General features: G+C 36.9%; 48 protein-coding genes and 2 riboswitches. Of the genes, 35 read left to right on the top strand and 13 right to left on the bottom strand.

The annotated features are described in order from the left end of the window. Positions 1–111: 111 nt before the first annotated feature. From VK91_RS06800 to VK91_RS06750, 11 genes are all read left to right on the top strand, one after another. A complete protein-coding gene (locus VK91_RS06800) occupies positions 112–2,550 on the top strand; it encodes an InlB B-repeat-containing protein (protein ID WP_048391925.1) in 2,439 nt (812 codons plus the stop codon). A 150-nt stretch (positions 2,551–2,700) separates the two neighbouring features. Beyond that, positions 2,701–5,721, top strand: a complete 3,021-nt coding sequence (locus tag VK91_RS06795; RefSeq protein WP_048391924.1) for a leucine-rich repeat protein — start codon at positions 2,701–2,703, stop codon at positions 5,719–5,721. Positions 5,722–5,819: 98 nt separating this feature from the next. Next, positions 5,820–6,104: a hypothetical protein gene (locus tag VK91_RS06790; RefSeq protein ID WP_048391923.1), complete on the top strand. Its 285-nt coding sequence runs from the start codon at positions 5,820–5,822 to the stop codon at positions 6,102–6,104. 118 nt (positions 6,105–6,222) lie between these two features. Further along, a complete protein-coding gene (locus VK91_RS06785; protein WP_048391922.1) occupies positions 6,223–6,918 on the top strand; it encodes a response regulator transcription factor in 696 nt (231 codons plus the stop codon). Further along, on the top strand, positions 6,908–8,203 hold the full coding sequence (locus tag VK91_RS06780) for a HAMP domain-containing sensor histidine kinase (protein ID WP_048391921.1): 1,296 nt from the start codon (positions 6,908–6,910) through the stop codon (positions 8,201–8,203). Before VK91_RS06785 ends, VK91_RS06780 begins: the two co-directional genes overlap by 11 nt. Then, positions 8,200–8,871: a PepSY domain-containing protein gene (locus VK91_RS06775; RefSeq protein ID WP_048391920.1), complete on the top strand. Its 672-nt coding sequence runs from the start codon at positions 8,200–8,202 to the stop codon at positions 8,869–8,871. Before VK91_RS06780 ends, VK91_RS06775 begins: the two co-directional genes overlap by 4 nt. A 90-nt stretch (positions 8,872–8,961) precedes the next feature. After that, entirely contained in the window at positions 8,962–9,486 is a 525-nt protein-coding gene (locus VK91_RS06770; RefSeq protein ID WP_048391919.1) for a PepSY domain-containing protein, read from the top strand. A gap of 213 nt (positions 9,487–9,699) precedes the next feature. After that, positions 9,700–9,849, top strand: a riboswitch (cyclic di-AMP (ydaO/yuaA leader). Between the two features lie 118 nt (positions 9,850–9,967). Beyond that, entirely contained in the window at positions 9,968–11,791 is a 1,824-nt protein-coding gene (locus VK91_RS06765) for an APC family permease (RefSeq protein WP_048391918.1), read from the top strand. A gap of 164 nt (positions 11,792–11,955) precedes the next feature. Next, positions 11,956–12,057: riboswitch (purine riboswitch) on the top strand. Positions 12,058–12,192: 135 nt separating this feature from the next. Beyond that, positions 12,193–12,777: a xanthine phosphoribosyltransferase gene (locus tag VK91_RS06760; RefSeq protein ID WP_048391917.1), complete on the top strand. Its 585-nt coding sequence runs from the start codon at positions 12,193–12,195 to the stop codon at positions 12,775–12,777. Then, complete coding sequence (locus tag VK91_RS06755; RefSeq protein WP_048391916.1) at positions 12,777–14,075, top strand: nucleobase:cation symporter-2 family protein; 1,299 nt, start codon at positions 12,777–12,779, stop codon at positions 14,073–14,075. The genes VK91_RS06760 and VK91_RS06755 overlap by 1 nt, the downstream gene beginning before the upstream one ends. A 306-nt stretch (positions 14,076–14,381) precedes the next feature. Then, positions 14,382–14,903: a DUF2179 domain-containing protein gene (locus VK91_RS06750; RefSeq protein ID WP_048391915.1), complete on the top strand. Its 522-nt coding sequence runs from the start codon at positions 14,382–14,384 to the stop codon at positions 14,901–14,903. A 43-nt stretch (positions 14,904–14,946) separates the two neighbouring features. Here the strand turns inward: VK91_RS06750 and VK91_RS06745 are convergent, their stop codons facing one another. Next, on the bottom strand, positions 14,947–16,233 hold the full coding sequence (locus VK91_RS06745; protein ID WP_048391913.1) for a DUF2252 domain-containing protein: 1,287 nt from the start codon (positions 16,231–16,233) through the stop codon (positions 14,947–14,949). 181 nt (positions 16,234–16,414) lie between these two features. On the opposite strand from VK91_RS06745, the gene VK91_RS06740 reads away from it, so the two are divergent. Then, positions 16,415–16,984 (top strand): YitT family protein, encoded by a 570-nt coding sequence (locus VK91_RS06740; RefSeq protein ID WP_048391911.1) that lies wholly within the window; start codon positions 16,415–16,417, stop codon positions 16,982–16,984. Positions 16,985–17,017: 33 nt separating this feature from the next. Here the strand turns inward: VK91_RS06740 and VK91_RS06735 are convergent, their stop codons facing one another. From VK91_RS06735 to VK91_RS06720, 4 genes are all read right to left on the bottom strand, one after another. After that, positions 17,018–17,914, bottom strand: a complete 897-nt coding sequence (locus VK91_RS06735; RefSeq protein ID WP_048391909.1) for a DMT family transporter — start codon at positions 17,912–17,914, stop codon at positions 17,018–17,020. A gap of 103 nt (positions 17,915–18,017) precedes the next feature. Further along, on the bottom strand, positions 18,018–19,178 hold the full coding sequence (locus tag VK91_RS06730; protein WP_048391907.1) for a PucR family transcriptional regulator: 1,161 nt from the start codon (positions 19,176–19,178) through the stop codon (positions 18,018–18,020). A gap of 161 nt (positions 19,179–19,339) precedes the next feature. Next, on the bottom strand, positions 19,340–20,758 hold the full coding sequence (locus VK91_RS06725) for an amidase (protein WP_081010925.1): 1,419 nt from the start codon (positions 20,756–20,758) through the stop codon (positions 19,340–19,342). Continuing rightward, positions 20,748–20,933 (bottom strand): hypothetical protein, encoded by a 186-nt coding sequence (locus VK91_RS06720; RefSeq protein ID WP_009373346.1) that lies wholly within the window; start codon positions 20,931–20,933, stop codon positions 20,748–20,750. The genes VK91_RS06725 and VK91_RS06720 overlap by 11 nt, the downstream gene beginning before the upstream one ends. Positions 20,934–21,228: 295 nt before the next feature. Between VK91_RS06720 and VK91_RS06715 the strand changes: the two genes are divergently transcribed. The 3 genes from VK91_RS06715 to VK91_RS06705 all read left to right on the top strand — a co-directional run bounded on the left by VK91_RS06715 (position 21,229) and on the right by VK91_RS06705 (position 25,204). Continuing rightward, on the top strand, positions 21,229–22,110 hold the full coding sequence (locus VK91_RS06715; RefSeq protein ID WP_048391903.1) for an EAL domain-containing protein: 882 nt from the start codon (positions 21,229–21,231) through the stop codon (positions 22,108–22,110). Then, entirely contained in the window at positions 22,088–23,038 is a 951-nt protein-coding gene (locus VK91_RS06710) for a GGDEF domain-containing protein (protein WP_048391902.1), read from the top strand. The genes VK91_RS06715 and VK91_RS06710 overlap by 23 nt, the downstream gene beginning before the upstream one ends. Positions 23,039–23,809: 771 nt before the next feature. Next, a complete protein-coding gene (locus tag VK91_RS06705) occupies positions 23,810–25,204 on the top strand; it encodes an L-cystine transporter (protein WP_004227708.1) in 1,395 nt (464 codons plus the stop codon). 50 nt (positions 25,205–25,254) lie between these two features. On the opposite strand, the gene VK91_RS06700 is transcribed toward VK91_RS06705, so the two are convergent. The 3 genes from VK91_RS06700 to VK91_RS06690 all read right to left on the bottom strand — a co-directional run bounded on the left by VK91_RS06700 (position 25,255) and on the right by VK91_RS06690 (position 27,577). Beyond that, entirely contained in the window at positions 25,255–25,569 is a 315-nt protein-coding gene (locus VK91_RS06700) for a hypothetical protein (protein ID WP_048391899.1), read from the bottom strand. Positions 25,570–25,669: 100 nt separating this feature from the next. Further along, positions 25,670–26,209 carry an SLOG family protein gene (locus tag VK91_RS06695; RefSeq protein ID WP_369700611.1) on the bottom strand — a complete coding sequence of 180 codons (540 nt, stop codon included), beginning with the start codon at positions 26,207–26,209 and terminating at the stop codon, positions 25,670–25,672. 222 nt (positions 26,210–26,431) lie between these two features. Next, a complete protein-coding gene (locus VK91_RS06690; RefSeq protein WP_048391895.1) occupies positions 26,432–27,577 on the bottom strand; it encodes a DUF418 domain-containing protein in 1,146 nt (381 codons plus the stop codon). Between the two features lie 103 nt (positions 27,578–27,680). Between VK91_RS06690 and VK91_RS06685 the strand changes: the two genes are divergently transcribed. Together VK91_RS06685 and VK91_RS06680 are read left to right on the top strand one after the other, a co-directional pair. Then, complete coding sequence (locus VK91_RS06685) at positions 27,681–28,382, top strand: response regulator transcription factor (RefSeq protein WP_048391893.1); 702 nt, start codon at positions 27,681–27,683, stop codon at positions 28,380–28,382. Next, on the top strand, positions 28,379–30,022 hold the full coding sequence (locus VK91_RS06680) for a sensor histidine kinase KdpD (protein ID WP_048391891.1): 1,644 nt from the start codon (positions 28,379–28,381) through the stop codon (positions 30,020–30,022). The genes VK91_RS06685 and VK91_RS06680 overlap by 4 nt, the downstream gene beginning before the upstream one ends. Before the next feature lie 106 nt (positions 30,023–30,128). On the opposite strand, the gene VK91_RS06675 is transcribed toward VK91_RS06680, so the two are convergent. Beyond that, positions 30,129–31,040, bottom strand: coding sequence for a TetR/AcrR family transcriptional regulator (locus VK91_RS06675; protein ID WP_048391889.1), 912 nt, complete (start codon positions 31,038–31,040; stop codon positions 30,129–30,131). A gap of 157 nt (positions 31,041–31,197) precedes the next feature. Between VK91_RS06675 and VK91_RS06670 the strand changes: the two genes are divergently transcribed. From VK91_RS06670 to VK91_RS06615, 12 genes are all read left to right on the top strand, one after another. Then, positions 31,198–32,712: a DHA2 family efflux MFS transporter permease subunit gene (locus VK91_RS06670; RefSeq protein WP_048391887.1), complete on the top strand. Its 1,515-nt coding sequence runs from the start codon at positions 31,198–31,200 to the stop codon at positions 32,710–32,712. Between the two features lie 159 nt (positions 32,713–32,871). Continuing rightward, positions 32,872–33,891, top strand: a complete 1,020-nt coding sequence (locus tag VK91_RS06665; protein WP_048391885.1) for a serine hydrolase — start codon at positions 32,872–32,874, stop codon at positions 33,889–33,891. Positions 33,892–33,908: 17 nt separating this feature from the next. Beyond that, on the top strand, positions 33,909–35,201 hold the full coding sequence (locus VK91_RS06660; protein WP_048391937.1) for an ABC transporter substrate-binding protein: 1,293 nt from the start codon (positions 33,909–33,911) through the stop codon (positions 35,199–35,201). Between the two features lie 86 nt (positions 35,202–35,287). Beyond that, positions 35,288–36,235, top strand: a complete 948-nt coding sequence (locus VK91_RS06655) for a carbohydrate ABC transporter permease (RefSeq protein ID WP_048391883.1) — start codon at positions 35,288–35,290, stop codon at positions 36,233–36,235. Between the two features lie 12 nt (positions 36,236–36,247). Then, positions 36,248–37,075, top strand: a complete 828-nt coding sequence (locus tag VK91_RS06650) for a carbohydrate ABC transporter permease (protein ID WP_048391881.1) — start codon at positions 36,248–36,250, stop codon at positions 37,073–37,075. Further along, positions 37,062–38,060, top strand: coding sequence for an N-acetylglucosamine kinase (locus tag VK91_RS06645; protein WP_048391879.1), 999 nt, complete (start codon positions 37,062–37,064; stop codon positions 38,058–38,060). The genes VK91_RS06650 and VK91_RS06645 overlap by 14 nt, the downstream gene beginning before the upstream one ends. Positions 38,061–38,080: 20 nt before the next feature. Beyond that, positions 38,081–38,986: an N-acetylmuramic acid 6-phosphate etherase gene (murQ, locus tag VK91_RS06640; RefSeq protein WP_048391877.1), complete on the top strand. Its 906-nt coding sequence runs from the start codon at positions 38,081–38,083 to the stop codon at positions 38,984–38,986. Positions 38,987–39,037: 51 nt separating this feature from the next. Then, the gene (locus tag VK91_RS06635) at positions 39,038–39,925 is read left to right on the top strand and encodes a MurR/RpiR family transcriptional regulator (protein ID WP_175400798.1); all 888 of its coding nucleotides are present in this window, start codon (positions 39,038–39,040) and stop codon (positions 39,923–39,925) included. Positions 39,926–40,235: 310 nt separating this feature from the next. Next, on the top strand, positions 40,236–40,742 hold the full coding sequence (locus VK91_RS06630) for a phage tail protein (protein ID WP_048391873.1): 507 nt from the start codon (positions 40,236–40,238) through the stop codon (positions 40,740–40,742). Positions 40,743–40,754: 12 nt separating this feature from the next. Beyond that, positions 40,755–41,255 (top strand): phage tail protein, encoded by a 501-nt coding sequence (locus VK91_RS06625; protein ID WP_048391871.1) that lies wholly within the window; start codon positions 40,755–40,757, stop codon positions 41,253–41,255. Between the two features lie 18 nt (positions 41,256–41,273). Continuing rightward, complete coding sequence (locus tag VK91_RS06620; RefSeq protein ID WP_048391869.1) at positions 41,274–41,798, top strand: phage tail protein; 525 nt, start codon at positions 41,274–41,276, stop codon at positions 41,796–41,798. A 45-nt stretch (positions 41,799–41,843) separates the two neighbouring features. Continuing rightward, the gene (locus tag VK91_RS06615) at positions 41,844–46,790 is read left to right on the top strand and encodes an S-layer homology domain-containing protein (RefSeq protein ID WP_048391867.1); all 4,947 of its coding nucleotides are present in this window, start codon (positions 41,844–41,846) and stop codon (positions 46,788–46,790) included. A gap of 182 nt (positions 46,791–46,972) precedes the next feature. Here the strand turns inward: VK91_RS06615 and VK91_RS06610 are convergent, their stop codons facing one another. The 3 genes from VK91_RS06610 to VK91_RS06600 all read right to left on the bottom strand — a co-directional run bounded on the left by VK91_RS06610 (position 46,973) and on the right by VK91_RS06600 (position 51,348). Continuing rightward, on the bottom strand, positions 46,973–48,055 hold the full coding sequence (locus VK91_RS06610) for an ABC transporter ATP-binding protein (RefSeq protein ID WP_048391865.1): 1,083 nt from the start codon (positions 48,053–48,055) through the stop codon (positions 46,973–46,975). A 106-nt stretch (positions 48,056–48,161) separates the two neighbouring features. Beyond that, complete coding sequence (locus tag VK91_RS06605) at positions 48,162–49,025, bottom strand: CdaR family transcriptional regulator (protein WP_048391863.1); 864 nt, start codon at positions 49,023–49,025, stop codon at positions 48,162–48,164. 136 nt (positions 49,026–49,161) lie between these two features. Then, positions 49,162–51,348, bottom strand: coding sequence for an MMPL family transporter (locus VK91_RS06600; RefSeq protein ID WP_048391861.1), 2,187 nt, complete (start codon positions 51,346–51,348; stop codon positions 49,162–49,164). A 124-nt stretch (positions 51,349–51,472) separates the two neighbouring features. On the opposite strand from VK91_RS06600, the gene VK91_RS06595 reads away from it, so the two are divergent. The 6 genes from VK91_RS06595 to VK91_RS06575 all read left to right on the top strand — a co-directional run bounded on the left by VK91_RS06595 (position 51,473) and on the right by VK91_RS06575 (position 55,849). Continuing rightward, positions 51,473–52,093: a TetR/AcrR family transcriptional regulator gene (locus tag VK91_RS06595; protein ID WP_048391860.1), complete on the top strand. Its 621-nt coding sequence runs from the start codon at positions 51,473–51,475 to the stop codon at positions 52,091–52,093. A gap of 177 nt (positions 52,094–52,270) precedes the next feature. Then, positions 52,271–52,567, top strand: coding sequence for a cupin domain-containing protein (locus VK91_RS06590; RefSeq protein ID WP_048391859.1), 297 nt, complete (start codon positions 52,271–52,273; stop codon positions 52,565–52,567). A 316-nt stretch (positions 52,568–52,883) separates the two neighbouring features. Beyond that, positions 52,884–53,015 (top strand): hypothetical protein, encoded by a 132-nt coding sequence (locus tag VK91_RS23190; protein ID WP_255349861.1) that lies wholly within the window; start codon positions 52,884–52,886, stop codon positions 53,013–53,015. 83 nt (positions 53,016–53,098) lie between these two features. Further along, on the top strand, positions 53,099–53,527 hold the full coding sequence (locus VK91_RS06585) for a DUF1641 domain-containing protein (protein WP_004227758.1): 429 nt from the start codon (positions 53,099–53,101) through the stop codon (positions 53,525–53,527). 45 nt (positions 53,528–53,572) lie between these two features. Continuing rightward, on the top strand, positions 53,573–54,757 hold the full coding sequence (locus VK91_RS06580; RefSeq protein ID WP_004227760.1) for an NAD(P)/FAD-dependent oxidoreductase: 1,185 nt from the start codon (positions 53,573–53,575) through the stop codon (positions 54,755–54,757). Between the two features lie 132 nt (positions 54,758–54,889). After that, complete coding sequence (locus tag VK91_RS06575) at positions 54,890–55,849, top strand: methyl-accepting chemotaxis protein (protein WP_231595602.1); 960 nt, start codon at positions 54,890–54,892, stop codon at positions 55,847–55,849. Between the two features lie 95 nt (positions 55,850–55,944). Here the strand turns inward: VK91_RS06575 and VK91_RS06570 are convergent, their stop codons facing one another. After that, complete coding sequence (locus VK91_RS06570) at positions 55,945–57,441, bottom strand: sodium:alanine symporter family protein (protein WP_048391855.1); 1,497 nt, start codon at positions 57,439–57,441, stop codon at positions 55,945–55,947. Between the last annotated feature and the right edge of the window lie 230 nt (positions 57,442–57,671).

The raw sequence follows: 57,671 nt of genomic DNA, 5'->3' as shown, positions 1-57,671 counted from the left end.
CGGTCTTTTTTTTACATAAAACAATTAACATTCCTCAATAGTGGAAGTATCTTGAATTTTCTAAGATAAAGGGAGGAGAATACTTGATTTTAAGAGGAAGGAGCGAGAGGAATGAAAAGAATCTCGAACATGATGATTGTTCTAATATTGCTCTTTTTCCAATATGGGCAAGTTCCAGCCTCTTATGCGAATGAGCATAATGCTATTGAAGAAGGAGCGGATAGTCATGCTAAAAAGAGCCTTAACAAAAATCTAGTTGGTAATGCAAGATTCCATACAGCGCCAAATGACACAGGCATAACACTTGTAGCCTATGGAGGGGCAGGAGGGCATGTTGATATTCCAGCTGTTATTAACGGACAGCCCGTTACGATAATAGGGGAATCTTCATTTTTCAATAAGAATGTGACAAGTGTAACTATCCCTGAAAGTGTGACCAAAATAGGGGATAGAGCATTTTTGATGAATCAGATCACGACTGTGACCCTCCCTAATAGATTAGAGAGTATAGGTAATCTAGCGTTTTTTGACAATCGGTTATCGACTGTCTATATTCCTGATAGCGTAAAAACAATAGGAGCAGAATCATTTGCGAATAATCAGCTAACAGCAGTGACAATTCCAGATGGTATAACAAGAATTGAGAACAGTGTATTTTCGAGGAATAAATTAGAAAGTGTAACCATTCCCAGTAGCGTGACAAGTATAGGGAACTACGCGTTTTATCAAAATCACTTAACAACCATTATTCTACCTGATGACTTAAAGAAGATAGGGTTCTATACTTTTTATGGTAATAACCTGAAAGAAGTGACTATTCCTGAAGCAGTTACATATATAGAAGATTGGGCATTTGCCTCTAATCAGTTGCATTGGGTTTACTTTAATAGACCATTAGTGCTGCAGCCTAATACATTTAACTACCAAGGTGATAGGTTTGATGGTTGGTATAGTGATTTGGCATGGGCAAAGCCGTGGGATGGCAATATCACACAGCCAACAAAAATTTATGCAAAGGGAAATGCGTTAACATATACACTTACATTTGAGCCAAATAGCGATACAGCTATTGATGAACAGCAAATACTGGCTGGAGAAAAAGCACTTGCACCAGCAACTCCGATAAAAGATGGCTCTCAATTTATAGGCTGGTATAAAGATGAAGAATTGACTGTACCCTGGAACTTTGATACAGATGTGATAACGGGAAATATAACTTTATATGGAAAATGGGCAAAAAAACCATACACTGTTATATTTCATACAGATACAGACACAATAACAATCGAGGTATTGAATGGAGAGCTATTAGCCAAGCCATCAGATCCAACGAAAGTTGGCTATACATTTGCAGGTTGGTATAAAGACGAAAAGCTGATGATACCGTGGAACTTCGAGATCGATAAAGTGACAGAGAGTATGACGTTATATGGAAAATGGCTAACAAATGAATACATCATTACCTTTTATACAAATGGAGGGACGTTAATTTCTCCTGTGACAGCTAAGTATAATGAGGTAATAGATGAACCACTGTTCCCGACAAAAACAGGTTATAAATTTGTAGGCTGGTATAAGAATGAAGAGCTGACCAAACCATGGAGCTTCGATACTGATAAAGTGGCAGAAGATACAGCACTTTACGCGAAATGGGAAAGGGTAACTGTACATTATATTCTGGACTTTGCTTCAAATGGTGGAAGTGCTATATCGCCCCAAAGGATTACTGCTAATACAACCGCAATGCAACCAATCAACCCAATAAAGGTAGGCTATACATTTGCAGGTTGGTATAAAGATGCTCATTTCACAAAAGTCTGGAATTTCCATACAGATATAGTGACAGCTAATACTACTTTATATGCAAAATGGCAATGGCTAGCAAACGATTCTTCAGGTGGTGGAGGAAATTCGTCCCCAACACTAACAGAGCCAGAAACGACAGAGCCAACCTTATCTGAAAAACCAGAACCTAAACCTGAAGATCAAGCTAAGCCACAACCAACCGAGCCAACACCCCAAACAGAGGCAAACATTACTTTCTCAGATATTCCTCAGGGCCATTGGGCATGGACGATGATTCAGGAGATGGCAAGGCAGGGCATTATTACAGGCTATCAAGACGGCACCTTCAAGCCAAATGCACCAATTCAGCGCCAGCATGTTGCCCTAATGTTAACCAGAGCATTAGAGCTAGAACCGAAAAAAGAGGCGTTTATATTTAAGGATATTCCTGAAAGTCATCTCTATTTTGAGGAAATTAAGCAAGTGCAACAAGCAGGGCTGTTTGATGGCATAGATGGAAACTTCCAACCAAAAACTAATATGACACGTTCACAAATGGCCAAAGTATTGGTAGAGGCTTTAAACTTAACAGCCCATAAGAAAGAAACATTTAATGATGTATCTGCTACTCATTGGGCATACAATTATATTGCTATTCTTGCGTCAAACGGTATCACAATAGGTGATCAAGGTAATTTTAGACCTAATGATGCTGTTACACGGGCAGAATTCGCAATCTTTTTATATAGAGCCCTCTCTCAATAAGAAAAAATCCCATCACTGGTGTGATAAGACTACCAATGATGGGATTTTTGTATTTACCTAAAAATAATTAACATTCCTCAATAGTGGGAGTAAATAATTACCTTTAAGATGAAGAAGAATTATTTCATTTTTAAAGAAAGGAGAGACTATATGAAAGCAAAAAGTGTTAGATATGGAATATGGTTTACACTATTTATCTTCATGATGTTAGTGAAAATCCCTTTTACTTTTGCTAATGAAGCTGATTATGATGTGGAAGATAGCCCTGATGGATCGATAACTATAAAGACATACACAGGTACTGGCGGAGACATGGTAATTCCTCATCAAATACAAGGGAAAATCGTAACAGGGATAGACGCTTGGGTGTTTACTAATAAAAATCTGACAAGCCTCATGATACCAGAAACAATAACAACAATTGGTGCTTATGCTTTTTATCAAAATCAGTTAACAAGTGTGACACTGCCAAGTAATCTAACGAACATTAGTGATGGTGTATTTTCCTTAAACCAACTAACAAATGTGATACTTCCAAATAATCTAAGTAGTATCGGAAATTATGCATTTTCTGGAAATTTGCTAGAAAGCGTAGATATACCTAAAAGTGTTATTAGTATAGGAGATCATGCATTTTCAACGAATGATATTGTCAATGTGAAAATTCCAGAGGGTGTAAAAATAATAGGGTCAAATGCATTTGCAAGGAATGATATTGAAAGTTTAGAGATACCAGAAAGTGTGAAAAGCATTGGAGATGAAGCCTTTTCAAATAATTACCTAAAGGAAATCATTATATATTCTAAAGATGTTGAAATAGGTGATGATGCTTTTATAGGGCATAGTCCTAACCTTGTTATTTATGCTCCAGAGAATTCTTCTGCAAAAGAGTATGCAGATAGGTTGAATATAAACTTTCAAGGTATAAATTCTCCAGATCCTGTCAATGAAGCGGATTATGAGTGGACAAAAAATAGGGATGGGTCAGTAACGATTAGAGATTACATAGGTACTGATATGGCAATAACCATTCCAAGTCAGCTAGATGGCAGGGTAGTAACAGCAATAGGTAGTGGAGCATTTGGTGAAAAAGGTCTTACGCAGGTAATTATACCAGACAGTGTAACAAGCATTGGAGATGTGGCATTTGCAGAAAATCAATTAACGTATGTGAAACTACCAAATAACCTTAAAAAGATAGGTGAAGGTGTATTCTTTACAAATAAACTTACTGCTATAGAAATACCAGATCAAGTTACTCAAATTGGCTCATATGCATTTTTAGATAATGCACTTGCTACAGTTAAGCTGCCAAATCAACTTAAGACAATTGGGGATTTCGCATTTATGGAGAACCAATTAACAAACATTGAGTTACCAGCAACTTTGGAGACTATAGGAGAATGGGCGTTTTCAGATAATCACATAACCTCTTTAGTAATACCTACTAGTGTCGTAAGTATAGGAGCGTATGCATTTGCTACCAATGAACTTTCAAATGTAACGATTCCCTCAAGTATAACAAGTATAGCGGAAAGTGTATTTCTCGATAATCAGCTTACAAGTATAGAGATTCCTAGTAGTGTAACGAATATTGGTAGATGGGCCTTTGGGAAGAATAGACTTAGTAGCATCGAAATTCCTAAAAATGTAATGACTGTAGAGGATAATGCCTTTAATGACAATAATCTTAAACAAGTGAAAATATTATCGGATGCAACGATTCTTTTAGAAGATATTTTTAATGCAAATCCAAGTAATTTAATTATTTATGGTCATGATGCATCGACTGCTCAAGCCTATGCCAATCAAAATAATCACCAGTTCGAGTTACTTACTTATCAAATTATCTATCATGGAAATGGCTCTGAACAAGGAAATCCACCAGTAGATATGAATATGTATCCAAGAAATACTCCAGCAACGATCTTAGATAATATAGGATCTTTAGAAAAAACTGGCTATACATTTGATGGTTGGAACAGCACTAACGTAGGAGATGGTATAGATTATACAGTCAATAGCATTGTTGATATTGAAGAATCCAATCTTGCCTTGTATGCGAAATGGAAAGCAAATTCATATGTTGTCACATTTAATACAAATGGGGGGACAGCAATCAATCCTATTACAGTAAATTATAAGGCACTAGTAAGTAAACCAGTAATTCCTATAAAACCAGGGTATACATTTTTAGGCTGGTATAAGGATGCTCAATTCACCACACCATGGAATTTTACAACGGATATGATAACACAAAATACAACCTTATATGCAAAATGGGAAAACGTCGTCGCACAGTATACGGTGGATTTCGAAACAAATGGAGGAAGTACAGTAGCATCACAGAAGGTAACAAAAGATACCTTAGCAACAAATCCAGTAAATCCAACAAAGGCAGGCTATACATTTACAGGCTGGTATAAGGATATTGAACTGACGATACCATGGAATTTTTCTAAAGATGTAGTGAAGTCCAATATCACCTTATATGCCCATTGGGTAAAAGACGGTTCATCGGGTGGTGGAGGAAGTATATCTCCGAATCCATCCCCAATACCAGAGCCAACCATACCTGAAAAACAAGAACCTAAACCTGAAGAACAAAAACCTAAACCTGAAGAACCAATTGATCCACAACCAACAGAGCCAGATATCATCTTCTCAGATATTTCTCAAGGACATTGGGCCTGGGCGATGATTCAGGAGATGGCAAAGCAGGGCATTATTACAGGCTATCAAGATGGCACCTTCAAGCCAAATGCACCAATTCAGCGCCAGCATGCTGCCCTGATATTAACAAGAGCATTAGCGCTAGAACCGAAAAAAGATGCGCGAGAATTTAACGATATACCTAAAAGCCATCTCTATTTTGGGGTAATCGATCAGGTGCAACAAGCAGGTTTGTTTGAAGGCATAGATGGGAACTTCCAGCCAACTACGAATTTGACACGCGCTCAAATGGCAAAAGTATTAGTTCTTGCCTTTAATTTAACTTCATCGAATAAAGATACTTTCGAGGATGTGCCAAAAACACACTGGGCACACAACTTTATCGCTATACTTGCAGGAAATGGGATCACAATTGGAGATAGTGGCAACTTTAGACCAAATGATCCTGTAACACGTGCGGAGTTTGTAACATTTTTGTATAGAGCTTTGCATCAATAATTAAAAACCTCACCAATGGCTATCCATAAAGCTTTTGGTGAGATTTTTTTGTTCAAATTATTAACATTACTCAATAGTGCGTAAGGATGTAAATTATTATGCTAATAGAAAAGGAAGTGTTTCTATTGAAAATCGTTCGTCTTGCCTTCTTCATATTATTCTTAAGTTTAGCTTTTGTATCGATTAAACTTTCAATTAAAACGGATGAAAGGAATTATGATTGGCGTAATAACTCTGATGGTACAGTGACAATTATTCATTATAATGGTCCACATATTGAGTTTCCCTTTCCAAGCCGTTTAAATGGCAAAAAAGTTGCTAAAGTAAGCTCAGGAATTTTTGAGAAAAGGGATATTTACAGCTTTTTACCGAAAGTTTATTAGTTAAAGACGTACCCTGTGTCAAAAAAAGAAATGTATTGTCTTTCTCATCATTTTCTAATTAGACTTTCACCACTTGTATCGTATACGATGAAAAGAAAAGGTGAAGGACGGATTCGACATGACACATCGAATTTTAATTATAGAAGATGAAGAGAATATTGCGAGAGTGCTACAACTGGAGCTTCAATTTGAAGGATATGAGGCAGCAATGGCTCATACAGGAGCAGAAGGCTTACTACAATACCGTGAGCAGCAATGGGATTTAATTTTACTTGATATCATGCTACCTGAGATGAGCGGTATTGATGTGCTAAAGCGTATTCGTGCAACAGAATCCCAAACACCTGTTATCATGCTAACTGCTAAAAGTGAAGTAGAGGATAAGGTAAAGGGCTTGGATTTAGGAGCCAATGATTACGTGACAAAGCCTTTTGAAATTGAGGAGCTACTGGCACGAATTCGCAATGCACTACGGTTTTCGCAGAAGGTAAATCCAAAGCAAGTTGCACTTACATTTGGCCATTTATCGATAAACGAGCAAACAAGGGAAGTTGTGTATTTTGATAAGGAAATTCAGCTGACACCTCGTGAGTATGATTTGTTGTTCTATTTACTAAAGCATCCTAAACAAGTACTGACAAGGGAGCAAATATTAGAGGCTGTGTGGGGCTATGATTATTATGGGGATACAAATGTTGTGGATGTTTATATACGTTATGTACGGCAAAAGCTTGAGGCTGCTAATCCAGCACCTCTTATCCAAACAATTCGCGGTGTTGGATATGTGCTAAAGGAACATAGTTATGAGACTTAAAACAAAAATTCATCTACTAACAACATTACTTATGCTAGTTATTATAGTGGCAACAAATAGTGGAATTTATTTGTTGTATGAGAAATTTGCCTATGATACGGAATATAATCAGCTCCAGTCACGGGCAAATGATTTAAGCTCTACACTGAGTCAGTTAAATGCACAAACCAACCTACAGCAAGTATTAAGAGCTTATATGCCAACGGATGGTGCTGTTTATATTTATGATGGTGAACGCTTGAAAACAAAGGTTCAAGCTACCCTTGAAATGCAAGAAGTCCCTGCCATTACCTACACTATGCCTGCTATTTGGATCGACGGAACGGTAGTGGACATAACATTACAGCAATCTATGGAAGAAGTAGAACGGACATTAGATTTGTTAAAGGTCATCTTAGTTGTTGTATCTGTCGTTGCAACGATTCCAATTTTCCTAGCGAGCTTGGTACTTGGGCGACTTATTTTATTACCGCTAGAACGTTTAAATGAGACCATGCGCAAAAGTGCATCTACTGGGAAATATGAAAAAATAGATACTACAGAAAAAGGTGGGGACGAGTTAATAAACATTAACCGCACTTTTAATATAATGATGGAGAAGCTTGAACAACATTATCAAAAGCAACAAGAATTTGTATCAAATGCCTCTCACGAGTTAAAAACTCCTATAACTGTCATTGAAAGTTATGCAAAACTACTCCTAAGAAGGGGTTTTGATAATCGTGAGGTTGCTCAGGAATCCTTACAGGCCATTGCCAATGAATCATCTCGTATGCATGAAATGGTGTTGCAATTGCTAGAGCTAGCTAAAAACAAAGAGCTATTGGACGTTCATTTCGAACAACTAGAGCTTGCCCCTTTCTTAAATAAAGTAGCTTCACAAATGGAACAGGCTTATCATCGAACATTTAGAATTGATGCGCAGATACCAAAATTTATTTATAGTGATGAAAAAATATTGAAGCAACTACTTTTTATTTTGCTGGATAATGCTAGGAAATATAGTGAGGATGAAGTACGTATTCAAGCCACTGAAACAACCAACCATGTACGTATTACCATCCAAGATTTTGGTATTGGTATTCCAGTCGAGCATATTCCTCATTTGTTTGAGCGTTTCTATCGTGTAACAGAGGATCGTAATCGTAAAACAGGTGGTTCAGGGCTAGGGCTAGCAATTGCACATGAACTGGCACAACGATTAGGTATAACGATAGATGTGAAAAGTAAGCTAGGGGAAGGCTCAAGCTTTACTTTATGTATACCAAAGGAGGGACAGCAATGAAAAAGTGGATGTTAGTAATTGTTGTTATTATCCTTCTTTGTAGTGGAGTAATTTGGTTTGTTCAACATCGTTATTTTTACGTTCAACCTCTTAGTGAAGCGCAGGCTATTCGGCATATTGAGACTATCTACAATGGTCATGTTACACAGGTTGAAAAACAAGGAAATACCTTTGAAATGCTTTTTACGCGTGACGATGTCAAGTATGCAGCTATACTCGATGTTACGACACAACAGGTGACTGATCTAATCCTGAAAGAAGGACATAGTAAATTACTTTTAACAGAAAAGCAGATCAGACAAATGGTTAAAAAGGAATATGGAGATATAGAAAGCGTTATGCTTACAGACTCCATTTACACTGTACGTGTTGAAAATGAGGAAATTCAAAAGGATTTAACGTTTGATGGTTATACTGGCGAACTACTGGCTGAGAAAAAGGTTGAGCCACAAGAACAACCTATCGAAGAGCCTATTATTACTGAGCAACAGGCCATTCAAATAGCTCTTAAGCAATTAAAGGGTGAAGTGGATTCAGTTGATTTTGAAGAAACCCCAGAGGGTGGTTACTATTTAGTTGAGATTGAAACGCAGGAGGACGAAGCTACATTTCAAATTCATGCTGTTTCAGGAAAAGTACTGTCTGTAACATGGGATGACGATCATTAAATCATTCTCATGAAATTCTAATGTTTCTCTTATAGTTCTATCATCTTCACTTGGTAAGCTAAGTTTAGATAAAACAAAGGAGAGATGAACATGAAAAAAATGATCATGATTCCAGCACTAGTAATTACACTGGGAGTGGGTGCAGCGATTGGCTCGACGACTTTATTATCAGGAAATGCCCAAGAAAAAAAGGTCTTATCCATGCAGGAAATTGAGAAGAAAGCTCTAGCGGTAGTGGATGGTACAGTTGCCAATATCGAGTTTGACCAAAATCAGTTTAGCTCTATTTATGAAGTAGAGGTGTATACAGATACAGAAGAATATGATTTAAAATTTGATGCTTATAGTGGAAAATTGCTCAAGCAGAAAAAGGAACGTCTAGATGACGATGATTGGGATGATCATATTCCTGCTACGACTGCTACAACAAAAATAATTACAAAAGAGCAGGCTATCAAGACAGCCCAAACAAAAGCAAAGGGTAAAGTGACAAAAATTAAGCTTGATGATGGTGTATATGAAATTGAACTGAAAGACGGTCAATATGAATACGAAGTAGAAGTGGATGCAGTCTCTGGGAACATTATCGACTTTGAACAAGGCTTTGATGACTAATATAATGAGCTGTCTTGAAGGTAGAATATACCTTTAAGGCAGTTTTTATTGTTTATATTGTGGGTATTTACTAGGTATTCAGGAAATTTTCTTTAAGAAGCGATTATTTATATGTTCAAAAAAAGCCTATGCTTTTACTCAAAAAAGAGAAAAATTTTCTTCTTTACTTTTTCAATTAGCAGGCGTAATATGACATCATTATAAAAGTTTCAAATTTCTAAATCGCTGAAGCAACTAAACGCGGGGGAACCAATTTTGATGGATGGCATAGCCATTCTTGGGGTGAATCTCTTCCTTGTGGAGGAGTAGGGCTACTCAGGCCCGAATCCGACAGCTAACCTCGTAAGCGTTAAGAGCAGAAAAGTGGAGCTTGGCAGACGGATGAGCGTCTACAAGTCTTATTTAGTGATGACTTGTAGACGTTTTTTGATGTTATTTAGAAAGGCGAAACACATTCTATGAAACTAGAAGGTGTTTATCAATGAAATCCTCATTCAAACGTTATGTAATCGGCAAACCATTAAGATCCGATGCGTTAGGGGAACAAAAGCTAAGTAAAACAAAGGCATTGGCCATATTATCGTCCGATGCGTTGTCGTCAGTAGCCTATGGACCAGAACAAATTTTAATTGTCCTGATGACGGTAGGTACAATGGCGTTTTGGTATTCTTTACCTATTGCCGCTGGAGTGGTTATTCTACTCGTGGCACTGATTTTATCCTATCGTCAAGTTATCTTCGCCTATCCACATGGGGGAGGCGCCTATGTCGTATCTCGAGAAAATTTAGGCGTGAATGCAGGTCTTGTTGCTGGGGGTTCTTTGCTTGTTGATTATATTTTAACGGTAGCAGTAAGTGTGTCGGCCGGGACAGATGCCATTACATCTGCATTTCCAAGTCTTCATGCTTATAATGTACCCATTGCTATTATATTTGTGATTTTCTTAACGATTTTAAACTTGCGAGGTGTAACAGAGTCAGCCTCTATCTTGGCGTACCCAGTTTATCTATTTGTAGGCGTTATGCTGTTGCTAATCGGGATTGGGCTCTATAATGTGGCAACTGGACAGGTGCCTGCAGAGCTACATCCAAAGATTGGCACACCAGTGGCAGGGATTAGCCTATTTATTTTATTAAAGGCATTTGCTTCAGGAAGCTCAGCGTTAACAGGAGTAGAGGCTATTTCTAACGCCATACCTAATTTTAGAAATCCTGCTCCAAATAATGCTGCTAAAACGCTTTTAGCAATGGGTGCCATTTTAGCCGTTTTATTCATCGGGATTGTTAGTCTAGCTTATTTTTATGGCGTTGCACCAACAGCAGAAGCAACAGTCGTTTCCCAACTAGCAGAAGCTAGTGTTGGTCGGAATTTTCTTTATTATATTGTACAGGGCACAACGGCAATGATTTTAGTACTTGCCGCAAACACAGGATATTCAGCATTTCCCTTGCTTGCTGTAAATTTATCGAAGGATGGTTTTATCCCACGAATCTTCCAAATTCGTGGGGACCGTCTTGGCTATTCAAATGGTATTTTAATGCTAGGTATTGCAGCCATTTTTTTAATTATACTTTTTGACGGGGCCACAGAGCATTTAATTCCGCTCTATGCAGTAGGCGTATTTATTCCCTTTACATTAGCGCAAACGGGAATGATGAGAAAATGGTGGCGCGAAAAACCTAAAGGCTGGGTAGCAAGATTTACAATCAATACAATTGGAGCTGCTATCTCTTTCATCGTGGCAATGATGTTTTTTGTGACAAAAATGCCTCAAGTATGGCCAGTGTTTATCTTTTTACCAATTATTATTTTTGTATTCCATCGCATTAAGCAACATTATCAAGCTGTTGGAGAACAGTTAAGATTAAATCATGAGGAACTGGCTACTATTGAGGGGAATGTTTTCATTGTGCCAGTAGCTGGTATAACAAAGGTGGTTGAAAACTCCCTACATTATGCCAAATCACTTAAGGTTGATAAAGTGATAGCCTTTTACGTAGCTTTCGATCAAGCAGATGCAAAAGCTTTTGAAGAGAAGTGGAACGCCTGGCAACCTGATGTACGATTAGTTACCTACTATTCACCATATCGCAGCATTACACAGCCATTAATTAAATTTATTGATAAAGTAGAACATCAATGTACGAAGACAGGTCATAAAGTTACAGTTGTTATCCCTCAATTCTTACCGAAAAAAGGGTGGCATCATATGCTACACAACCAATCGAGTCTTCTCATTCGTACATCACTGTTATTTCACAGAAATGTCGTCATTATGACAGTACCGTTCCATTTATCAAAATAATGCTAGCAAGCTAGAAAATAGTCTGTTATAATCAGTACGTTGATTGAAAACACGAACGTTTACAATTAAAAAGTTCCAGAATACCATTAAATTCCGAAAAATCAAACTTTTTTTGGTGAGAGATAGTAGCCCTTACCGAATAAAGTGATAAATTGGTTATTCTGATAGTTTCATACAAATCCACTCATATAATAGCGAGAATAGGGCTCGCAAGTTTCTACCGATTTACCGTAAATGAATCGACTATGGGTAGCAATGCTTTTAGAGAACTTCAATTTTAATGATGTTTTCTATTCATTTCGACGTTTTTGCGCTGAATGCTTTGCTCCACTCGTAGCAGAATGGAATCAAAGTATTCAGCGTTTTTTTATAATTTTTTACGAAAGAAGGATATGAAAGAAATGAAGTTATTACAAGACAAAATTATGCAAGAGGGTAAAGTATTATCTTCATCCGTATTAAAAGTTGATTCATTTTTAAACCATCAAATTGATCCGATGCTAATGAAGGAAATTGGTCATGAATTTGCAAATCGTTTCTCTGATCAAGTGATTACAAAGATTTTAACAATAGAATCTTCAGGTATTGCCCCATCCGTGATGTTAGGCTTAGAAATTGGCGCGCCTGTCGTGTTTGCTCGTAAACGTAAATCATTAACTCTTTCAGATAACCTTTATTCTTCAAAGGTACATTCATTCACAAAAAATGAAACAAATGAGATCTCTGTCTCACGTAATTTCTTAAGCGAAGATGACAATATTTTAATCGTAGATGATTTCTTAGCTAATGGTGAGGCTGTCAAAGGCTTACTTGATATTGCTGCACAAGCGGGTGCGAATGTTGTAGGAGTTGGAATTGTTATTGAAAAGGGCTTCCAAGATGGCGGAAAACTATTGCGTGAGCAAGGTGTTCGCGTTGAGTCATTAGCAATAGTAGATTCTCTTGAAGATGGTAAAGTAACATTTGCTACGGAGGCTCGCGCGTAATGAATACCTTTAAATCGACTGCGCTAGCGATTCAACATTTACTTGCAATGTATGCTGGAGCCATCTTAGTGCCACTGATTATCGGTGGGGCAATTGGCTTCGATTCAACACAAATGACGTATTTAGTAGCGATTGATATTATGATGTGCGGGATCGCTACACTTTTACAGGTTTATTCAGGTAAATTCATTGGTATTGGCTTACCTGTAGTACTTGGCTGTACATTCACAGCGGTAAGTCCAATTATTGCGATTGGTACAAACCCAGAGCAGGGTATTACGGACATTTATGGTTCTATTATTGCCTCTGGTGTAATTGTAATGATAATTGCGGGCTTCTTCGGCAAGCTTGTGAAATTCTTCCCACCAGTCGTAACAGGATCAGTTGTTTCAATTATCGGTATTTCCTTATTACCAGTAGCATTAAACAATATGGCAGGTGGACAAGGTGCTGAGGATTTTGCCTCTGCTTCTAATGTAGCTTTAGCCTTTATTACATTGGTTATCATTTTAGTCGTTTATCGCTTTTCTACGGGCTTTGTTCGTGCTATTTCAATTTTAATAGGATTAGTAGTAGGTACTGTTTTAGGTGCTTTCATGGACAAGGTGGATTTCACCCCAGTTGCAGATGCTAATGTATTTCACATGGTACAACCTTTCTACTTTGGCATGCCAACATTTGATGTAACGGCGATTATTACCATGACACTTGTAGCAATGGTATCTTTAGTAGAATCATCTGGTGTCTATTTTGCGCTAAGTGATATTTGTAATAAAAAAATAGATTCAAAAGATTTGGCTCGTGGCTACCGTTCAGAAGGTCTAGCTTCAGTAATCGGTGGTATTTTCAATGCCTTCCCATACACAACATTCTCACAAAACGTGGGACTAACTCGTATGTCAGGCGTTAAGGACCGTAAAGTCATTTACATCACAGGTGGTCTACTTGTAGCATTAGGCTTCCTACCAAAAATCGCAGCATTAACAACAATTATTCCAACGTCTGTACTAGGTGCGGCAATGCTTGCGATGTTCGGTATGGTGATTACACAAGGTATGGGAATGCTTGTACCTGTTATGAATGAATCAGCGGAAAACGCAATGATTGCAGCGATTGCAGTAAGTTTAGGTGTCGGTGTATCCGTTGTTCCTGGCATTTTTGATGCACTGCCAACAAGCGTTTCAATCTTAACGTCAAATGGTATTGTTTGTGGTTCAGTCACAGCGATTATCCTAAATATTTTATTCAACATGATTGGGCCTAAGCATAAAAAAGACCCGATGCACGGGGAAGTATAAAAAGATAATTAAATAACATTCATCTAAATATTTTACATATTTTGATGAAAAGAAAGTGATACCTACTTTTATCTATTGATTTAGATTTGAGGAGGTGTCACTTTTTTGTTGTTATGGATTGTATGTTTTAAACTATAGATTATGATTTTAGTTAAAATTTGTTCCGTTAAAATAACTTTAGACTGTCATAAGGAATGTTTAACATTAGACTAAAAGGGAATTTAAAATAGAGTTGTTGAAATCGCATGTAACTCTCCCTTTCAACATATACTTATATAAAACTACTCTCAGAAAGGTCTAGCACAAATGCAAAGTATTGTTTTAATTTTAATCCTACAATTAGTATATGTACCTTTTTTAACATTACGAACAATATTTTTGGTAAAGAATATCACATTCCTTGCAGCGATATTTGGTATGCTGGAGATGTTGGTGTATGTATTTGGCCTTTCACTCGTTTTCAGTGGGAAGCAAAGTATGTTATCTATGGTTGTCTATGCAGTTGGGTTTGGATTAGGTATATTTTTAGGAGCAAAAATAGAACGAAAGCTAGCGATAGGCTATGTTTATACAACCATTAATACGCAAAATAAAAATGAAGAGCTTGTGAAATTTCTTCGCCACGAAGGGTTTGCAGTCACGATTTATATAGGAGAAGGGCGAGATAGTAACCGCTATAAATATGAGATCTTAACGAAGAGGAATCGTGAAGGAGAGCTCTTTCAAATAGTAGAGCAATTTGAGCCGAATGCGTTTATTATCTCGTATGAGCCTAAATCATTTAAGGGCGGCTTTTTACTTGCTCGTATGAAGGCCAAGCAAAAATAATATTCAATATGAGAGGACCTTCGCTAAAAGCGAAGGTCCCTTTTTACATTTTTGTTTCAACCCAGTTTTTGAATAAGTCATAATCTGTATAGACGGTTTCTTTGTAACTCATTGCTTGTAAAATTGTATGTTCTATAAATACATTCCGTTCTTTACCGATTGCTTTTAAAATCTCCTCCTCGCTGTGATAGGTAAAAACATGAGAATAATCGATGTCAGCTCGTGCATGTATTTTAGCGGCAATTTTCCCCATAAGTGATGTTGTTGTAAAGTAATCCTCTACATCCTTATAGTTTTTAGGCTTAATCTTCTTTTTATAAGGAGAACGTTCTCGAATATAAAATTCCTGACCATTCATTGTAATAAAGGCTAAATGTGGATCCTCTAAGTGGTGCATGGCTTTTTGAGTTCCAACTACTCGTGCTCCTTGGTGCTCATAATGAGCCCAAAATAGATCCTGATAGGGAAGAAAGTAGGCAGGAATGGCTGTGCGTACTTCTTTCATTTCTAACACTAAATTTTCAACCCATGATGCACCCTTTTCATCTTCCACTAAAATATAGTAACGTTTTAAACCGATTGAAGCTGTACCAGATCCATATTTATAAGCTATGTCCCTAATTTTATATGTAGAAAGTGCGTTTGAAATGGCACTGTATTCCTCAGCAGTGACTGGTTGAATTTCTTCATTCCATAAGAAAGCGCGCTCGCCGTCTTCATTGAGATACGTAATATCCTGTAAAAAATAGGATCGTTGGCGTTTCTCAAGCTTTTTCAATAACCTCTTTGCGGGTCCTTTGGTATTGTTCTTTGTGAAAATGAGTGTTAAAGGATCATCCTGTTTACGCTCAAATCGTTTTAGTTGATTGATATAACTATTAAGAAAATGTTGAATAGCCGTTTCTTGTGTTGTCTTATGTAAGCCTTGTTCTTCTAAATAAAGTGCAATACTAATACTCATACGAATAATATCGTATAAATATGAACCGACATAGCCCTCATCGAAATCATTGACATCAAAAACAATGGAGCCAGCTTCATTTTGAAAAGCACCGAAGTTATCCATATGCATGTCACCTTGAATCCAAGTCGGTTTTCTATCAGGAGTATGGAAGATTGAAGCGGATTTTGTCATATCAAAATAAAAGAGATAGGCACTTCCACGGAAAAAGCGAAAAGGACTTTCAAGCATTTTACGGTATTTCTCCAAGCGCTGTACCTCTGTTAAGCGCATTCGTTGACCATCAAACTCTTCAAAGATTGTTTCCAATTGTTCTTGTCTTAAAAAAGTTCTAGTATGTTTAACTTGTTCCAATAAAGCATGCTCCATATCATAATCCCCTTTGTTAATTTAAAATTTATCTGTATATACGGAAATAAATTGAATAAGTTTCGAAGAAATTTAGCAAATGCACTCGATAAAAATGGCTAATCATCTAGGGTTATTTCATAACATGTTCAATAACCTATTTTCATACTATAAGACATGCATAGACACGGAGGGGGGTTGTATGTATTTCTTTACAAAAAGTCTAGTCATTATAATAGGAAGTATTTCATTGTCGTTAGGAATAAACTTATTTTTAACGCCCTATGAAATTTTAGATGGGGGAGTAGTAGGGTTAGCGCTAATATTACATTATTTATATAAGCTCCAAATTGGTTTAATGATTATTATCATTAGTATTCCAATTTTTATTATTGCGTGGTTTAAATATAAAACCTATTTTTACAATAGTATACATGGCTTACTAACGTCTTCCTTCATTATCGATTTTTTAAAGCCTGTCCGCAATCTTGTGCAAATTGATGCGCTCTATAGTGCCATTCTTGGAGGAATACTTGTAGGCTTTGGTATTGGTCTAATGCTGCGATTTCAGACAAGCACAGGGGGAACTGACTTGATAGCACAATTTATCTGTGATAAAACGGGTATTAATGTTGGGATATTAATATTTTTTATTGATTCCATCGTGATTGTTATAGGTGGCTTCCTCCTATCCACCTCGACCTTGCTATTATCTATAATTACAGTGCTAGTTGTGGGGATTACGACAAGCATTATTACTAGTCGAGTTTAATAAACATAAAAAAAGTTCCAGTATAAACTGAAACTATTTGGGGGTCTGATTATCGAGTGCTTTCATTAGCTTCTTTTTTGGATGTGCGGGTTTCACTTCGGCAATTAGTATAGCTAGTAAAATAAGGACGGCACCAACGACCATACGGCTTGTTAGCATTTCATGCAAAAAGATAACGGATAAAACCATGCCGAAAAAAGATTCCGTTGATAGTATAATCGCAGCCTTTGTGGCAGTTGTATATTGATTGGCCACATTCTGGAAAAGATAAGCTATTGTCGTAGAAAAAATCCCTAAATAAACAAGCGAGTAAATTGCCTCTTTTTCAAGCGACGTAGGAATTTCACCTTGACTAATGACAACGATAACACCTATAAAGGATGCTGTGAGAAACTGAATAATAGTTAGAGCAATGGCATCTTCTTTTTGAACAAAAAGGTTTGTACAAAAGATATCAAAGGCAAAAGCAACAGCACAAGCTAATGATAGGGCATCACCTATATTCATTGTCAATGAGCCTTGTAATGATAAAAAGCCAATGCCCACAATTGCCATTATCGAACCAATGATTTCGTAGCCATCAATACGCCGTTTATAAACGGCATATGCTATTAAAGGAACAATAATGACATTAACTGCGGTTAAAAAGGCATTTTTAGATGGTGTTGTATATTGCAGTCCGACTGTTTGAAGGGCAAACGCTATATACAAAATCGTACCTAATAAAGCTCCCTTCCAAATTACTGATCTCGAAGCCTTTTTTAAGCGGGCGCCAAATAAAACGGTTAATATGATTGAAGCTAATAAAAATCTGCCAGCCATTACTTGATATGCTGTTAAATATTCTAGAGCAATGGCCGTTACAACAAATCCACTACCCCACACGATTGCAGTAACTAATAACATGCCATCAGCTATGTAAGTTTTCATGTGTTCTTCCTCCTAACTTCAATAGAATAGCATAAGAGAGAAGAAAAGAATTTGATTTTATTTCTAAATATTCAGGCGTTTTTTTGTACTTATTCCAAAGCGATTAGTCACTGTTCATTTTGCTATGTAATAAGTACAATTTAACGGCTGCAGCTAGGCGTTCATAAAAAACATAATCATTATCTATGGGCGCTACTAGCTGACGTATTTTAGCCATACGATAGCGAATTGTATTTGGATGACAGAATTGTGCTACAGCAACTTCCTTAATATTTCCTTTTTTAATGATATAAGTTATGGCGGTCTCCATTAAGTCTGGATCAGCCTTATCATCAAGTAGAGGGGCTAAAAAGGAGGTAACATAGTCCATAGCGAATGTTGCATCTTTACGGTATAACTCGATTAATAAACAATCAGACGCGAGATTCTTATAATGACAGCTAGGGAGCATATCGATTTCAGCGAAAATATTGGCAAAAAAAGCTTCGCGTAATGCCATTGAGAATCCAGTCTGGGTATCATTACAATTGCTATAGCCGAAAGTGATTGTATCAGTGGGTATGGCATATAATGCTAGCCATTCATGTAAAACCCTTTCAAATTGGAATTGCTGAGATGGATGTGTCATGATGATAAATAGACTTTTTTTATAAGAACAAATCATACCCGATTTTAATAGTGGCTCTAACGAGTAAAAGGGCTGCATCCAGTTCGGATGGATTGTGTCACCAGCTCGTAAATTTGCTATAAATACATATTTTTCAAAGGGCTTATTGAGCTGTTGTAAAATGGATTTGATTTGCTCCTGTGTTACATCTTCCTCCACTAACCTTCGTAAAATTGTTTCTATAAAATAGGAATAATCCTGTGTCTTAGCATAAGCCATCGTTTCTAAAATGATTTTTTCAAAAAACTCATCTCCACCAAAGCGCAATATAGGGAAATTATGCTGCTCTGCATACGACAAAACTTCTTCAGGTAATTCCTTAAAAATAACAGGCTTATAAGCTAAAGCACTAGCACCAAGCTCAATTAGATTTTTAACAGCATTGAATAAATACTCAGGCTTTTGCTTAGCAAATAATAAACTACTTAACACAACACTGTTGGGTGTAAAGATAGTATCTCTGACATGGTGGATGTCAGGTGAAAATTCAAAGTCTAATATTTCTACATTTTGAACAGCTTTATTTAAGCCATTGTGACCCGCTATAACAGTGAAGTCTTTGGTAATAGGTAGTTGTAAAAATTTCTCTACATTCATGAGTGGATCATTGCCTTTCCTGTAGTAAGCTTCTAGCTTCTATTATAAAATTACTTGTTCATAAAAAACCATTAGTATGAATGCTAGCAGGTTTCCCTCACAAAAAAATCTGCTCATTCAGTGGTATACCGTGAAGTGAGCAGATTTCTAGTGCTTATCGTTTAGATATTAGCAAAAATATTTGGTTTTCTATTTCTCTGTGGATTTGCTTGCTCAACAGCATAGCCTACATTTAAAATGCGTCCTTCTTTAAAGGCTGGGCCAATAATTTGTAGACCTATTGGTAAGTTTCCTTTAAAGCCACAAGGAACCGAGAGGGCAGGTAAGCCTGTTAAGTTACTAGGGCCTGTAAAGCGGATAATATTATCAATTAAATCTACCTTTTGACCGTTTAACTCTGCAAAATCATCCCCAATTGTACTAGCTACAATAGGTAGGGTAGGGGAAATGAGCACATCTACCTTATTAAAAATCTCTGTAAACTCCTGCTTGATTTGACGACGTACCTGCTGAGCCTGCAAGTAATCGACTGCAGAAGGCAACTCACCAAGCTCAAATAGCAGACGAATATCGTCACCAAAATCTTGTGGTCTCTTTTGTAAATCTGAATGGTGTATAGCTGCTGCCTCTGAAAGAGACGTCACAAGCTCTGCCCATTCTGCATATTGTAGGGAAGGAATACGCACCACTTCTACTTTAGCGCCTGAATCCACTAAGCTTTGAATACTTGCTCTAACAGCCTTCTCTACATCAGCATCAACATTATTAAAGAAATATTCTTCATTGATACCAATCACTAGATCTTTGATATTGCCAGTAAGCTGCTTCTCATAGTTGTCTACTGGAACATTCACGCAAGTAGGGTCTTGATGATCAAAACCAGCAATGACTTCGAGCAAGCCCGCTGCATCCTTAACTGTCTTTGTCATCGGACCAATATGGTCTAAGCTCCATGCTAGCGGGTAGCAGCCGTATTTACTTACACGACCGTGTGTAGGTTTTAAACCTACAATGCCGCAAGCAGAAGATGGAATTCGAATAGAGCCTGCTGTATCTGTCCCTAGTGAAGCAACACTTGCTCCAGCTGCAACAGCCGCACCAGAGCCTCCACTTGAACCACCAGGAATTTTATCTAAGTCCCATGGGTTACGAACAGGGCCATAATGAGGGTTGTTATTGGTAATTCCCCATGCATATTCATGCATACTTAATTTCCCAGTGAAAATAACACCAGCATCACGTAGCTTTTCAACCACAGTCGCATCATAATCAGAAACGAAGTCCTTATGAATTTTTGAGGACATCGTTGTTATTTTATCTTTAAAATACAAGTTGTCCTTTAAGGCCATAGGTATCCCATGATACATACCCTTATAATGACCTTGGAGAATCTCCTGTTCAACTTCTTTTGCCCTTGCTAAGGCTTCTTCCCGATAAAAAGCCATATAGGAATTAATTTTAGGTTGACTTTCCTCAGCAAAATCTAAAATAGCTTTCGTTAATTCCACGGGAGATAGCGACTTTGATGCAAGTAATGGTGCCAACTCTTCAACAGATTTTAAATGTAAATCAGTTGTCAATGTGATCACCTCCAGGAATACTACGTACGGCGATGTCTGCATCATCGATCGCAATACCTTCTAAATTGCTGCGAAGTGACTGCATACCTTCCCAGCGTGTTTTTAATAGTTCAAGGTGTTCAGGTTTCGGTGTAATTCCTTTGTTCTCCAATAATTGTTGAATAGACAAGCTCATTAACAGGATCCTCCCTTGAATAATTTTTATCTAAATAGGTATCCCTATTAAGACCAATACAGTAAAAACACAAAAAAATATAATAGGTAATATAAACCTATTATTACAATCATACACTAATATCATTTTATATCAAATAAATTATTTGTAATAGTTTTAATATTGTGAAATATTAACTAGAAAAGAGTTTTGTTAAAACCTATTGCTGGAACTTGCTCTTTTTACATTCGATTCACAGTCTGTTTACAATCAAAGCGTACAATGAACCATAATAACCAATTGAAGAGGTGCAGGGATGGAGTCTGTAGTGGGACAAAGTATAAAAACAAGTAATATATTTTCTTTTTTTAAATATTTATACGGTCAGCATCAAAGTAGTTCGTTATATATGAAACGTTTAAAGGCATTGAAACAAATTATTCAACATAACGATTTACATACATACTTTCAACCTATTGTAGATTTACAGTCACAGCAAACAATAGGATTTGAAGCCTTAAATCGACCATTACCCTCAACATTATTTAACAGTGTGGACCAGTTTTACGAGTTTGTAGGACAAACAGATTGCGTTTTTTTATTTGAATGTTTTTGTAGAAATCTTTCCTTGAAACGTTTCAAGGAACGTTTACACAAAGACTTGGTGAATAAAAACTTTTTAGTGTTCCTTAATATACATCCGAATGTTTTATTAGATAAAAAATATCACAGTGGCGAAACACTACAATTATTGAAGGAGCTTGGAATCAAACCTCAGCAAGTGGTTTTTGAACTAACTGAGCGAAGTGCAGTAATAGATTTTGTGGAGTTTGAACGTGTATTATCGCATTATCGATCACAGGGCTATCGCATTGCCGTAGATGATGTAGGATCAGGTTATAATAGTTTAAAAACGCTCATCTATTTAAAGCCGGAATTTATTAAGCTAGACCGTTCATTAATTCAATTCATAGACCAAAATAGTGAACAACAGCAGCTCGTCACATTGTTAATGAAATATGCTGAACAAGCCAATACTAAAATCATCGCTGAAGGGATTGAAAGACAAGAAGAGCTTGATTATCTCCATCATATTGGCATTCATTATGCACAGGGATATGCGATAGGAAAGCCTGCAAAGGAAATATATATGGGGAAAATAAGGGTGGGTGACCATGAAGATAGGGGAAGTCATTGAGAAAGTTCCATGTATTGATGAATTTGTGAAAAACAAAGAAGTAGATGTACTTTTTACAAGTAATCCATCGTTGCGTAGCGTTGTTGTTGTGCGTGATGAAAAACCAATTGGACATATTACACGCACACATTTCTATCAAAAAATCGGTACTCGATATGGCTATCATTTATTAATGGAACGTCAAAATCAGCTGATGATAAAGAAAAATCCTTTAATCGTTGATCGTAATACACCAATCACAGAGGTTAGTACATTAGCTATGGCTAGACCTCCAGAGGATTTATATGATGATGTCATTGTCACGAAAAACAATCTTTATTATGGCATGGTTAGTATTCGAGAGTTATTGTTAAAGCTTGTTGATACACAAGTTGCCATTGCAAGTTTCCTGAATCCATTAAGTAGTCTTCCAGGCAATAAATTAATCGATGAAAAATTAGAAGAAGCATTACAGCTATCGCAATATAGTTTAATCTATTTTGATTTAGATCACTTTAAATCCTACAATGACACATATGGCTTTAATAAAGGCGATAAAATTTTACGGTATTTAACAGAAATACTAAAAAGACATATCTGCGGCGTAGAGGATTTTTTAGGACATATTGGAGGAGATGATTTTGTAGCCATTCTACCTTATTACGAGGTAGAAAAGATGTGTCAAAAAATTATTGATGACTTTGATGCCAACATACTTAGTTTTTACGAGTTAGAGGATCTAGCATATGTTCAGGTGGCTAATAGATCTGGCGAACTGGAACCTTTAACATGCACATCTTTATCTATTGCCGTTATTACGAATGAATATCAGTATTTTGACTCTGTGGAACAATTATCCAATGCGGTAACACATGTAAAAAAGCAGTGTAAAAAAGTAGCTGGTAGTTGTTACCTCATTAATAAACAACAAAATTATTTTGTTCATTAGCAAACTATGTTAGTTTTGTGAAACTAATATGTAAAATATATGAAAATTTAAATAAAATTGATATATATTTTGGTTACAGGAGGTTTAGATGGATTCAAGAAAACTGCACATTTGGCAACCTGTCACTTGCTTAAAAAGAGCCCAAATCGTTAATGCCACATTGAATTATACAGATTGAGGACTATGCTTAACATTAATAGATCGAAACAATGCAATAAGATGTCACCTATTCAAGATTATGTTTGTTCTTTTCGCTATACTGGAGAAATCCCATGATCTGATTTAGTAGACATGGTCACTAAAGCCATGACCAAGAACAATCTAAAAATTCTTCAGCAGAATGGTTTGATCAACTCCAGTGGATTGGAAGCAAAGAAATTCCTACCGTAGAACATCATATCTACTGCTATAATGACGGTGTGTTTGACATCATTAGTGACTACGAACCAAGATTTGTAATTAGAAATAATGCTTAAAAGGCTGCCCCTGCACTGTTAAAAACTAACAGTATAGGGGCAGTTACTCATTTGTCACCAAATGTAGTGGCATTGATTAAACTAGCTATACATTTACAAACATTTTTTATGAGCTTTTCCATGATTAATCCTTTGCCAGAGGATGATTGTTACGCCATTTTTCGGGGTATAATCCTTAGCAAGAAAGCATTTTGTTATAGGAATTTATTAATCTTAATAAAACATACTTGAATTATAGGGATTATGGGTATATAATTCGATTACATTATTATAAAACATCTTAGGAGGCATTCCATTGTCGAATTTACAAATCATTCTTAACGTAGCAGTGTTACTTGTGTTCGTTGGAATTTTATATGTTATGAATAAAAAGCACGTTAAGTTTTCTAATCGTGTTTTTGCCGGTTTAGGCTTAGGGATTGTACTTGGTCTTGGACTTCATTTTATTTATGGTCTCGATTCTGAAGTATTAGCCAAAACAACATCTTGGTACAATATTATCGGTACTGGGTATGTGAAACTGCTCCAAATGGTAGCAATGCCATTAGTATTTATCTCCATTTTAATTGCATTTACTAAAATGAAGATTGGTAAAAATTTCGGAAAAATGGCAGCACTTATTTTAGCCATTTTAATCGGTACAACAGCCGTTTCGGCAGCTGTAGGTATTCTTTCTGCAACAGTCTTTGATTTAGATGCAACACAAATTTTACAAGGTGACGCAGAAACTGCACGTGGTCAATACCTTGAAGAAAAAACAACGGGCTTAGCAGCTCCTGATTTACCAACACAAATTATTGAGTTATTCCCAGCAAATCCGTTCCTTGATTTAACGGGTGCTCGTTCTACTTCAACGATTGCGGTTGTAATTTTCTCAGCATTCCTTGGTTTTGCTTATTTACGTGTGGCACGTAAGGATGAGGGAACAGCAGCTACAATTAAAAAAGGCTTGGATGCCATCTATGCCCTTGTTATGGGTGTTGTAACAATTGTATTACGCTTAACGCCATATGGAATTCTAGCGATTATGGCTCGTACGGTAGCAACATCTGATTTTGGAGCTATCTATAATTTAGGTAAGTTTGTTATTGCTTCTTATGTAGCACTATTTATTGTTCTAATCGTACACTTATTAATCATTACATTAAGTGGTTTAAATCCATTTACGTATTTGAAAAAATCGGCAGAAACATTATTATTCGCCTTTACATCACGTTCTAGTGCTGGTACTTTACCGATGAATATTAAAACGCAAACAGGTCGTCTTGGAGTATCTGAGGGGATTGCAAACTTCTCAGGCTCATTCGGATTATCAATCGGTCAAAATGGTTGTGCAGGTGTATATCCTGCGATGTTAGCCATTATGATTGCACCGACAGTCGGCATTAATCCACTTGACCCTGTGTTCATTATTACAGTTATTGCAGTAGTAGCAGTTAGCTCATTTGGTGTAGCAGGTGTTGGTGGTGGTGCAACATTTGCAGCTATCCTTGTATTATCAGCACTTGATTTACCAATTGCTCTAGCAGGTGTATTAATCTCTGTTGAGCCTTTAATTGATATGGGTCGTACAGCGTTAAATGTAAGTGGTTCAATGACTGCTGGTGTTACAACAGCGCGTATTACTAAAGAATTAGATACAGAAATGTATAATAATAAAGAATTAGGTGCTCAAGTAGCAGACCTATAAGGTCAAAGAAGCCCCGTTAAAGTTTTAACTTTAACGGGGCTTCAGCTGCTTTATACGATTTTTACATAAAAATCTTTACCGTTGATTAATTCGGATATCTCAATATTATAATTTTGTTTATAGTAATCATAAATATTGTAGGCTAAACCGGAGTGTCCATTCAAATAGGTTCCCTTTTTAATCTCTTTACGTGGATTATGGAAATCAAAATATAAGCGTGAATCATGACTCATTGTATTTAAAATAGCAATAAATTCTTGTTCTTCAATATGAATTCCCCGTGTATACCGACATTCTCTACGATACGTATCATGTGACACATTTACGGGAGAAGCTTCAAGAATCATTTCAATATGTTTATTCAAATGATGACAGCTCCTTTCAAATTATAGGTAAAAACCATAAGAACAATCAGCTTTTATTACTTCTAGTATATAATTGTCAGAAAATTATATCAATATTTTTCTACCAGTTTTGCTGTTGAATTTCTTCAGCTATTAATTGTAAGTCATAGGCAGTTACTGTTAAAAGATTATAATCATGGGACTCCATATATTTTTCTGCAAGCCGTTTGATATATTTGGGTGAACCCTCATTTTCTTCATCATAAATTAATAAAAGTCCATCTGTATTTTGGATAATAAATTTGTCCTTCTCAATAAATTGCCAAGGAGCTTCATAGGGTTTTTTGGTCACGCTTGTGACAAAATCAGCTTGGGCAATTAATGCTTGATACTTTTCTTTTTTATGATCTTGCCAATTTTTCTCTTGCTCTAAAAAAGGTGTGATCACGGCGTATTTTAAAAGTGGGAATTCTTTTTTTAACATTAAAACAACTTCAGCACTCCAAGTTTCTACGCCCTGCTGACCGCTGATAATAACCCATTCGAGTCCTTCATCAAGCAGTGTACGTAGATGAGCTTCCAGTGCTTTCTTTATGATGACAATACCAGGATGTTTATCATTAAAGATACCAAGCTCATGTGGTTTATAGCCAGTAATCATAATACGCTGTAACAACAAAATACCTCCTAAGCTGTATAGTTGTAATACTAGTATACAGCAAGGAGGCAAATGAAATCGATATTGTCTATGAAAAGGCAAATAGTGTTAAAATTACTGCTACAGCTGCACAAATGCCTAAAAACCACCATGAGTCTGTAAAGTCTTCTTTTGTGTCACTATTCATAAAAAATATTCCTTTCTAATTTGCTTGTTTGAGAGGTTTTATTTTACTTGACCAGTCCAAGACCAATTTGTCCATATTCGTAAAATTGTTTCAAATGGACCACGTTTAAATTTCTTTAAATAGGCAAGGCTGAAAACACATTGCAGGCTATAAACAACGATTCCGAAAAGGATTCCGCCAAAGACCCCTAATTTGCCATATAAGCCAAGGCCATAGCCATAAAAAACAGTTGTACAAATGATGGTTTGTAGTAAATAATTGGTTAGTGATAGTTTGCCAACGCTCTCAAATGCAGGAGCCAGTAGTTGAACTGGACGGGTGTTATAAATGTATGCTGCGAGGCAAACATAGCCAATCGCTAATAACTGGGAGCCGCCCATTAATAAAATAGAAGAAAATGCACTTTTACTTTCTATAAAACTTACACTTTTACATACGAGTCCTATAGGTACAAGGAGAGCACCAAGCTTATACCATTTCATTTCCTTATTCATCTCCACGAAGGCTTGCTTCTTAGCAAGTGCCATCCCAAACAGGAATAGTGGTGCGTAGAACATAGGTGCAAAAATTAATATAATGAAAATAAATGAAGAATCATCCATTCCTGGTACTTCGGCATTAGCTCTAAAATCAAAAATTTCTAAGTAGCTGCCGTTAGCGTAAACATCATCCGCTTGCTCGATGTATGTGTCTATCTCTTTTTGTTCTTTTTTAGACGTTTCCATAGAGCCGTATGTTAACGCCGTAGTTAGTACAAATAGGATACCAGCCCAAATAAATAAAGTTTTTGGTTTACGATTAATAAATGGGATTAAAAATAACATCATACAGCCATAAGAAAATAGAATATCGCCTTCCCACAATAAAATAGAATGTAATAAGCCAAGGGCAATTAATCCTGTTGCACGACGTAAAATAGACCAACGGCTTTTATTCTTTTTTCTGCGGATGGATTCAATTAATTTAATAAGTGAGAAGCCGAATAAAATAGTGAAGATGGGCATAAACGAGCCTTCAATCACAACTTTTACAAAATATAAAGCCCCGTTATCTAAGGTAGAAAGATTTTTTAATTCATCTTTGCCATACATCCCGAATTGGAAGATTAGCAAATTTGCCATTAAGATGCCAAATAAACTAAATCCACGCATTGTATCAATGAAAGTAACACGATTAGTTGTCATTGCGTTTTATCTCCTTAATTGGTTATCTTATACATATAATAAATAGGGAAGCTTATGGTGAAATAATGACTACCTTAAAGTAATCTTAAAAGTAGGTGAGGAAATGCAGGAAGCATCAATTTTAGTGTTAGAGGATGAACGTGCCATTGCTGAAATGATTGAAATCATTTTAAGAAAAGAAGGAATTAACAATATTACCTTATGTAATACAATTGAAGAAGCAAAAGATGAAATGAATACTAAAACATTTGATTTTTATCTATTAGATATCATGCTACCAGATGGAAGTGGGCTGGATATTGCGAATAGTATTCGAGAAAAAAGTGATGCCCCTATTTTTTATTTAACCGCAAAAAGTAGTGATGCAGATAAGCTTCGTGGTTTTATGAATGGTGCAGATGATTATATTACAAAACCATTTAACCCCTTAGAGCTTGTAGCACGAGTAAAGGTGCAGCTAGTCCGTTATATGAAGAAAAAAGGTGTACCAGAAAATCACATATTTACTTGCAGCCGTTTTACATTTGACATTGATGCAGCAGAAATTGAGGTAGACGGTGTAAAGGAAATAATCAGTGGTCGCTTGTTTCATTTATTAAAATATTTATGTGACAATGCAGGGCAAGTGTTATCAAAAGAGCAAATATACGAACGTGTATGGGGTGATTGTTTATTTGATGATAATACAGTGATGGTACATATAAGAAAGCTGCGAGAAAAAATAGAAAAAAATCCTGGAAAGCCAACATGCATTATTACTGTCAGAGGCATTGGCTATAAGCTTGTTGGGGACATTTCTTCATGAAGCCTGCTGGAAAATTAACACTCCGCTTTGTTTCGTATTTCATCATATTCTATCTATTGATCATTTCAGGTTTTATTATGAGTTTGGTGTTTTTTGCTATTTTTATCAATGACCGTGTTGGTGACAACATTCATGTGATGAGCTCCTTTGAAATCGAAGATGATGCAGTTGTAGAGCAAGGGAAGACAGTTAAAATTGCTGATTATTTAGTGAAGAGAGCTGAAGAAAATGTTGGACAGCTTTATTTATTTGATCCAACCATGACGATTGTTGATTATACAGGAGATACATGTGGTCTATGTGGAAAGTCAGATAGTGAAATATTGGCATTGCAGCAACCAGGCATGCATACATGGGAATTGCCGAATTACTACTTATTATTTCTTCCAACTACTCCTGTGCAACCACTTTTTGAGGATGCGCTTGAAAACTGGACAGCGACAGGGGACATTTCAGCTGTAACACAGCAACGTCTAAAAGAAAATAAAGCTAGTGTTGAAATTTATGACGAGCAATGGAATCGAATTGAGGTCATAGGCGAACGTTATGAGAAGCTAAATAAGCCACAATTACTAGAGGAAAAATACGATATTTTCGAGCATGCGGAGCTGAAGCAAAGTACAGCCTTAGCCAACGATAAGACATTTGTTGTAAGAATGCCTAATCCATCGTATAAGCCATTTGAAGAGCCTTTTAATAAGGCAATGGTACTGTTTGTTTCTATCTTCTTTGGGGGACATATTATTTTGCTGTTGGGCGTTATTTTCTTATCTATTAGTATTTCACGTCAATTCGTGCGACCACTTGTCTATGTGATATCGCGCATTGAGCGACTTACCCAATTCGATTACAGTGAGATTAGTGACAAAAAAATCCATCATAAAAAGACAGGTAAGTTGAAAAGAAAATTTAAACTGTTTCAACCAGTAGAAGAGTCACTCAATCACTTATCAGAGCGACTTGATTCAAATGAAAGGCAAATCAAGCATGCAGAGCAATTACGGGAGGAGTGGATAACAGGTTTATCGCATGATTTAAAGACCCCGTTAAGCTCAATTTACGGTTATTCAACGATGCTGGCATCGGAGGATTATGAGTGGACAAAGGATGAGATGCGTATTTTTGCACAGACCATGCAGGAAAAGGCAACCTATATGGATGCACTTATTCAGGATTTGACGTATACGTATCAATTAAAAAATAAAGCCATACAGCTAGATAAAGTGGTACTGCCGCTAGCAACATGGCTACCACAATTTGCAGACGAACAGGTGTGTGTGAAGGTGTATGGTGATGTGTTGTTACAAGCAGATGAGCTTTTACTCAAGCGAATAATGGATAATTTAATTACCAATGCGAAAAAATATACCCCTGAAGGCACGAAGGTAATTGTGGAAGCACAACATACTGGTAAAGAAGTAATGCTTACCATTGCTGATCAAGGACCTGGTATTCCACAGGAGGAGCTCGATAATCTATTCGAACGCTATTATCGAGGTACGAATACAACAGACGATATAACAGGAACAGGGCTAGGACTAGCCATAACGAAGCAGCTCATTGATTTACACAATGGCACAATTAGTGTCCGTTCAGGTAAGGATGGGACAATCTTTGTGCTAAAATTTCAATGTCATTAAGGTGAATCTCTGAGCTTTCTTAAGACTGTACAAAGGTCTGTCATAGAACTTAATTTCATTCAACAGAGTAAAGAGGTATCAAAGTGTTCATTTGATACCTCTTTTTTTATTTATTTTTCGTACATCGTTCAGCGGGCTGTTCAATTTTTACGTAACGCCATAAGTTATTGGCGATGTCACGGGCCTCTGCGATATGTTCTGTGCCGACGAAAGCCTTACGGAAAGGTGTAAGAAGTGATTCGATGATAAAAAGCTTTGGTTTTTCTTTCTGCAATTCTTCTAATAAGAATTGTGCATACTCCAAACCTTCCATTGTTTCGTTACTCGATAATCCCTTTGTAAATCCTTGTAGTTGTTCAATAACCATTCCTTTTGTAACGGTTTTATAGTTCACGACATTTTGAATGGTATTGATCATTTCAACACTTACGATAATCTCTTTTGACTCAAGCATAGTGGGTATAATTACGCTAATATTGCGCAATGCTACACGTACAATAGCTTCTCGATTGATATATTTATAATCGGCAATAAAGACAGCACGTAGAGTGAGGTTAATCATTCCAAGTGTTTGAACAGCACATTCATAGCTAATAGGGCTAATCTCTTCTCCAAAAACTTGTACTAGACGATTGGCGAGCCATTCTAGTTCTTGTAAATGGTAATTAATAATAATTTTTTTTAGTTCTTTATCTCTTGATTGGAAGATGGATTCGAATATCTGTACTAAATTATGTTCACGATTGACATACATGAGAACAGCGACTTGCTGCGTCAATACCTCTAAATCTGTAGGGTCTTTGCCATAAATGAGCTCATGGCGACGATTACTAGCTTCTTCGCGACCTTCATCTAAGATGGCGATTAAGCATTCATTTTTCGAAGTAAAATGATTATAAAATGTACCTTTAGAGATTTTAGCCGCATTGATGATGTCATTAATTGATGTATCTAGAAAGCCTTTTTCAATAAAAAGTTCACGTGCTGCTGTTATAATTTGTCTTTTTCTTTTGTTCATAACCTCACCTTTTTTATAATATTATACTCTTATTCTACACTTGGAATGCTTTTATATCAACGTTTATAAAAAATATAAACTTATTTGTTGAAAAAAGTAGACTACGAGTATAAAATAAGTTTTATCGTAAAACACAAGAAAGAATTGAGGGATATAAATGAATAGTGAGCAAACAATGAAAAAGCCCCCTTATGGCATGATAGCTATTCTATTTGTGGGTGCTTTTGTTGCTTTTCTAAATAACACATTGTTGAATGTGGCATTACCAACAATCATGAAAGATTTTGGGATCACCTATTCAAAAGTACAATGGTTAGCAACAGGGTATATGCTTGTGAGCGGTATTTTAGTGCCTGCTTCAGCATTCTTTGTGACACGCTTTAAAAATAGACATTTATTTATTACAGCGATGTCTATCTTTACAATTGGTACAATTATGGCAGGTTTCGCTCCTAATTTTGGCGTGCTGCTAGCAGGTCGTATGGTGCAAGCAGCCGGAGCTTCTAGTATGTCACCACTTTTAATGAACGTTATGCTAACAAGCTTCCCGAAAGAAAAGCGTGGGGCAGCAATGGGGATCTTTGGTTTAGTTATGATTATGGCGCCAGCAATTGGTCCTACATTATCAGGGTATATTGTGGAACATCATGATTGGCGTATGCTTTTCCAAATGATTATTCCATTTGCTTTAATTAGTTTATTATTTGGTGTTTGGAAATTAAGAAACGTGATGGAGACACGTGAAGTTCACTTAGATTTCCTTTCAGTACTTTTATCAACAGTTGCATTTGGTGGTATTTTATACGGCTTTAGTACAGCAGGAGATAAAGGTTGGTCAAGTCCATGGGTATATGGCACAATAACAATTGGCTTCATCGCTTTAATTATTTTCGTTGTTAAACAGCTGAAAATGGATGAGCCATTACTGGAACTACGTATCTATAAATATCCAATGTTTGCTTTAGGGTCTGTTATCTCAGTTATTGTCTCTATGGCAATGTTCTCAGGGATGATTTTAACACCAGCATATGTACAGTCTATCCGTGGTATCGAACCATTTGAAGCAGGCTTAATGATGCTTCCAGGAGCACTTGTTATGGGGATTATGTCACCAATCACTGGTAAGCTTTTCGATAAATTTGGTCCACGTGTGTTAGCCATTATTGGATTAACGATTACAACAATCGCAACTTTCGGTTTAACAAAGTTAGAAATTGATTCAAGCTACACATATATCGTATCGATGTATACAATTCGTATGTTCGGTATGTCGATGGTCATGATGCCTATTATGACAAACGGTTTAAATCAACTACCACAAATGATGAATCCACATGGTACAGCGATTAATAATACATTACAGCAGGTATCAGGAGCAATCGGTAGTGCGATCCTTGTAACATTTATGAATAATCGTACAAAAGTTAAAGCGGAAGAATTAATTGCAGAAGCCAAAGCGAATGCTGCACAATCAGGAGCAGCGCCTACAGCAGAGCAAATGCAACAAATGCAAGATCAGATTATGCAAACTGCCTTATTAGATGGTATTACGCATTCCTTCTTAATTGCAGCTGGTATAACAGTGATTGCAGTGGTACTTGCATTCTTCTTGAAACGCGTAAAAGTTGAAAGCGCAGCAGCGTCAATGGATTTAAAAAAACCAACTAAATAATCAAAGTAGCCCTAGCCAGTATATATTTACTGGCTAGGGCTTTTTTTATTGAGTAAACATGAAAAAAAATTTTAGGATTGGTGTTATTTTTCATCATTTTATTTTATATGATAATACTAATTTACGGAAAATTTAGATATTTAATAGTGGGGTGCTTCCTTGGTAGATGCATATATAACTGGCTTAGTGAAAGAACAGAAAATTCCAGGTGCTGTATTAATTGTTCAGCAGCAAGAAAGAAGGCTATTTTCATGCAATTATGGAGCCTATACTGCTGAGGATGGCAGCGAGCAAGCTATTTTAAGTAATACGTTGTTTGATTTAGCCTCCTTAACAAAAGTTGTCGCAACACTCCCAGCTATTTTACTCCTGATGAGTCGAAATCAAGTTTATATAACAGATCCAGTCCAAACCTATTTGCCTGATTTTAATTATCCTCTTATTACAATCCAGCATTTATTGCAGCATTGCTCAGGATTGCCAGCAGATTTAACACCTGTAGTTAAAAGACATCATAAGCGTGACATCCTGCAGGAGGTACTGGCAAGTGATGTAGTATGGCAGCCAAATGAACAAGTGCAATATAGTGATTTAGGTATGATTATTATAGGAAAGGTGATTGAGGAAGTTACTGGCATTTCATTAAAAAGTTTTGTAGAGCAAGAGGTTTTTAAGCCATGGGGCATGCATCATACATGTTTTCAACTGCCTGTGCATACAAGAAGGCTTGCAGCATCTACAGAAATGGTGGCAGGTCAATTTGTACAGGGAATAGTCCATGATGAGAAAGCTTTATTACTAGATGGTATTGCTGGTAGTGCAGGTTTATTTTCATGTGTAGAGGATTTAGCAAAGTATGCGGAAATTTGGTTGGGGATCAAGCAACAAAGTGTAATTCCATATGAATGGTTAGAGCTTGCCTATACGAAAACTTTTAAAACGAGGGGACTTGGGTTTGAAGTATGGGGAGGAGATGAAGCATCATTTTGTTTTGGTAGGAGGTGGAGCAAGGGCTCATTTGGTCATACAGGATTTACAGGCACGAGTATTTGGATGGACCCTGTAAAAAAGGCATTTGTCATTTTACTAACGAATGCTGTGCATTATGGGAGAAATACAAACATGGGAAGGATTAGAGAGAAGCTTCATACGATGATTTATGAAAAATTACTGATATGAAGGGTGGATCTGCTGGTATGAGACAAAAGAGTAAATGGTTATTGCTGCTTCTTTTATTACTCGTTGTGGGTTTAGTAGGCTGTAACACGAACGAGAAAATAACGACCTCAACAACACCTGATAATGAAGAGAAATCGAAAACTGAAGAGGTTTCGCTAACAATAGGGAGTTGGCGCACAGAAGATGTTGCCAAGTATGAAAAAGTGATTGCTTTATTCAATGAACAACATCCTGAAATACATGTTTCATTTAACCCAACTAAAAATACTGAATATAATACAGTCCTCAATACGGCATTACAGGCTGGAGAGGGTCCAGATATTTTTCACTTACGTCCTTATGCAGCTGGATTGAAGCTTGCGGAGGCAGGTTATGTTGAGAAAATAAACGGTTTAAATGGATTGAATGTATTTCCTGAAGAAGCATTACAGGCTTCTCGTGATGACCAAGGGAATCAGTACGGTGTACCAATTAACTTAAGCTCTACACAATTTTTCTATAATAGGAAGATTTTTAAAGATAATAATCTTGAAATTCCTACTACATGGGATGAATTCATAGCATTAAATGACCAATTATTAGAAAAGGGTATTACACCAATTGCAATGGGTACAAAAGAAGGCTGGCTATTATCGTTGCTACACGGTATTGTCGGTCCTGCTGTTTATGAGGGCAATGACTTTTACCAAGCAGTGCTCGCAGGAGAAAAGGATTTTACAGATCCGAAGTTTATTGAATCCATTCAAGTAATGAATGACTTGAAAAAGTATTTTCCTGTCAATTCAGAAGGCTTAGGAATGGATGATATCCGTACTTTGTTTGCACTAGAAGACGCGGCAATGTTCCCGTTAGGTAGCTGGGAAATTCCTGTTGTATTAGAAATGAATCCAGATTTAGATTTAGGTTATTTTCCTATTCCATCTAAAGAGAGTAATACAACAGTGACGACTTGGGTAGATGGCTCATTTGCGATCAATGCTAATTCGAAAAATAAAGAAGCAGCTAAAGTATTTTTAGAATTTCTAACAACTAAGGAGTTTGGCGATTTGTTTGTAAAAGAGTTTTCTATGATCAGCGCTATTCCAGGTATTACCTCTGACGATGCATTGTTAAATGCTATTAGTCATTCGACTGCAAATGAAGCAACGCCATATATGTGGGTAACTAATTTTACTGGTGGGGACCCAACAACAAAGAGCTTGCTTGAAAGTGAGCTACAAGGCATGTATTTAGGTCAAGTAACGCCTGAAGAGGTTGCCACAAAAGTACAGGAAAACGCTAAAACTTGGTTTACGCCATTTCAAAAATAATGAAAGCATCAAGTCAGTAGACCCCTGAAGTGCTATAAGGAGTTTAGGGGTCTTGTTGTTTCATGATTAGTAAAAGGAGGCTGCTCATGATAAGAGAATATACAGCTCCATCAGTAAGAAGGAGAAAATCGAGAGTAAGGTGGACTATCCATCTTTTCCCTATTCCTGCACTAATAATCTATGGGTTGTTTGTGCTTTATCCGATAATAGCGGCATTATCCTATAGTTTTTTTGAATGGAAAGGGATGGCTCGTGGTGATTTTATCGGTTTCCAAAATTTTGTGACGCTTTTTACGACAGAACCCTATGGCTCCATGTTTTGGAATGCCTTTAAACATAATGTCCTCTATTTTGTTGTGCAAATGATTGTGATGAATGGATTAGCCTTCTTTCTTGCCTTTATTATTTATCAAAAAATTAAAGGTGCAGAGTTTTTTAAGGCTGCTTTCTTTCTACCGCGATTATTATCAGTGATTGTTGTAGGTTTCTTATGGAAGCTCATTCTAAATCCAAATTTCGGTACTTTAAATGTCATTTTGGAGAAATTAGGTCTTGAAACTTTACAAAAGGCTTGGCTTGGTGATCCCAACACGGCGTTAATCGCCATTATTTTAGTCAATTGTTGGTTTGGATTAGGTTTTGGTGTCTTAATTTTTCTTGCTGGCTTTCAAGGGATCCCAAGTGAGTTAGTCGAAGCTGCAAAGTTAGATGGCGCTAAGGGTTTTACTTTATTGCGTACGATTTACTTGCCTTTAATGGTGCCATCAATTATGATCATAGGCATTTTAACATTTATCCAGTCATTTGAAGCATTTGAATTAGTATATGCAATGCAGGGCTCCATGGGAGAGCCGTACTATTCTACAGATACGTTAGCTGTGTTTTTCTATCGTTTAGCATTTGGTAGCTCTACCGCTTCTGGGGCAACAGCTATTGGGTTGGGTTCGGCGTTAGCTACAGTACTATTCTTATTTATATTAGTTTGTACCACGCTATTTTTACGCTTTACCAATAAAAAGAATGTTCAAATGTAAGGGGTGATTATAGTGAAGCAAGGCGCTATTTGGGTTCGACCATTTTATTATCTTGTGGTGTTTACGGTGGCGACCATTAGTTTATATCCAATTTTGTTAATGATTTTATCTTCATTTAAAAAGAGCGTGGATATCTATAAAAATCCATTGGGTTTACCGACTAGCTTTAGCTTAGATACTTATCGTACATTATTAGCAAAAATTCCATTTACAACATACTTTCTAAACAGTCTATTTGTCAGTATTGTATCTGTGATACTAATAGTGGTTGTTTGTTCACTGGCTGCATTTTATATTGCTCGCTTTAAATTTTCTTGGAATCATGCATTGTTCTTTATTTTTTTATTAGGCATGATGATTCCTATAAAATTGGGGATTGTCCCGCTCTTTATATTAATGCGTGATTTAGGACTGATAAATTCCTTATGGTCTTTAATTTTGATGAACATGGCGACAGGTATTCCATTATCCATGCTGATCTTAACTGGCTTTTTTAAAACAATGCCTTATGAATTAGAGGAAGCAGCCCGTATAGATGGGGCGGGGAACTTAAGAGTTCTTTGGCATGTAATGTTACCGTTAATGAGACCTGCCCTTGGAACAGTGGTTATTATAAATTTTATTGCTTCATGGAATGATTTCTTCTTCCCACTTATTTTTATTACAGAAAAAATGAAACGGACGATACCTGTTGGAATGATGTCACTTTTTGGTGAGCATTCGGCAGATTGGGGCTCTCTTTTTGCAGGTTTAACATTAGCTTCATTACCAATGATCCTATTATTCTTTATTGCCTCAAAGCAATTTATGGAGGGGCTGACGGCTGGTGCCATTAAATAGGCAATACATTATTGGGGTCGATGGTGGTGGGACGAGAACTCGTGCAGTGATTGGGACAAGAAAAGGGGAAGTGCTGGCTTTTGTTGAAGGAGCTGGAACGAATATAAAATCAACGCCACCTGACGAGGTAAGGCTACATATTATCAAGCTCCTTGCCACGTTACTACAAAAGATAGATGCAACAAATAATGATATTGCTGCGGTGTTCTTATGTGTGGCAGGGGGCGATCGCCAGTTAGATAAAGAACGCTGGGAGCAATGGATTAGCTTCCTTTTCCCTACTAGCTCCTGTAAGATAACCATCACCAATGATGCGGTAGCGGCACTTACTAGCGGCACATTTACACAGCAAGGGCTCGTTGTGATAGCAGGAACGGGTTCCATCGTATATGCAGTTGGAAAAAATCATCAAGTTAGTCGTGTTGGAGGATGGGGTTATTTATTAGGAGATGAGGGCAGTGGCTACTATATTGGGCAAGAGGCATTGCGATTGATTACGCGACATTATGATGCTATTGGCGTGAATGAGGATCTGTTTACAGCGACTATTATGGAGCAGCTAGCATTAAAGAATCCTACTGAAATTATTACGCATGTTTATGAGCATCCACAGCCACGTGTACTTATAGCCTCCGTAGCTCGTGTGGTGTTGCGTTTAGCAGAGCAAAATAATGATAGGGCACAAAAAATTATTGAACACGCTGCTCATCATTTAACTCATTTCATCCAAATAATGTTGAAAAAAGAGCCTCAGCTAAAAGGTGACTCTATTGTCCTATGTGGAGGTTTATTCGAAAATTTTTATTTTGTTCAATGCTTTCGAGAAAAATTACAGCTTGCTAAAATACCTAATCGACTAATACAACCAGAGGTGCCACCTGTTATAGGAGCTTTCGTTAATGGACTTCTCAGTGAAGGAATTCCAATCACAGAGGCTTTACAACGAAAGGTAAAAGGAACTTGGATGAGTATCCATGAAAAATAGTGTGGAGGGATTTGATTTCAATGGAACGAATGACAAAACTGACGACTGAAGGCTATCATCCAGATACGACAAATCTAGATTTAATGTCCACTATTGAAATTGTAAAGCTGATGAATGAAGAGGATAAAAAAGTACCATTAGCCATAGCAAAGGTTTTACCTGAAATCGAGCAGGCTGTCACAGCTGTTGTGGATGCACTAAAGAATGGCGGTAGATTATTTTATGTTGGTGCAGGGACAAGTGGGCGAATTGGTTTGCTAGATGCCGTAGAATGTCCACCTACATTTAGTACATCACCAAAGCTTGTGCAGGCAATATTGGCTGGAGGAGCAGATGCAGTAATGATTGCCATAGAAGGTGCAGAAGATGATCTTTCATTAGGAGAGGTTGAACTACAGAAACAACAGCTAACAAACCGAGATGTAGTGATAGGGATTGCAGCAAGCGGTCGAACGCCTTTTGTCAAAGGAGCATTAAATTATGCTCAACAACTAGGGGCAAAAACAATCAGCTTAGTGAGCAACGCTCATTCTATTATTAGTAAGCATGCAGATATTGCAATAGAGGTGATTACAGGACCAGAAATTTTAACAGGTTCTACAAGACTAAAGGCTGCAACAGCTCATAAACAAATATTAAATATGATTACAACGACAACCATGATTAAGCTTGGAAAGGTCTATAAAAATTTAATGGTGGACGTTCATGCTAGTAATTTTAAATTGCGAGAGAGAGCCAAACAAATCGTCTGTGAGGTAACGGGAGTTTCTTATAATCAGGCTGAAAGTGTTCTGGAGCAAAACAATTATCAAGTAAAGCTCGCGATTGTGGTGCTACTGACGAATACAACGATTGAAGAGGCGACGGAATTACTTGCTCAATCAGAAGGGCATGTGCGGAGAGCGGTGTCTCTAAAGAAATATTGATGAAGGAGGTACATGGATAACTTCCTTTTATCTAGAGATGGAGCTGGAAAAATGGAAAAAATAAATGCGGGTTTAATTATGCTTGCTGAAATGTGCGAAAAGCTTCCACTCTCCGAAAAAAAGGTGGCAAGCTATATATTAGCACATCCTACACAGGCTATAAAAATGACAGCGGTTGAACTAGGAGAGGCTAGTCAAACAAGTAGTGCCGCAGTTATTCGGCTGTGTAAATCGTTAAATATTAGTGGTGTTCAAGAGCTGAAATTGCGCATTGCTGGTGATTTACAACATGCTAAAGTTGAAGATCGAGATATTGAGGCGAATGAAGCGCTGCCATCGATTGTAGAGAAGGTAACGACGCAAAGTAGTGAAATTTTGACACAAACAGCTAATTTAATAAATATTGCTGAATTAGAGCGTGCAATAACGGCTTTATCACAAGCTGATAAAATTATATTTTTTGGAGTGGGTGCATCAGGTATAGCAGCAATGGATGCAGATCAAAAATTTTTACGAATCAATAAAAATAGTAGGGCATTTGTGGATTTGCATTTAGGAGCTACAGCCGTTGTCAATACACAGAAGGGGGATGTGGTAGTAGGTATCTCCTTCTCCGGAGAAACGCATGAAGTGGCTAAAATCCTTGAAATAGCTAGCCAAACACCAGCCACTACAATCAGTTTAACGCGCTATGGTAGTTCACTAGTGTCTAGCCTAGCAGACATTTGTTTATATATCTCTCCCAATGTTGAAGCAACTTTTAGAAGTGGTGCCACTTCCTCACGTCTAGCGCAGTTACTTGTCATTGATATTTTATTTATGGGGATAGTGACGAGTGCCTATGAGCAGACAGTGGATTATTTAGATGAAACACGTTCTGTTATTCAGGGGTTGCATAAAAAAGTGGCTAAAAGAAAAAATAAAATAAAAACATATTAGTGTTAGTATGTTCAGACTGTAGACAAAAGCTATCGAGAAGTTTTCTCTCGATAGCTTTTGACATTTTTATTCTCGGAAATAAAAACGAATTCTGGTTTTAGGTATTTAGTTTAATATTTTTATAGATGTAATATCATTACCCACTTTTTTCTTTTAACTCTTTCTTATAAGCAACAATATTGTATTGATATTTTGGATTAAATGGTTGGTGAGTTAGTCCATTTTGGAAAAAACATATTTTTTAACCTAATTTTAACCTTGTTATTGTAATGTGCTAGGTAAAGCAATATTTTGTAAGGAGGTTTTAAGAATGGAACAATATGTCGGAGAAATTCGATTATTTGCTGGTGATTATGCCCCAGACGGCTGGGCTCTTTGTAATGGTCAACTATTATCTATTTCCGAAAATGAAATACTTTTTTCTTTGATTGGCACAACCTACGGGGGAGATGGTCAATCAACCTTTGCATTACCAAATTTTCAAGGCAGGGTTGTAGTACATCAAGGACAGAATCCAACTACTGGTACTACCTTTGTCAATGGTCAAATGGGAGGGGCGGAAACCGTCACTTTAATCTCTTCACAGCTTCCTGCACATACACATCAGGTAAAAGCTTCTTCTCTTGATGGCACAACCCCTAGTCCAGAAAATGCTGTTTGGGCAAAAAATATACAATATTCGACACAACCACCAAATGGCACAATGAATGCCGCCATTGTTTCAAGTGTGGGAGGAAACGCTTCTCATAACAATGTAATGCCGTTTTTAACAATTAGTTACATTATTGCTCTTTACGGTATGTATCCAACAGAATAGGGGGTATGAAGGATGAGTGAACAATATGTAGGTGAAATACGATTATTTAGCTTTGGGACAGTTCCAAGCGGATGGGCGCGATGTGATGGACAAATATTGCAAATTAATACAAACCAAGCGCTGTATTCAATTTTAGGAGCAACTTATGGTGGTAATGGCTCTACGACATTTGCTTTACCTGATTTAAGGGGAAGAGTCCCAGTTCATGTAAGCAGTAGCATCACACGTGGACAAAAAGCAGGAGAAGAGGTACATGTATTAACAATTAATGATATGCCAACTCATACACATATTGTTAATGGTAGTTCAGAAAGTGCTACGTTGAAAGTGGCTACTGGAAATGTGTGGGGTACATCTGCTAATAATATTTATTCTGTCAATCAACCAAATACTAATATGAACACGCAAGCATTGTCAACATCAGGAAATTCGCAGTCACATCAAAATATGCAGCCATACAGTGTCGCTAATTACTGCATAGCTCTAGTAGGAATTTATCCATCAAGAAATTAGAAAAAAGGGGTGGGCAAAGTGTCAGAAGCATATATAGGAGAAATTAGAATATTTGGCGGTAATTTTGCACCAAAAGACTGGGCTTTGTGCGATGGCCAGATAATAAACATTGCCTCGAATAGTGCACTATACGCTATTTTGGGTAACAGATATGGGGGAGATGGAAAAACAACGTTTGCATTACCAAATTTAAATGGAAGAGCAGCTATTCATCAAGGAACAGGTGTAGGATTAACGCCTAGAATTATAGGCAGTACGGGCGGTGCATCCTCTGTAACACTGTTGGAAAATGAGATTCCTAGCCATAACCATCTAGCAAATTGTAACAATCTTCAACCCCCTAATAATGATCCAACTGGTGCAATATGGACAGATCAGCAAGGGAAAGGCAGCATCCCTGTTTATACACCTCAAGTAAATAAACCAATGAATCTAATGACCGTTAATGCTGTTGGAGGAGGTCAACCACATAATAATATGCAGCCATATTTAGGACTGAACTTTATTATTTGTTTATATGGGGAATGGCCTCCTAAGAGTTAACGATTCATTAAATGAAGGGTGTGAAACCAAGAAGGAGAATATAGAATGGGAAAAAAGATATTAACCATAACCTTGTGTTTGCTGTTAATCGCTTATAGTCAAATGGTAGGAATAGGGTTCGTGTCACCTTTAAAAGTGGAGGCGGCTGCATGCGATTCGCCAGATTTTCCAAGTTGTATACAGGATTTAAGTCAAGCTTCGTGGAAAGATGACACAAATAATGGCTTTGTAGTAAGCGGTATTCCTGGTGATAATGGTATTGATCTATTCACGTATAGCAATGGATCACAATTTCCAGCTGGTTATTATTTTGATGCAGATGAATATTCACCACCAAAATCAATTAGAATTTCTGCTGGGGAAAGCTTTGCAGGCGGGATCTTCGATTTAAAATCAATAAAAATTAATACGATTAATAAACATCTTGAAAACGATGCATTGTCCTTAACAATTCAAGGGTATGATGGGGCAGGAAACCCAAAAGGAAATCCTGTAACTTTTAAGACAGTTGCAAATCATGAGCCTATTTATGATATTCCTATTAATATAGAAGGAATCAACTCATTTGTCATTACTGCGAGTGTAAATTTTATACCTACTGTACAGGCGGGACTATGGGATTTAACGTTTACCCAATTTACGATTGATATCCCAAATAATAATCCGCCAACAATTACAAATGGTGCTATAAATCCTTCAAATATTACTACCTCAGGCGTACAGCTGGACTGGGCTAAAGCATCTGATGATATAACAGCTCAAGAGGATTTAGAATATCAAATCTATCAATCTAGTAGTAACAATATTGATACGGTTAGTACCATAGAATTGAATGGGACACCGTTAGACGGCTATACCAAAGATAGTAACTCCTTTAATGTTACAGGCCTTGCTGCCAATACTACCTATTATTTTAATATCATTGTCAAAGATACCGATGGCAATAAGAGTGCATATACGATGCAGCAGGTAACAACCCTTGCCTTAAATAAACCACCGACATCCAGTAATGGAACCATAGATGTAAACGAGGGTCAAGTGTATACATTTAATAGTACTTCCTTCGCATTTTCTGATGAAGATGCAGGAGATACTTTGCAACAGATTCAAATCTCTACTATCCCAAATAGCGGACAGCTCTTTCTTGATAGCAATAATAATCAGCAATTTGATGGTGGGGAAGCGATTACAAATGGTATGACAATCAGTAAGCCTAATTTAGATGCAGGTAATTTAAAATATATTACAGAAAATGGCTCTTCTTCATCTTTTACATTTAAGGTAAGCGATGGTATTGATTTTAGTACTGTCTATACGATGAGTCTAGTCGTCAATGCACGTCCAGCAGTGACAATTTCAACAAATAAACCTAGTCCAACAAATAGCCTTCCAATTTTTATAGCTATTGTTTTCAGTGGGTCAGTAACAGGCTTTACGGTTGGGGATATAGAGGTTACAAATGGAAATGTGACAGCACTGTCAGGAATTGGTAACACATATACAGCCCTAGTATCACCTATTACAGATGGAGCTGTGAAAATCAAAATTCCTGAAAAGGTTGTTACAACTAGTGGAGGTGCATTAAATAAAGCATCAAATGAATTACAAATATTCTATGATAGTACACCACCTACTGATATTGAGCTCAATAATACTACTGTACAAGAAAAGAAACCTATTGGTACAACTGTTGGAACATTGGCGGCAGTGGATACAGGAAGCTCACAAACATTCACGTATTCATTACAGTCTGGAGATACAAGCTTCTTTACGATTGATGGGAATGTATTAAAGACAAAGGCAATGTTTGCATACGATACGAAAAATAGTTATAAAATTACGATAAGAGTAACTGATGAGGCTGGTAATACGTTGGATAAGGAGTTTACAATCCAGATTACTAAAAATCATGCACCATCAGGTTCTATCATTGTTAACGGTGGACAAATCTCGACAAGTTCTATAAATGTTACCTTAAATTTGACGGCAACAGATTTAGAAGGAGAAGCGATAGAAATGCGCTTTTCGAATGATGGTATTACTTGGTCCAGTTGGGAGTCAAAAATATCTACGAAAAGTTGGATTTTATCCCATGGAGAAGGTAGTAAAACAGTTTATATGCAACTAAGGGATACTGCTGGCAATATATCAAATACATTCTCAGATACAATTGTTCTAGATACAACTCCACCAGTCATAACAGGGGTTACAAATAACGGTGTTTATAACACTGATGTAACGATTAGTTTTAATGAAGGAACTGCTACCCTGAATGGAGCAACCTTTTCAAGTGGAGCCACTGTAAGTACATCTGGAAATTATACTTTGGTAGCAACAGATAGTGCAGGGAATACCACAACCATTACATTTGTGATTGATAAAGCTCTGCCAAAAGCTGTAGAGGTGGAGATCAAATCGAATAATCTGGATCCTACAAAGGCTAAGGTAGGAGATACGATCACCTTAACAATGAAAACAGATAAAAATATACAAGCACCTATAATTACCATTTCGGGGAAAGCTGCTATTGTAACAGGAGCATCCACAAACTGGCAGGCAACATATGTTATAGATAATGGTGATTTAGAGGGAACAGCACCTTTTACAATTAACTTTAAAGATCTGTTAGGTAATTCGGCAATAGAGGTAACGGACGTAACTGATGGAAGCTATGTCATTGTCGATAGCGTAAAGCCAACAGTAAAAAAGGTGACAATGGCTTCAAATAATGCTAACCCAACAGTTGCTAAGGTAGACGATGTAATCACAATCGACTTTGAGACAAGTGAGGACATTCAATCACCGAATGTATCAATCCTAGGACAAACAGCAAATGTCAATGATAAAGGTGATGGGGATGCTAAAACATGGCAAGCAAGCTATACGTTAAAGTCCACAGACTCAGATGGACCTATCAGTTTTACAATTGATTTTCAAGATATAGCAGGGAATGAGGGCTTACAGGTAACAGAGATTTCATCAGGGACAATTGTGATATTTGATAAAATTTCTCCTGAAATAACAACCTATTTCCCAGCGCATCAGGCAATTAATGTACAGCCTGCAGATAATCTTGTATTAACATTTGATGAAAAGGTCTTACCTGTAACTAGTAAAAATATTGTCATAAGAAATGCTGCAGATAACCAAATTGTCGAAACTATTGCTGTTACACAAGCAAATGTTTCTATCACTAATGAAACTGTGACAGTAAATCCTACATTGGATTTAGTCCATAACATCACTTACAGCATTCAAATTGACGCAGGCGCATTTACTGATGTAGCAGGTAATGCGTATAAAGGTATTACTAATAATACTTCCTGGAATTTTACGACTAGTGCACTGCAAACATATACGGTTACGTATGACAGTAACGGGTCTGATGGGGGGATAGTACCAACAGATTCAAAGCAGTATAAAAATCAGGACACTATTACAGTACTGGGCAATACAGGTAATTTAATGAAAGCAGGCTATACATTTGTAGGATGGAATACGAAGGCTGATGGAAAAGGTGTTACTTATAAAATTGGGCAAACGATTCAAATGGGGAAAGGGAATTTGATATTGTATGCTTTGTGGTCTAAAAACAATGTACCAGGAGATGGAGGATCTTCAACGCCTAGTCCTACACCAACACCTGATCCTGTTGCACCAAGTAATCAGCTAAAGATAAATGTTGTAGATCAAAGTATGCCAGATGATGTGCTCCTCCAAACCGTGTTAACACGTGTATTGAGTAACGGTAGCTTTCAAGATACAGTAAACTTTACAGTTGCAAATGCAAACGAGTTTCTTCGGATATTAGGGAATAAGGAAGATAAAAGATCTCGACTTGTGATCCCTAATATGGAACCACCAGCAAGTGAAACAAAGGTGATACTTGATAGAGGTGCTGCTAAACGATTAATAGAGGGCAAATCACATTTTAGTATAGCTATGGGAATGGTCAAAATAGATGTTCCTTTTACTTCAATGAATGATTTCAATGAAGATATTTTCTTCCGAATTGTACCGATTAAGGATGCATTGCGACAAAAAGCTATCGAGGATAGGGCTAAACAAGCTGAAATAGTTTTACAACAGGGTAATGGCGCTAATGTAAAACTCGTTGGTCAGCCAATATCTATCGACACAAATCTACAAAACCGTCAAGTAACATTGCTACTACCATTACCAGTGAATCTCACATCAGCTCAACGAGAAAATATGATGGTCTATGTAGAGCATAGTAATGGAACAGTTGAAATAATACGTGGGCGTTTTGCAGAATTTACGAGAGGACAAACAGGTATAGTCTTTGATGTAGAGCACTTTTCTACATTTTCTCTACTTTATGTAGAACAAGCGCAGGAAGAAGTGCAACCAGAGAAAGAACCAATAGAGGTAGACAGCACATTTGCTTCCTATATTCACGGCTATACAGATGGCACTTTCCGTCCGAATGTAAATGTCACTCGTGCCCAAATGGCAGCAATGTTGGCAAGAAACCTAAGTGACAATCATATACCAGAAGCGTCTAACCTATTTTATGCAGATACAGCTACTTCATGGGCAAAAAACGATATTGAATATATTCGTACAGAAGGAATTATGCAAGGACGTCATGATCGTTCATTCGGGCCGAATGAAATGATTACTAGAGCCCAAATGGCGGTTATTGCTGTGAGATGGATTGATAAACAATGTGTAGAAGGGGCTACAGATACCTCGTATTGCGAAATAAATAAAAGTGGAGAAACATATCGTGATGTGGCGGTCACACATTGGGCAGCAAAAGAAATCAATCGCATAAGTGCGATAGGTATAATGGTTGGCTCAGGCAATGGTGAATTTAGACCTGAAGAAAAACTAACACGTGCACAGGCAGTAAAGGTACTGAATCGAATCTTTAATCGTCCAATACCAACTGAGGACACAGAACAAATCTTCAAGGATATACCTAAAGAGCATTGGGCTTACTTTGAGATTCAAGCCGCGGCAAAATAAGATTAATAGAATAAGCACGCTAGGTGGATAATGCCTAGCGTGCTTTTAATTCGTTTGAAGAAATCAATTAATTTCTTATTTAAATTACCAGATGTAGAAGTTTGAACATAAATTGATTGCCATCAATGGTATATACAGCTGGCTTTCTCTTCCCGAACTCATGGGTTCGAAGCATGCATGCTTTAAAGACGTTCCTCTGTTTGAGGATCAAAGAAATGGATCTTTTCTTCCTTCATAAATAGGAAAACCTTGTCGGATGGATGAAAATTGTTATCAGCCTGTACTCGAGCTATAAAATTCTGATTTACTAAAGAACAATAGAGATAAGTTTCTGCTCCTAGTAATTCTGCAACATTAATCGTTGCAGTGAAAGTGTAAGGGGAAATAACATCAGTCATTTGTAAATCCTCAGGTCGTATACCCATAATAATCTCTTTCCCTAAATAATTTTTTTCCTTTAACAATGGTAAATGCATGGATGGGATAGGGAAGCTTTGCTCGCCTAAAAGGATCTCGGTATCTGTTAGACGACAGTGGAAAAGGTTCATGGATGGTGAGCCAATAAAGCCTGCCACAAACATGTTAAGTGGTGTATTATATACTTCTTTAGGTGTCCCAATTTGTTGTATAAGGCCATCCTTCATCACTACCAGACGGGTAGCCATCGTCATAGCCTCTGTTTGGTCATGTGTGACATAGATCGTTGTCGTTTGAATTCGTTGATGGAGCTTCTGGATTTCTGCTCGCATTTGTACACGTAATTTGGCATCCAAATTAGAAAGAGGCTCATCCATTAAAAATACCTTAGCATCTCTGACAATTGCTCTTCCCAGTGCTACACGCTGACGTTGTCCACCAGATAGAGCTTTTGGTTTTCTTTTTAAATAATCCTCTAATCCTAAAATCTTAGCAGCTTCTTTAACACGACGATCTATTTCCTTTTTATCAACCTTTCGTAGCTTTAAGCTAAATGCCATATTATCATAGACTGTCATATGTGGATATAAAGCATAGCTTTGAAATACCATTGCAATGCTACGATCTTTTGATTCCACATCATTCATGAAAACATCGTCAATGTATAGTTCTCCCTTTGATATATCCTCTAAGCCAGCAATCATACGTAAAGTTGTGGTCTTACCACAGCCAGAAGGGCCTACAAACACAATGAATTCTTTATCATGGATATGCAAATTAAAATCAGTTACGGCCTGGATATTTTTATCGTAAATCTTATAGATATGCTCTAACCGTAATTCCGCCATACATACTGCACCCCTTTACTAGTCATATTTTCATTGTAAATGACTTTAGAATAGAGTGATATGGAAAGCTTGCACAGTGTTGAAGGCATAATTTGTGCAGTTGGTCTTAAAGTGATTCTAAGAAAATAATTGCGAGATAAACTTCTAGCCGATGGGAAAATTGCCGAATATCCTTTTGCGTCATTTGTTGAAATTTTTCTAAGCGATTTTGTAAGGTATTGCGGTGCATATACATTTTTTTAGAGGCTAATGTAATGTTTCCATCGCATTCAATCAATTTCTTAATTGTATGGAGTAATTCTGGCTGAGAAGTGGCTCTTTTTAGGATAGAGGAGATAAAACTTTCTTTCGCTTGATAGGCTAGATGCTGCGTTATATAAGGCACTAAAAGCTCTTGCTGTGTGAGTACATGCTTTGGTGTATAAGTCCAAATGGATGGTAGAAGGTGAACATACCAGTTAAATCGTTCCTTGGTTGTGGTGATGTTGTGTATAATATCAGAAACAAAAATTTTAAAATGAGTCTCTAAGTCTGCCATTATGGGATTAGCATAATGAGTCAAATCTAAAAACTCCTCATTGTAGTCGATACATTCGATTATGACAAATAATTGTGGCTGAAGCGATAGCAGTATAATATCCTTCCCAAGTAAAGCTTCGAAGACTGAACGCAATAATGTAGGTGTTGAAAAGTCTTTATCAAAGTGAAGAAATAACAAACGATGCATAGGAAGATTAGTTGGAGCAATATCTGTTTTATCTGTAAAATAATCAAGCCAAATCATATCATAGTTATCGTATAAAACAGTGGGGCCTGAGAATATTCGCAATAGCTCATATTCATTTTGTGTCATTGTGTGTATGGGAATTTCGTAAAGCTGATTGTCAAAATTAAATACATAATTTCCATCAGTTTTACCTGAGAAGGGGCTTAATAATGGGAAACGTTGCTGTAATTTTTGAAGATCCATGCATGCCACTCCTTATTTAATGTAATAAGGTTAATTTACTATAATTATATGATGAAATGCTTATAGTATTAATATAAAAAAACACGGACATGAGCATGCATGACAATCACACCTAGCTAATGTCCGTGTTATCTATTTAGGCATCTTTTTTAAATAACTTACCTGGCCAGAAAGCATATTTACCTAGTACTGTTGTGATGGCTGGTACAAGTAATGGCCTTACAATAAATGTATCGAGCAATACACCAATGGCTGTCACAACACCAAATTGAACAAGCACTTGAATCGGTAATGTTGCCAGTACCGCAAATGTACCTGCTAGGATGAGTCCAGCAGATGTAATAACGCTTCCTGTTCGGACAACACCTTCTTCTACAGCTGATAAATGGTCAGTGGTTTTACGCTTTTTCCAAATCTCTGAGATCATAAAGATATTATAATCCTCTCCGAGAGCTACTAAGAACACAAAAGCATACAATGGAATAGCTCCAGAAATTGCTTCGGCCCCCATGATATGATGTAAGATTAACCATCCAGCGCCTAATGCTCCAAAATAAGAAATAATAACAGTTGCTAATAGATAAACAGTTGCTGTAATAGAACGTAAATAGACAAATAATAATAATGCGATTAAGGCAATCATGGTTGGCATGATTACTGTTTCATCTCGCTTAGTTATTTGTTGTGTATCATATTGACTAGCTGTTTCTCCACCAAGCCAAACATGTTTTTCAGCGTTGTTGAGACCTTGTGCCTCTAGTATTTTAATAACCTCTTTTTGTAGTTCAGGAATATGAGCTAATGACTCCTGTGCATAAGGGTTGGCATTGAAATTGAGTTCATACAAGTGTATATTCTTATTTTTTTCGCCAATTTGTACATCTGCCACACTATCAATATAAGAGATAGCTTCAAGTTGTTGCTGGATATTAATATCAGTACCTTCTGTGTCTATTACTAATTGAACAGGTGCTAGTTCTCCAGGCGAAAAATTCTCTTCTATTAATGTAAACCCTTCTCTAGACGGCATATCTTTTGGGAAGGATGAAAGCAAATCAAATGTATATTGAATTCGCGGAACAAATGCCGCCAACCCTCCAAGTAAGATTACAGTTACAGCGATAACGACCCAAGGTTTATGGGTAACAAAATGACCAATTTTATGACTAACCTTATGTGAAGGCTTATGCTGTTTCTTGCCCTTTTTATTGGCCATTTCCTCCGTTCGAGGAGTGAAGGGGAAGAACGCTACTCGCCCAATAAGGACAAGAATTGCTGGTAGGACAACAAGTGCTGCGACTCCCATGACAAGCACACCAAAACTAAATGGTACGGCAAAGCGTTGAAATGCGCCATAATGGGCAAGACTAAGGGTCGCTAAACCTATAACTACTGTTAGGGCACTCATTAAAATAGCACCACCCGATTCTTTAACAGCTAGCTTCATTGCGACCGTCTTATCCTCAACATCAAAGAGTATTTCTCTATATTTTGAAATTAAAAATAAACAATAGTCAGTACCTGCACCAAATAGTAAAACAGTCATAATAGAGACTGCCTGTGAATCTTTATCTATCCATCCCTGTTCAGCAAAAAAACCAAGTGTCGGGCTAATCACACCATAGGCAAGCCCTACAACAATTAAAGGAATAATAGCTAGCAATGGAGAACGATAAATAATAATAAGTAATACTAAAACGAGTAATACAGTTGCGATCAATAGCTTCACATCTGCTTGTGAAAATAAACTGACAGCATCAGTGGCAATTCCCACTGGTCCAGAATAGCGCACATGGAGTGCATCGCTTGATAATTTATCATCTAATTGGACTTGATAGCCTTCCATTATTTTTGTCAGCTTATCTAAACTATCCTGTAGCATATCTGTTGCGACACCTTTTTCAAAAAACACAGGTGTAACAATTGTTGAACCATTTTCAGAAGCGGAAGCCATTAAAGCCTGAGGTGGCATTTGATCAAATGGTGGAACCATTGTTTGATGGGCTAAGGGCTTTGCTTGCAGCTCGTTGTATACACCTTGTATAGCCGAAAAATCATCAGGTGTTAAGCCATTTTCACGATGCCACACCAACAATAGAGGTGTTCCAGCATCATTAGGAAATTGCTCTGCAATAATGGATGCAGCTTGCTCAGACATTTCGGTATTAGGTAAGTTTTTGCCTGACTCACTTTCTATACTATTGATTTGTGGCCAAGCAAATGAGAATACAACTACTAATAACACCCAAAAAGCTAGTGCTAATAATCTTCCCTTTTTACTTGCAACCATTGAGCCCCATTGCTCAAGTGGATGTTTTTTCATCAAAAGACCTCCATTTCATGTAAGTGATTTAATTATATATACTAGAAGGTTAATTAATCAATCCATAAATATTAATATGTTATAATATGCGTAAAAAGAATGCTTAATTAAGGAGGCGAACTTGTTGAAACAATCACCGCGTGTTCTCGGGAGACCTCGCCATGATGAAAATGCGAAACCTACAAAAGATATTGTCCTTGAAACGGCCACAAGACTTTTTATTAAAGAGGGCTACAAAAATATTTCAATGGATGATGTAGCAAAGGCTTGTAACGTAACAAAGGCGACTGTCTATTACTACTACCCAACTAAAGGGGATTTATATACATCTGCTTTAATCGCTATGATGGATCGTATCAAGCTATCTATTCTACAAATTTTAGAGCAGCCTAAACCATTTAAAGAACGACTCGAACAGCTCGTTGAGGTTCATTTATCAGCCACTATCGATATTGATATGAAAAATTTTATGAAAGAGGCTACCATTAATTTATCGGAATCGCAGCTGAGACAAGTTCAAGCATCCGAAAATGGTATGTATCAAACAATAGAGCATGCTATGCAAAAAGAGATGGAAAAGGGCACAATTCGAAAAGGAAATGCAAAGTTTTTCGCTCATAACTTTATGGCATTGATGACTGTAGGGTATTTTAAAGATGGGGATGGTAAAACTTTGCTAGGCTCAGTAGATGTGACGGCAAAGGAAGTAACAAATTTCTTCTGGCTTTCTGTTGAAAAACGTTAACACAAAATAGGTTTGTAAAAGGAGTTATCTCATTCATTTGGGATACTTCTTTTTTAGTGATGTAAGTCACAGACAATCAGAGTGATTCTTCATTATAGTGGGGGTGTGGCCTAAAAAGTAGTGGAACATCGTAAATCAAAAGAACCTATAATAGCATAAAAACAGTGTAATGGAGGAATGACAATTATACCAATCCAAGCAATGCTAGAAGAAAAGACAAAACATATTGGTAAATTAGGGAGTATCGCTGGTGCAGATATTTTGAACATTCAATTGCGTGCAGGTGAAAAAATTCCTGAGCATCGTGCGGACAATGAAGTGCTAATTATTGTTCAATTTGGTGAAGTTCGCTTTATTGTTGAAGGTGTGGAAGAAATTTTAACACAAGATACAATTTTAACTTTAAAACCATCTGAAAAGCACAGCTTAGAAGCAGTTACAGACGTTCGTGTTATTGTCATTAAATTAAAATAAAAAAAGCTCCTATATTCTAAAATCTACTTTGTTAGCCAAGAGGGATACATTTCTTTTGACACTAACAAAAAAGATATAGCGTCCTTATTGAATATTACTAGAGAAACCTAAAGCTGTCGTTTATCTGCTTTCCAAAGAGAAGGGGATATAGAGATGACAGGAAAAGGAATTATCAATAAAAATTATGATGCGTTGGAAAATTTATTATAGCAAGACAGTTAATAGTTGATGAAATCAATGAATTTTGAAAAGATTGTCGAAATTGTGATATAGCTCATTGAAATAATGTACAAACAGTCTTATAATGAAGGTTGTAATGTCACCAAGACAAGATAAGGATGGTATTATGATGCGCTTTTTGCGATTTAAAGTAAACATTGTAATAACAAGTCATACGAATCGCTATCCAGCCCTTGTGACTGGTGATTGTGTAAGATATACGCTGTAACGACTGTTAAGTTTTACCTTAATGGTCTTTTTTACATGTAAGCAATAAAAAATAGTACTAGTGATGGCAAAGGAGAGTTCAAAATGTCAGAAACGAATAACCAAACACAGGCTGAACAAGTAACTGTGAGTAAAGAGCAATTAGATGTACTAGATCAATTATTAAAGCCTGAAGTTCAAGAATCACTAACAACTTTAGTTGAGCAATTACCAAAGTTAACTGAAATGATGACATTATTAACGAAATCATATGAGTTTGCTCAAGCTGTTGCAACAGACGAAGTGCTTAAAAACGATACTGTTGGAGCAGTAACAGAAATCGCTGGTCCTGTAGTGGGCTCTGCGAAAAACCTTGCAGCAACTGCAATTGAAGCGAAAGACCGTGCATCTGAAAGCCATGAGGTAATTGGTTTATTCGGTCTTGTGAAAATGTTAAAAGACCCTCAAGTTCAAAATGTTTTCCGTTTTGTTAATGCTTTCTTACAAGTAAGCTCAGAACGCAAAGCCAAATAAGACTCAAGGTAAATTCAATTCGTAAGGACGGAGGATTAATTAATCATGTCAAAAGAAATCGTCATCTTAGGTGCAGGTTACGCTGGCGTTTTAACTGCATTAACAGCACGTAAGTATCTATCAGCTGATGAAGCTAAAATTACTGTAGTAAACCAATTCCCAACACACCAAATTATCACTGAGCTTCACCGTTTAGCTGGTGGTACAATTGCAGAAGGTGCTGTTGCATTACCACTTAAAAAAATCTTTAAAGGTTTAGATATCGACCTACACATTGCGAAAGTATCAAAATTTAATGTAGATACTAAAAAAGTTGATTTAGATAATGGTTATACATTAACTTATGACACACTTGTAGTATCTTTAGGTAGCCAAACTGGATTCTTTGGTATCCCAGGATTAGAAGAAAACTCTATGGTTCTTAAATCAGTAAATGATGCCAATAAAATCAACAAACATATTGAAGACCGCATTAAAGCATATGCACAATCTAAAGATGAAGCAGATGCAACAATCGTTATTGGTGGTGGCGGTTTAACAGGTGTTGAGCTTGTTGGTGAAATCGTGGACAACTTCCCGAAAATCGCTGCAAAACATGGTGTTAATTTTGCTGATCTTAAAATTAAACTTGTTGAAGCTGGTCCAAAAATCTTGCCAGTTCTTCCAGATACACTTATCCAACGCGCTACTGAAAGCTTAACTAAACGTGGCGTAGAATTTATTACAGGTACACCAGTAACAGGTGTTGACGGCAACGTTATTTCTTTAAAAGACCGTGAACCAATTGTTGCAAATACACTTGTTTGGACAGGTGGGGTAGCTCCACTTCCAATCGTAGGCGAATCAGGTCTAGCTGCTGATCGTGGAAAAGCAACTATTAATGAATTCTTACAATCTACGTCTCACGAAGATGTCTTTGTTATTGGTGATGCATCTGTTGCACTACCAGCTGATGGAGGTCGTCCACTATACGCCCCAACAGCACAAGTTGCATGGCAAATGGGTGAATGTGCTGGTTATAATGTATTTGCACAATACAAAAACCAAGACATGAAAGCATTCTCAGCTGTAAACTCTGGCACACTTGCAAGCTTAGGTCGTAAAGATGCTGTTGCTACAATTGGTGCGAGCAACACAGAGCTTAAAGGCCTTCCTGCAACATTAATGAAAGAAGCTTCTAATATTCGTTACTTAACACATATTAAAGCTTTATTTGGTTTAGCCTATTAAAAAACAAAACACTCACTACTATCACGCTATGTCGTTGTTAGTAGTGAGTGTTTGTTTTTTTCTAAAGATGTATATTAATTACTTTAAATCCAGTAAAATAAATACATATTCAATATTCTATTTTCTGAGGTGATGGCTGTGTTAACAATGTTCCAATCAAAAAAAGTAGATATAGAGCAATTTAAGGCTAAAATTGATGAACTGAATGCAAAGCTGGATAAGAAAGATCATGAATTTCAAATTTTTTTAAATGAGTTACATAAGGAAATCATTGAAACTATTGAACAACATAACAAGGTAAATGACCAGCATACTATTTTAGGAGAAATGGTCGCAGATATTGTAGGAGAGTTTAATAAAGTTGAGGATAGCACAATTCACTCCAATAAAATTTCTGAAAATGCCCTAGATAAAGGAAATTTATTAATCTCTTCCTCGGATCAAATGATGACATTATCGGTTGAAAGCAAGCAGGCTGTTCAGGAAGTAGAGCATTTGATTGATGCGTTGGGAGAGCAGTCTCAAAAAACGTCTTTAAGCATGAGTAATTTAAGTGAGCGCTCAAAGCAAATAGCTGAAATTGTAAATGTTATTGGAGAAATATCAAATCAAACCAATTTACTAGCTTTGAATGCATCTATTGAGGCAGCAAGAGCAGGGGAGCATGGTAAAGGCTTTTCGGTTGTTGCCGAGGAAGTTCGCAAATTAGCTGAAAATACGAAAACAAGCACAGAAGATATTGCTAATTTAACAAAGAAAATCGAAGAACAAATTGGACTTGCTTACGAGGATAATAAAAATAACATGCAGCTAGTAACGGAAGGCATTGATAAAAGTGCTAAAACATCAGTAAAAATTGATCAATTACTGCACATTATGACAAATGTTCAAACGGGAATAAATGAGCTATTAGCTTCAATTAAAGATCAGAGGCTATCAAACGAAGATGTTATACATAAATTTAATAGGACGACAGCCTTATTCGATGAAACAAATCGCGTTCTAACAAGCCATATTGATGAATCAGAAATTGTAACAAAAAAATTATTAGAGGCAGTTGATCAAGTAAAGCATTTCCCAACTGAAAGATAGAGATTTTAACTTCATTCTATGGAAATTTAAAAAGCAAGAACCCTGCATAGCAGCAACTTTTCAACTTCTTAGTGACTACTACAGGGTTCATTTAATTATTTCAAGTCGCCAACTTTTTCTTTTAATGCGGCTAATTGATCTGGATAGTTTTTTTCAGTTATTTCATTCCACAATTGTGCATCTTTAATTCCACATCTTTCGGGAATAAAGACTGGGTCAAGCCCCAACTTCTTTTGCTCTTCATAATCTCTTAATGTAGCTATACCTGGCTTTGTTAATAAAATAATAGCAATTAGGTTTAACCATGCAAGTGTACCTACACCGATATCAGCAAGATTCCAAGCAGTTGATGAGGAACGAATCGTTCCAAAAAAGATAGAGATAACTAGTAGTACTTTTACGACAATAGCAATAGTAGCAAAGTTTTTATTGTTTCTAAATAAGTAAGCAACATTACTTTCTGTGTATACCCCAAAAGCAAGCATAGTAGTTATTGCAAAGAAAAATACAGCGATAGCAATAAAAGGACTTCCTAAACCAGGAATGAATGAGTTAATTGCTTCTTGTGCAAATGCAGTACCTGCTTCAACTCCTGGTAGATTCTCAACTAAAAATCCCCCATTAGGATGGGCAATATTGTAACTGCCTGTGGAGATGATCATAATGGCTGTAGCTGTACAAACAAGCAGTGTATCTACATAGACCGAGAATGCTTGGACAAGCCCTTGTTTAGCAGGATGAGATACTTCTGCGGTACCAGCTGCCTGTGCCCCAGTACCTTGACCTGCTTCATTTGAATAAGCCCCTCTTTTTACTCCCCACATAATTGCATTTCCAAAAACAGCACCGAATGCAGCATTTAAATTAAAGGCAGAGCTGAAAATTAAAGCAAATATTGCAGGTACATCTTTTATATTGATCAATAAAATAATGAATGCAAGAAGTATGTAAGCAGTTGCCATAAACGGTACAGCATATTCAGCAACTTTTCCAACCCTTTTAATACCGCCAAAAATAGCAAATCCAAATATTGCAGAAACAATAATACCTGTAATTATTGGTGAAATCCCGAAGGCATTTTTTGTTGAATCAGCAATATTAAAGGCTTGAACACCTGAACCAGTGAAACCAGTTGCTATAATTGTAGCGATAGCAAATAGTATAGCAAATGGCTTATTTTTTAACCCTTTCTCAATATAATATGCTGGCCCTCCACGATACTCTCCAGCGATTTCTTGTTTCCAAACCTGGGCTAACGAGGACTCAATATAGGCAGCACCAGCTCCTAAAAAGGCTATGACCCACATCCAAAAGATAGCCCCTGGTCCTCCAAAATAAATTGCAGTAGCTACACCAGCTATATTCCCAATTCCGACACGTCCACCCAATGCCATTGCAAAGCTTTGAAAAGATGAAACGCCATTTGCCGAAGTTTTTCTATTAAATAATTGTTTAATCATATCTTTGAAGAGACGCAGCTGTGGAAACCTCATAATAAGCGAAAAGTAAACGCCAGCTCCTAAGCAAAGATAAACTAATGCGTTACTCCAGATAATCCCTGCTATTTTACCTGTTAAAGCGGCAAAATCCATATAACAACCTCTTTCTATTTTGTACTTGTCATCTTAGATTATTAGGTAACAATTTAAATGAGAGGATATGAAAGCTATTTTGAATGAAGTTTCTTTTATTTAAAATAAACTTTTAATCAATGTATCAATCATAATAGGCATCTCTTTAAACGCACTATCCACATGCAATCGTTCTGTTTTTTGATGGGCATCCTTTCCAAATGGACCGACATTTAAGACAGGACCTTGTA

The organism is Lysinibacillus sp. LK3 (genome assembly GCF_001043675.1).
Lineage (GTDB): Bacteria > Bacillota > Bacilli > Bacillales_A > Planococcaceae > Lysinibacillus > Lysinibacillus capsici.
This window is presented reverse-complemented; position numbering and strand designations above follow the sequence as displayed.

What these genes read in the sequence shown, in the direction of transcription:
- VK91_RS06800 (WP_048391925.1), top strand. Translation starts at nt 112, where the DNA reads ATGAAAAGAATCTCGAACATGATGATTGTTCTAATATTGCTCTTTTTC.
- VK91_RS06795 (WP_048391924.1), top strand. Translation starts at nt 2,701, where the DNA reads ATGAAAGCAAAAAGTGTTAGATATGGAATATGGTTTACACTATTTATC.
- VK91_RS06790 (WP_048391923.1), top strand. Translation starts at nt 5,820, where the DNA reads ATGCTAATAGAAAAGGAAGTGTTTCTATTGAAAATCGTTCGTCTTGCC.
- VK91_RS06785 (WP_048391922.1), top strand. Translation starts at nt 6,223, where the DNA reads ATGACACATCGAATTTTAATTATAGAAGATGAAGAGAATATTGCGAGA.
- VK91_RS06780 (WP_048391921.1), top strand. Translation starts at nt 6,908, where the DNA reads ATGAGACTTAAAACAAAAATTCATCTACTAACAACATTACTTATGCTA.
- VK91_RS06775 (WP_048391920.1), top strand. Translation starts at nt 8,200, where the DNA reads ATGAAAAAGTGGATGTTAGTAATTGTTGTTATTATCCTTCTTTGTAGT.
- VK91_RS06770 (WP_048391919.1), top strand. Translation starts at nt 8,962, where the DNA reads ATGAAAAAAATGATCATGATTCCAGCACTAGTAATTACACTGGGAGTG.
- VK91_RS06765 (WP_048391918.1), top strand. Translation starts at nt 9,968, where the DNA reads ATGAAATCCTCATTCAAACGTTATGTAATCGGCAAACCATTAAGATCC.
- VK91_RS06760 (WP_048391917.1), top strand. Translation starts at nt 12,193, where the DNA reads ATGAAGTTATTACAAGACAAAATTATGCAAGAGGGTAAAGTATTATCT.
- VK91_RS06755 (WP_048391916.1), top strand. Translation starts at nt 12,777, where the DNA reads ATGAATACCTTTAAATCGACTGCGCTAGCGATTCAACATTTACTTGCA.
- VK91_RS06750 (WP_048391915.1), top strand. Translation starts at nt 14,382, where the DNA reads ATGCAAAGTATTGTTTTAATTTTAATCCTACAATTAGTATATGTACCT.
- VK91_RS06745 (WP_048391913.1), bottom strand. Translation starts at nt 16,233, where the DNA reads ATGGAGCATGCTTTATTGGAACAAGTTAAACATACTAGAACTTTTTTA.
- VK91_RS06740 (WP_048391911.1), top strand. Translation starts at nt 16,415, where the DNA reads ATGTATTTCTTTACAAAAAGTCTAGTCATTATAATAGGAAGTATTTCA.
- VK91_RS06735 (WP_048391909.1), bottom strand. Translation starts at nt 17,914, where the DNA reads ATGAAAACTTACATAGCTGATGGCATGTTATTAGTTACTGCAATCGTG.
- VK91_RS06730 (WP_048391907.1), bottom strand. Translation starts at nt 19,178, where the DNA reads ATGAATGTAGAGAAATTTTTACAACTACCTATTACCAAAGACTTCACT.
- VK91_RS06720 (WP_009373346.1), bottom strand. Translation starts at nt 20,933, where the DNA reads ATGAGCTTGTCTATTCAACAATTATTGGAGAACAAAGGAATTACACCG.
- VK91_RS06715 (WP_048391903.1), top strand. Translation starts at nt 21,229, where the DNA reads ATGGAGTCTGTAGTGGGACAAAGTATAAAAACAAGTAATATATTTTCT.
- VK91_RS06710 (WP_048391902.1), top strand. Translation starts at nt 22,088, where the DNA reads ATGAAGATAGGGGAAGTCATTGAGAAAGTTCCATGTATTGATGAATTT.
- VK91_RS06695 (WP_369700611.1), bottom strand. Translation starts at nt 26,209, where the DNA reads ATGATTACTGGCTATAAACCACATGAGCTTGGTATCTTTAATGATAAA.
- VK91_RS06690 (WP_048391895.1), bottom strand. Translation starts at nt 27,577, where the DNA reads ATGACAACTAATCGTGTTACTTTCATTGATACAATGCGTGGATTTAGT.
- VK91_RS06685 (WP_048391893.1), top strand. Translation starts at nt 27,681, where the DNA reads ATGCAGGAAGCATCAATTTTAGTGTTAGAGGATGAACGTGCCATTGCT.
- VK91_RS06680 (WP_048391891.1), top strand. Translation starts at nt 28,379, where the DNA reads ATGAAGCCTGCTGGAAAATTAACACTCCGCTTTGTTTCGTATTTCATC.
- VK91_RS06675 (WP_048391889.1), bottom strand. Translation starts at nt 31,040, where the DNA reads ATGAACAAAAGAAAAAGACAAATTATAACAGCAGCACGTGAACTTTTT.
- VK91_RS06670 (WP_048391887.1), top strand. Translation starts at nt 31,198, where the DNA reads ATGAATAGTGAGCAAACAATGAAAAAGCCCCCTTATGGCATGATAGCT.
- VK91_RS06660 (WP_048391937.1), top strand. Translation starts at nt 33,909, where the DNA reads ATGAGACAAAAGAGTAAATGGTTATTGCTGCTTCTTTTATTACTCGTT.
- VK91_RS06655 (WP_048391883.1), top strand. Translation starts at nt 35,288, where the DNA reads ATGATAAGAGAATATACAGCTCCATCAGTAAGAAGGAGAAAATCGAGA.
- murQ (WP_048391877.1), top strand. Translation starts at nt 38,081, where the DNA reads ATGGAACGAATGACAAAACTGACGACTGAAGGCTATCATCCAGATACG.
- VK91_RS06635 (WP_175400798.1), top strand. Translation starts at nt 39,038, where the DNA reads ATGGAAAAAATAAATGCGGGTTTAATTATGCTTGCTGAAATGTGCGAA.
- VK91_RS06630 (WP_048391873.1), top strand. Translation starts at nt 40,236, where the DNA reads ATGGAACAATATGTCGGAGAAATTCGATTATTTGCTGGTGATTATGCC.
- VK91_RS06625 (WP_048391871.1), top strand. Translation starts at nt 40,755, where the DNA reads ATGAGTGAACAATATGTAGGTGAAATACGATTATTTAGCTTTGGGACA.
- VK91_RS06615 (WP_048391867.1), top strand. Translation starts at nt 41,844, where the DNA reads ATGGGAAAAAAGATATTAACCATAACCTTGTGTTTGCTGTTAATCGCT.
- VK91_RS06610 (WP_048391865.1), bottom strand. Translation starts at nt 48,055, where the DNA reads ATGGCGGAATTACGGTTAGAGCATATCTATAAGATTTACGATAAAAAT.
- VK91_RS06605 (WP_048391863.1), bottom strand. Translation starts at nt 49,025, where the DNA reads ATGGATCTTCAAAAATTACAGCAACGTTTCCCATTATTAAGCCCCTTC.
- VK91_RS06600 (WP_048391861.1), bottom strand. Translation starts at nt 51,348, where the DNA reads ATGAAAAAACATCCACTTGAGCAATGGGGCTCAATGGTTGCAAGTAAA.
- VK91_RS06590 (WP_048391859.1), top strand. Translation starts at nt 52,271, where the DNA reads ATGACAATTATACCAATCCAAGCAATGCTAGAAGAAAAGACAAAACAT.
- VK91_RS23190 (WP_255349861.1), top strand. Translation starts at nt 52,884, where the DNA reads ATGTCACCAAGACAAGATAAGGATGGTATTATGATGCGCTTTTTGCGA.
- VK91_RS06585 (WP_004227758.1), top strand. Translation starts at nt 53,099, where the DNA reads ATGTCAGAAACGAATAACCAAACACAGGCTGAACAAGTAACTGTGAGT.
- VK91_RS06580 (WP_004227760.1), top strand. Translation starts at nt 53,573, where the DNA reads ATGTCAAAAGAAATCGTCATCTTAGGTGCAGGTTACGCTGGCGTTTTA.
- VK91_RS06575 (WP_231595602.1), top strand. Translation starts at nt 54,890, where the DNA reads ATGGCTGTGTTAACAATGTTCCAATCAAAAAAAGTAGATATAGAGCAA.
- VK91_RS06570 (WP_048391855.1), bottom strand. Translation starts at nt 57,441, where the DNA reads ATGGATTTTGCCGCTTTAACAGGTAAAATAGCAGGGATTATCTGGAGT.